Origin of the sequence: Polymorphospora sp. NPDC050346 (assembly GCF_040655695.1) — a bacterium.
GTDB classification, from domain to species: domain Bacteria; phylum Actinomycetota; class Actinomycetes; order Mycobacteriales; family Micromonosporaceae; genus Polymorphospora; species Polymorphospora lycopeni.
The window spans coordinates 178,140-235,810 of sequence record NZ_JBFAKM010000004.1; the positions used below are offsets into that span (position 1 = coordinate 178,140).

Below are 57,671 nucleotides of genomic sequence, written 5' to 3' on the forward strand. Positions count from 1 at the left end.
GCGGGTGTCGTCGCGATCCAGTTGCAGTGGGTGGCCAGCCACTCGTCGCGCTCGCCCGGCCGCCAGGCGACGGCCGCCTCCTCGACCGGCGTCAGCCCGGTCACCACCACCGGCCGGGCGGTCGACCGCGCCGTCCACGGCGGGTTGCGCAGCAGTTCCGGCAGCAGTTCGGCGGGGGCCTCGGCGACCCGCGCCGTGTCGTCGGCGAGCGCGGCGAGGTGGGCCCGGTCGGCTTCCGGCAGGTCGGGCAGCGTCGCGGCGACCAGTTCGGGGTTGCCGGAGACGTGCATCCGCAGCAGGTCCGCGACGAGCCTCGCCTTCGCCGTCTGGCCGGTGGCGGCGGCGGGCATCAGGCGCAGCGCGCGGACCGGGAACCGGACCATCGCCTCGGTGAGCGCCGGCTGCGCGTAGCGGTTGTCGATGCGGTCCAGCAGGGTGGCGAACGCCTCGTCGGTGGGCAGCGTCGACAGCAGCGTGTAGAGCCGCTTCTCGCCGTCGGCGGCCATGTGGTCGCCGAACCAGGCGATGTAGGTGGCGACCGGCGCCGGCCCGACCCCTTCCAGCACGGTGGCGAGGTCGCCGAAGGTGGGATCCCCGTGTCCCTGCAGGTGGCTCGCGATGAACGTCTCGAACTGCTCCCGCGTGTACAGCGACCAGAGCAGCCGCGACCGGTTGACCGTGCCGGTGAGGTCCTCGTCGACCCAGTCGGTGCGGGTCGGCACCAGGTAGGAGGTGGTCACCCGCTGCACGACCAGCTTGTCCCGGTATTCGGCGATCACCGCGGTCGCCTCGAGGTAGTCGTCGTCGGTGGCCGCCGCGAGCAGGCTCCGCATCCGTACCGTGATGGACTCCGCCGGCCACTTCCACACCGACCTGGCCTCGTCATCGGTGATGGGGCGGACCAGGACGTCCCTCATGTGGAGCAGCCGCGACGACGGGCTGATCGCCAGCCCGTAGACCTCCAGGGTGGCGCGGGCGGCGAAGGTGGTCCCGCGGACGGCCGTCCACGCGTCGGCGAAGGCCCGCAGCCTGTCCTCGTCGGACCAGGTCACCGCCTTCGCGACGGCGGCGGCGACGGCGGCCGCGCCGCGCGCCGTCAGGGCCGGGTCGGCGAGCCCGGCCCGCAGGCCGTCGCGCAGCACCGGCTCGACCTCGGCGACCAGTGCCGGGTCGGCGTCGGTACGGGCGAACATCCGCTCGATCTGCTTCCGGTGGTTCTCGAACAGGGTTGCCGCCACCCCGACCGCCTTGCGGTCGACGGTCGTCGAGCTGGCCAGCCCGCCGCGGCGCGGGTGTATCCGGCGCCGCCAGGCGACCGGGATGACGAGGGTGTCCTCGTCGGGCCGGGACTCCGGGCCGGCGTCGGCTGCTCCGGCGTCGCCCGGCCCGGCCGGGGCCGCCTCGGTGGCGTCGGCCGCCGCCGCTACCGGCGCGGTGGGGGAGGATGGCGTCCCGCCGGCCTCGACGTATCCCTTGCGGACCTTCTCGGCGACAAGCCGGTCGGCGTGCGCGATCGCGGCCTGTTCCGACCCCAGGTGCTTGACCTGGGTACGGCCCTCCGTGCCGAGCCGGCCGTAACTGACCGTCACCGACGAGCCGTTCCGGTCGATCCGCCAGAACTTCGCCGAACCGCCGTCGACGAACTCGAAGTCACGCACCCGCTGCCCCCTCTTGCCGCCACCTGATCGTCGGGCCGCACTGTAACGACGCCCTGCGACATCCGGTCCGACGCGTGCTCCGGGCCGGGTCCTACCATGGGCGCGGGCCGCCGCCCGCCGACGCACCACACGAAGACAGGGGACAGATGGTGAAGTCCGCCGACGCCACGCAGACGCGGCCGGTGCCCGTGACCCGCCGCCCCGACGGGTCGCCGGCCGGCCCGGACACCTTCGAGCGCGGCGGCCACCTGGTGCACGTCGACCGCCGGCTGAGCACGGTGCTGCACCGCCGGCCGGCCGGCATCACCGGCAACCAGTGGTCGTCGGCGCTGCGGACCCGGCTCGACTACGTCGTACACGAGACCGGCGGCGGCCCGGCGCTGGCCGGTATCCGGTTCGAGGACCCCGGCCGGCGGGAGGCGGACGCGTCGCGGACCGACCGGATGACCGGCACCGTGTGCGCGGCGGCCGGGTTCGGCCTGGTGCGGTTCGAGTCGGCGGCGCTTCCGCCGGTCGCCCGGCGGATCGTCGAGTACGTCCTCGACGCCCGCGCCTTCCAGCGGGCCACCGCCGATCCCGCCGGTGACCCGCCCGAAGGGCTGCCCGGTTTCCGGGACATCCTCGGCCGGCTGCCGGACGGCCGGACCGGGCACGTCAACGACCTGGGCGCGCTCGCCCGGGCGGCGGCCGTCGAGGCGTACGCCGGCCGGCAGCTCACCGACCCGATCATCCGCGACCTGCACGTACGGTGGACCGACGGACCCGCCGAGGGCTGGGCCTGGGTGGAGGTGCGCGCCGGGCTGTCGGTCTTCGAACGGGTCCGGGTCTGGCAGCACGGCTTCTCCTGCGGCGTCGACCCGGGGCGGTTCGCCGCCGACCTGGCGGTGATGGCGGTCGGCGAACGCCTCAAGAACCTGTCCACAGTGGAACCCGAACTCGTCGCCCGGTCGGCGCTGGCCCGCGAACTCGACGGGTTGCACCGCCGCCACGCCGACCTGGCCGAGCCGTTCGCCTTCGCCCACGTCACCTTCGACTGACGGGCGCCCCCGGCGGGCAAGACCCGGGCCCGCAGCTCATGATCGTCAGTCGAGAAGCCGTACGACACGCCGTCCTCGTGCAGTTCGGCAGCAGACGATCATGTCCTGGTCGGTGCTTCGGGAAGCGACGCCGGGCAATCCGTCACGGGCGGGACGGCCATGCCCGGTCGAAAACCGGATACCGCTCCGACGGTCCCCGGCCGTCCCCGCCGGGCAGGACCGAACCGTGGAAGGTCGCGCCGTCCAGGCCCAGCGAGTCGTCGTCGCCCGGGCCGGCGTCGGGCCCGGGGCGTTCTTCGATCCGGAACCTCCCGCCGAGCCGGACCGCCACCGAGTAGGCGACCCCACAGACGTCGGCCTGATCGATCGTCTCTCCGCGCAGCCCGAGTTGCGCGTACAGCTCACACGCCACCTCGTCGCGAACGCGCGCGAGGTCGGGTGAGATCTGATCATCGTCGGACGCTGGGCGATCGCTCATGACGTCCACGGTCGGCCCGCCCGGGGCCCCGGTCAATGCGCCCGTTACATCTCTCACAGACGGTGGACAACGCTGACAGCTCCAAAGTGGAGCGGCGCCTACCGGCAGGTGTCGGAGTCGGCGGGCACGTGTGAGAAGACCACCGGGGCGACCGCCCGCGGCGGAGGCTGTGCCGCGGCCGGCGCGTCGGTCAGCGGCGTACGCGGGTGTTCGCCGGTCAGCACCAGCAGTTCGTAGGCCCGCTGCACCGGGATCTGGTGGGTGGCGATCGCGGTGGCCAGCGGCACCGGACCGATCCCACCGGGCGACACCGACAGGGTGAGCACGGCCGGGTCGACGCCCCGGCTCGCCAGGTAGCCGGCGGCCTCGGGAGACAGTTCGCGCCAGGGCCGTACGGTCTCCTCGGTGAACCCGTGGGCGGCCCACTCGTCGGCCTGCCCGGTGACCCGGCTGGCGAGTCGGGCGGGTACGACGTCCCGGCCGCCGAGGTCGTCGCTCAGCAGCGCACGGGCCAGGGCGGACAGCCGGTCGACCGGGACGAAGCGGTCCCCGGATCCACGGACGCCGTCATCCGTGCCACGCTCACCTCGAGTAGGCATGCCCTCATCCAAGCATGATCGTTTTCCGGGCCGGCGGGCGACCACCCCGTGGGACGGTCGCCCGGCCGGACGGTCCCGCACCCGCCGCCCGACGGGTGGGCAGGCAGGTGCAAGACCGTCGAAGTGTCGCGTCCGGGGGTCAGGCGTCGTGGTGCGGGCGGCGCTGCGCGGCGATGAAGGTCATCCGGAACTTTCCGATCTGGACCTCGTCGCCGTCGTTGAGGGTGGCCGATTCGACCCGTTCCCGGTTGACGTAGGTGCCGTTGAGGCTGCCCGCGTCACGCACGGTGAAGGTGTCACCGTTGCGGTGGAACTCGCCGTGCCGCCGGGACACGGTCACGTCGTCCAGGAAGATGTCGCTGTCGGGGTGCCGGCCGCTCGTCGTCAGGTCCGTGTCGAGCAGGAACCGGGCGCCGGCGTTGGGACCCTGGTGGATGGCCAGGAGCGCCGCACCGGGCGGTAGCGATGCCGCGATGCCACTCGTCGCGGAATCGCGGCTCCGCGTCTCGCGAAACTCGGCGAACGATCGCAGATCGAACGTCGACGTGACGTCGAGCAGCGGATGCTCCCTGTCAGGACTCATCAACACCACCTCACAGTTGCCCGGTAACCCGGGAAAGTCGGCAGTTTACGGTAGCCGAGCCGGTATCGGGCCGACATCCGGCAGCCGCCCTCTACGTTAGCCGGCCCGTCGGAGGAGCCGCGGAAACCCGTTCGGCCAGATGTGCGGCGATCTCGTCGAGGCTGCCGGTGTTGCCCTGGAGATCGATCTCGACGTCGTACTCGCTCTCGATCGCATCGATCAACCGGAGTAGCCCGAGCGAGTCCAGACCCAGCGCGACCAGGGGAACGTCACCGGCCAGCGCGTCGGCGACCGACACCGCGCCGCCGGTCGCCTCGTGGACGAGTTCGGCGAGCCGCTGGTGCAGCGGGCCGGGGGCGGTCATCGACGGGCCTCCCGGACGACCTCGGCGATCTCCGCGATCGTGGGCATTTCGAAGAAGACCTCCAGTGACAATTCAACTCCCAGTCGTTGGTGGATGCGGCTGCTGATCCGGGTGATGGTCAGCGAGTGGCCGCCGAGGTCGAACAGGTCCTCGTCGAGGCCGATGTCGTCGATCTGGAGGACGTCCTGCCAGATGGTCCGGATCTCCTCGACCACCTCGTCGGCGACCGCCGCGCCGTCGTCCGGGCCGGTGTCGCCGGGCGTGCCGGCCGCCGGCTCGGTCCGCTCCCGGGCCGGCGCGGGCAGCGCGGCCCGGTCGAGCTTGCCGCTCGGGCTCAGCGGCAGCGTGTCGAGGAGGACCCAGGTCGCCGGGACCATCACCGCCGGCAGGGTCTCGGCGAGGTGGGCGCGCAGCGCGGCCGGGTCGGGCGCGGCGCCGGCCGGCACGACGTAGCCGACGAGGCGACTGTCGCCCTCGTCGCCGTCGCGCAGCGTGACCGCGCAGCCGGTGACCGCCGGGTGCTCCAGCAGCCGCGTCTCGATCTCGCCGAGTTCGACCCGGTGCCCGCGGATCTTGACCTGGTGGTCGGCGCGGCCGAGGAACTCCAGCCGCCCGTCGGTGGTCCACCGGGCCAGGTCGCCGGTGCGGTAGAGCCGCCCGTGCGGGGCGTCGTACGGGTCGGCGCGGAACCGGTCGGCGGTCAGCTCCGGCCGGCCCAGGTAGCCGTCGGCCACTCCGGCGCCGCCGAGGACCAGTTCGCCGGGTACGCCGATCGGCAGCGGACGCAGTTGGGGGTCGAGGACGTAGGCGCGGGCGTTGGCGACCGGCCGGCCGATCGTCACCTCCCGGCCCCGGGTCACCTCCTCGGTGGTGGCGTAGATCGTCGCCTCGGTGGGGCCGTACCCGTTGACCACCCGGGCGACCCGGTCGTGCAGCTCACGGGCCAGCGCGGTCGGCAGCACCTCGCCGCCGGCCAGGGCGACCAGCTCACGGTCGGCGCCACCGATGCCGGCCGCCAGCAGCACCCGCCAGCCGGACGGGGTCGCCTGCACGTTCGTCACCCCGTGCGTCTCGACCAGCCGGACGACGGCGGCCCCGTCGGCGGCGCTGACCCCGGACGCGACGACGACCCGGCCGCCGGTGGCCAGCGGCAGGAACATCTCGACCAGCGAGATGTCGAACGACATCGAGGTCAGCGCCAGCCACCGGTCGGTCGGGCGGCTGTCGAGCACGTCACCCATGGCGTACAGCAGGTTGGCCAGCGCGGCGTGCGGCACCCGTACGCCCTTGGGCCGGCCGGTCGAGCCCGAGGTGTAGAGCACGTACGCGAGGTCGGTGCCGGCCGGGTCGGCGGTCGCCGGGACGCCGGCCGGCTCCGGCAGGGTGTCGAGGTCGTCGACCGGCAGCACGTCCGGCCCGCCGGCCAGTTCCGTGGCGACGTCGGCGGTGGTGGCCGACGCGGTGGTGACGACCAGGGCGGGGGCCGCGTCGGCGAGGATCGCCGCCTGCCGGGCCGCCGGCAGGTCCGGGTCGACCGGCAGGTACGCCGCTCCGGCACGCAGTACGGCGAGCAGGGTCGCCACCGCGGTCCAGGAGCGGTGCAGCCCGACCGCGACCAGCGAACCGGGGCCGACACCACGGTCGCGCAGCACCGCCGCGAGCCGGCCGCTGACCGCCTCCAGCCCGGCGTACGTCAGCTCCCGGTCCCCGTCGACCAGGGCGATGTCGGTGGGGCGCTGCCGGACCTGCTCGGCGAACCGGGCCGGCAGGCTGTCGGCGGCGTAGTCGCGGGCGGTGCCGTTGAAGATCTCCAGCACCAGGTCGAGTTCGCGGTCGGGCAGGATGGGCAGTTCGTCGACGGCCCGGTCCGGGTCGGCGACCGCCCCGGCGATCAGGGTGCGCAGGTGGGCGCCGATCCGGGCGACCGCGTCGGTGGGGATCGCGTCCGGGCTGTGCTGCAAGCCGACGGTCAGGCCGGTGCCGCTGTCGACGACCTGCACGTGCAGCGCGTTGCGGGCGGTGCCACCGAAGATCGTCCAGTCGACGCGGCTGGCGACGCCGGTGAACGCCGGCTCGGGGGCGCGGCGCCGGTAGCCGACCGACACCGGGGTCAGCGCGGTGGCCGGGCGCAGCCCGCTGACCGCCTGCGCCAGCGGTACGTCCCGGTGCCGGTAGAGCTGGCGCAGCTCGGCGCGCAGCGCGCACGCGTACGCCCGGAAGGTGGCGTCCGGGGCCGGGGCGGGCACCGGCAGTTCGTTGACGAACAGGCCGATCTGTCCGGCGGTGTCCGGCGTACGCGTCGACAGGCCGACGCCGACCGGCAGTGCCTCGTTGCCGTAGCGGTGCAGCAGGGCGTGGACGGCGGCCAGCAGCAGTTCGAAGCGGCTGACGCCGAGGTCGGCGGCGAGCCGGGCGGTGCCGGCGACCAGGTCGGCGTCGAGGTCGAACTCGACGGTGGCGCCCGGTGCGGCGGCGACCGGCTGCCGGGTCAGGCCGGGCAGGACGACGTCGCCGGGCGGGTTCCACCGGCCCGCCCAGTAGTCGCGGGCGGCCGGCAGCGCGGCGGCGACCCGCTCCCGTTCGGCCGCAGCGTGTCCACTGTGGTCGGCGGCCGGGCCGAGGTCGGCGGGGCGGCCGGCGACGGCGGCGTCGTACGCGTGCGCGAGGTCGCGGGCCAGCACGTCCTTGGACATGCCGTCGAAGACCAGGTGGTGGGCGGTCACCAGCAGCAGGTGCCGGTCGGGGGCGCCGGTCAGCAGGGTGAACCGGGCCAGCGGCCCCCGGCGCGGGTCGAACGGGCGGTCGATCTCGGCCCGTACCCGGTCGTCGGTGAGCGGCCCGCTGCCCAGGGTGATCTTCTCGGTGGCGGGCACCAGGTGCGGCACCCCGTCGGCATCGGTCTCGACCGCGCTGCTCAGTCCCTCGTGCCGGGCGATGACGGCGGTGCAAGCCTCGGTCAGCGCCCGCTCGTCGAGCGTGCCGTCGAAGTGGATCCCGAGCGCCATGTGGTAGGCGGTGCCGGCGACGCCGGCCTGCTCGGTGAACCAGACGGCGTGTTGGGCGTACGTCGCCTCGGCGGTGGTCACGGACCCTCCTGAGTTTCGGCCTGGGTTTCGAAGCGGGTGATCAGCTCCCGTTTGACGACCTTGCCGCCCTCGTTGCGCGGCAGGTCCTCGACGACGAGCACCCGGGTGGGCAGTTGGTAGTCGGTGAGCCGGCCGGCGAGGAAGCCGCGCAGCGCGGGCAGTTCCAGGTCGGCGGGCGGGGTGTCCGGACGGGCCACCACGACGGCGGCGATGGCCGACCCGAGGACCGGGTGGGGGACCGGGACCACGGCCGCCTCGGCGACCGCCGGGTGTTCGTGCAGCGCCGCCTCGACCTCCAGGCTGGAGATCTTGAACGCCCCGGATTTGATCACGTCCTGGTGCCGGTCGGTCAGGTAGAGGTAGCCGTCGGCGTCCATCCGGCCGACGTCGCCCATCCGGACCCACTCGCCGCGGAACGTGGCCGCGCTGGCCTCGGCGTCGCGGTAGTAGGCGCGCGGGTGGTCGCAGCGCAGCCAGACGTGGCCGGTCTCGCCGGCCGGCAGCGGCTCGCCGTCGTCGTCGGCGATCATGAGGGTGCCGCCGACCGCCTTGCCCACCGCGTCCCGCCGCGCCGGGTCGAAGATCATCGTGGTCTGCGCCGGTGCGGCTTCGGTCGACGAGTAGTAGTTGACCACGGCCGCGGACGGGAACGCCGCCGACAGCCGGGCGGCGACCGCCGGTGCCAGCGCCGCCGCCGTCGACCCGATCAGGTGTACGTGCGACAGGTCGCGGCCGTCCAGCGCCCCGGAGTCGAGCAGCTCGATCGCCATCGACGGCACCAGGAACACGGTGCCGGTGCCGGGGGTGGCGATCAGCCGGGCGAACCGGCCCGGCGTGAACTGCGCCGGCGTCAACGCCGTCGGCTTGGCGGACAGCGCGTTGAACAGCATCGTCTGCGCGGCGTTGGTGCCGATCGCGAACGCGTGCAGGAAGCGCTCGGAGTGGCCGAGCGCCAGCCGGCGCGGATGGTTGGGCGCGTGCACGGTCAGGTTGGCGTGCGTCGCGCCGACCCCCTTCGGCCGCCCGGTCGTGCCCGACGTGTAGAGGATCTGCGCCAGGTCGCCCGGCCGGACCCGGTGGTCGACCACCGGCGCGTCACCGGCCGGCTCGCCGGACAGCTCCGCCACCGGGTACGCCGGCAGCCCGTCGGCGCCGTCCGGACCCGTGCCGGCGGCACCGGCGTGCAGCACGGCGGCGGCCGCGCAGTGCTCCAGGGCGTGCCGGAGCTGCCCCGGCGCCAGCCGGTCGGACAGCGGCACCGACACCGCGCCGGCCCGCTGTACCCCGCAGTACGCGACCGCGAAGTCGACCCAGTCGCGGGCGCCGAAGACCAGCCCGACCCGGTCGCCGGGACGTACGCCCCGGCGGTGCAGGGCGGCGGCGACCGCGCCGGCCGCCGACTCCCACGCCGCGAAGCTCAGCGTCGCGACGCCGTGCACCTCGATCGCCACCCGGTCGGGGTGTGCCTCGGCCCGCCAGGCGAGCAGGTCCGGCACCGTACGCGCGGCCCTGCGGGCCGGGGTGACCGTCGTGGACGCCATCTCAGCTCCCGCTCGCCACGGACACCGGCCGCCGGGCCGGGTCGTCACTGTCGTCGTCCGGCCCGACGGGGCCGTCGTCGGCCGGCTTGCGAGGTCCGGGGACCGTCCGGGCCCGCCGGGCCTCGATCCCGATCACGTCCTCCGGCGGCGCGTCCGGGACCTCGTCGTCGAAGCGGGACAGGACCCGGGTCCGCATCGAGATCACCGCGGTCACCGCGATGCCGAGCCCGAAGACCAGGTAGAGCAGGCCGATGCCGCGACCGGGGCCGACCCCGATCACCGCGCCGACGCTGCCGGCCAGCGCACCGCCGGGCAGCAGCAGCGGCTCGGCCGCCTTCGACGCCAGCGGGGCGACGATTCCCCAGCCGATCGGCATCGTGGACGAGGCCACCATCTGGTTGAGCGCGAACACCCGGCCGTGGAACCGCTGCGGCACCTTGGTCTGCACGACGGTGTTGTAGATGCCGTTGACCAGGGCGAGGGCGAAGTACATCCCGAAGGCGCCGGCCCCGATCACGACCAGCGACGGTCGCATGCCGGTCAGCACGCAGGCGGCGGCGATGGCCAGGGTGCCGATCAGCACCGCCCGCATCCGGTAGTGCCGGGGACCGCCCCAGACCAGCATCACCAGGCCGCCGCAGGCACCGCCGATCCCGCCGACGATCGCGATCCGGGCCACCTCCGCCAGGTCGGCGAAACCGAGCACCAGCGGGGAGAGCAGGAACAGCACCGGGAACAGGAAGAAGTTGAGCGTGGCGAAGAACGCCAGCATGGCGCGGAACTCGCGGCGGCGCAGCGAGTAACGCACCCCGCCGGCGATCTCGGCGGTGAGGGTCTCCCGCCGGCGCAGGGCCATGGTGCGCGGGAAGCGGATGGCGAGCAGGATCACGATCGCGAGAGCGTACGTCACCACGTCGACCACGAGGATGCCCTTGAGGCCGATCGCCTCCAGCAGGGCGACCGCCACCAGCGGCACCATGAACTGGGTCAGCCCGGTGGCCATCTGCGCGATGCCGTTGGCGTGCCCGAGGAAGCGCTTGGGCACCAGTTGCGGCACGGCCGACACGAACGCCAGCCGCTGGAACGCCAGCGTCACCGACAGCCAGCCGACCAGGACGTAGAAGTGCCAGGTCTGGGCCCGGTCGGTGAGCAGCAGCACGGCGACGGCGAGCTTGGCGACGCCGGCCGCGCAGCAGGCGAGCAGGATGACCCGGCGCCGGCTGGTCCGGTCGATCAGGGCGCCGGCGAACGGTGCGACGACCATGCCGGGCACCAGCCCGAGTACGGAGAACAGCGCGAACCGGGCCAGCGAGCCGGTCTCGATGAAGATCCACAGTGGTACGGCGAAGCTGGTCAGCGCGGTGCCGGCCATCGTGACGATCTGGCCGGCCGCGACCAGCCCGAACCGCTTCATGCTCGGCGTCGGCTCCCGGCGCTCCCTACGGCCGGCGGCCTTTCCGGCCGGCGTGGACTTCGCCGGGCCCGGGCTGCCGTCGCGGCGGGACACCTCCACCAGCCGCCACGCCGGTTCGGCACCGTCGTCGTCGGCGACGGTGGCGCTGCCCGGGGCGGCGTCGTCCGGGGTCGTCGCGACCGCGGCCGGCCCACCGTCCGGCGCCGGCCCGTCGAGCCGCCCGTCGACCGTGGTGACGATCTCGGCCAACTCATCGGCCCGGTACTTCAGGAAGTAGTGCCCGCCCTCGTCGATCGACACCAGCGCGGTCCGGTCGCTGAGGAAGTGCCACTCCCGGTAGCGTTCCTCGGCCCACTCGGTGCCCCGGTCGCGGTCGCCGACGACCGACACGATCGGCGCCCGCAGCGGCGTGACCCCGCGGTGCATCAGCGCGCTGAAGTAGTCCTCGGACACCTCGGCGTCGTGCCGCATCGCCCGGATCAGGAACGCGGCCTGGTCGGCGTCGAGCGCACCGATGTCGGCGCCCTGCGCCTGCAACCAGGTGCGGTAGATCCGGTCGCTGCGGATCCGTTCGGCGATCCGCAGCCGCATCAGCGGCCCGAGCACCCCGCCGACCGGCCGGCCGAAGGGGAAGACCCCGCCCAGGTAGATCGCGTCCAGGTCGCGGCCGGCGGCCTCGAGCAGCCGGGCCACCTCGACGGCGAGGGCGCCGCCGGGGCCGCAGTGGCCGTACAGGACCAGCGGCCCGTCGACGGTGGCCAGCACCTCGTCGGCGACCGCCCGGGCCACCTCCTCGATCGGGGCCGGCTCGTCGTCGAGCCCGATGTCGTGCCCGGGCACCGCCACCGAGTAGAGCCGGTGGCCGGCCGGCAGCGCGTCGGCGAGCGGCTGGTAGACCACCGCGCTGCCGCCGCCGTACGGCACGCAGACCAGCGACCGGACCACCTGCCCGGCCGGTACGGCGGGGGTCAGCTCGTGCAGCAGCCCGCCGGCCCGGCCGGCGTCGCCGAGGACCAGGGCGGCCAGTTCGCGTACGGTGCGGTGCTTGAACAGGTCCATGACGCTCAGCGGCCGCAGCTCGGCGCTGGTGGCCGCCGGCAGTTCCCGGCGCAGCCGCGCGACGACCTGGGTGGCCAGCAGCGAGTGCCCGCCGAGTTCGAAGAAGTCGTCGGTGACACCGACCTCGGGCAGCTTCAGGATCTCCGCCCAGGCCAGCGCGATCGTGGTCTCCACCGGTCCCTGCGGCGGCACCCGCTCGCCGGCCGGCCGGTCGTCGACCGGCTCGGGAAGCGCCCTGCGGTCGACCTTGCCGTGGTCCTGCAACGGCAACCGGTCCAGCCACACGTAGCGGGCCGGGATCATGTACTCCGGCAGCCGGTCGGCGAGCCGGCGGCGCAACTCGGCCGGCTCGACGTCGGTGCCGTCGCCGGCCCGTTCCAGGTAGCCGACCAGCCGGTCGTCGCGCAGCACCACGACCGCCTGCCCGACCCCGGCCGTGTCCCGCAGCGCCGCCTCGACCTCGCCGAGCTCGACCCGGTAGCCGCGCAGTTTGACCTGGTGGTCGCCGCGGCCGAGGAACGCCAGCCGGCCGTCCGGCAGCCACCGCCCGAGGTCGCCGGTGCGGTACATCCGGGACCCGGGCGGGCCGTACGGGTCGGCGACGAACCGCTGGGCGGTCAGGTCGGACCGGCCCAGGTAGCCGCGGGCCAGCCGGTCGCCGCCGAGGTAGATCTCCCCGGGGACGCCGATCGGGGCGGGCCGGCCGGTGCTGTCCAGCACGTACACCCGGGCGTGCGGCAGCGGCCGGCCGATCGGCACCATGCCGGGGCCGGTGTCGTCGGGCCGTACCCGGTCGGTGGTGATCCCGACGGTGGCCTCGGTCGGTCCGTAGTGGTTGAGGACGGCCGTGGGGCCGGCGGCGAGCCCGGCGGCCCACGACAGGTCGGACGCCTCGCCGCCGAGGATCAGCGCGCGGCGCGGCAGCAGCGGGCCGGGGCCGGTGTCGGCGGCCAGCGCGGCCAGGTGCGACGGCGTCATCTTGATGTAGTCGATGGCGTTGCGGGCCAGCTCGTCGGCGAGTTCGGCGCCGGTGCACCGGCGCGGCACCAGGTGTACGACCCCACCGGTCGACAGCGCCAGGTAGAACACCGTGACGCTGAAGTCGAACGACATCGACTGCAGCAGCGCGTAGCGGGCGGCCGGCGCGATGTCGAAGCGGTGGCGTACGTCGGCGAGGTAGTTGACCACCTGCCGGTGGGCGACCGCGACGCCCTTCGGCGTGCCGGTCGAGCCGGAGGTGTAGATGACGTACGCGAGGTTGTCCGGGGCCGGACCACCGTCGGGCGGCCCGTCCGGGCCGGCGTCGATCTCGGCGCCGATCCGGTCGAGGCAGACCGGTTCGGGGATCGTGCCGGGCCGGTCGGCCCGGGCCGCGGCGAGCGGCTCGAGCAGGTCGCTGCCGGTCAGCAGCAGGGACAGCCCGGCGTCGGCGAGCATGGTGGCCAGCCGGGCCGGCGGCTGCTCGGGATCCAGTGGCACGTACGCGCCACCGGCCCGCAGCACGGCGAGCAGTGCCACCGCGAGGTCGACCGACTGTTCCAGGCAGACGCCGACCAGGGTGTCCGGGCCGACGCCGCGCCCGCGCAGGTGATGGGCGAGCTTGTCGGCGCGCCGGTCCAGTTCGCGGTAGGTGATCGAGTCCGCGCCGCAGACCACCGCCGGGGCGTCCGGGGTGGCGGCCGCGTGCGTGCGGACCAGGTCGGCGAGGGTGTCGCCGGCCGGTACGGCGGCCGGCGGCGGCAGCGGGTCGGGTGCGGTGGCGAAGCCGAGCAGCCGTTCGTGCTCGGCCGGGCCGAGCAGGTCCAGGTCGACCAGCGGCCGGTCGGGCGCGGCGACCGCGGCCCGCAGCAGGTTGACGTAGTGGTCGGCGATCCGGCCGGCGGTGTCGGCGTCGAAGAGGTTGGTGTTGTAGAGGAACTCGCCGCGGATCCCGTCCGGGGTCTCGGTCAGGTAGCAGGAGACGTCGAAGCGGGCGCTGCGTACCCGGGTGTTGAACGGTTCGGCGGTCAGCCCGGCCGGCCACCGCTTGCTGCCGCGTTGGTAGTTCTGCAGGGCGAAGAGGACCTGGAAGACCGGGGTACGGCTGACGTCGCGGGTGACGTTCAGTTCCTGGACCAGCCGCTCGAACGGCACCTGCTGGCGGGTCAGCGCCTTGATCGCCGTACCCCGGGTGCGGGTGAGCAGGGTGGCGAAGCTGGGCTCGGCACCGTCGTCGGTGGACACGTCGGCGCGCAGCGCCAGCGTGTTGACGAACAGGCCGATCATGTTCTCCAGTTCGGGGACGACCCGGCCGGCGACCGGGGAGCCGATCGCGAAGTCGCGCTGTCCGGTGTAGCGGAAGAACAGCGCCTGGAGTCCGGCCAGCAGGGTCATGTAGAGCGTCGCCCGCCGGCCGCGGGCCAGCCGCTTGAGTCCGTCGGTGAGTTCGGCGTCGAGCTGGAAGTGCTGCGACCTGCCGTCGTAGCGCTGTTCGGCCGGGCGCGGCCGGTCGGTCGGCAGGTCCAGCGGCGGTACGCCGGTGAGCGCCTCGCGCCAGTAGTCGAGTTCGCCGGTGGCGGCCGGCCCGTCGGCCCGGTCGCGCTGCCAGGCGGCGTAGTCGGTGTACCGGGTCACCGGTGCGGGCGGCACCGGCTCGCCGTCGAGGCTCGCGGCGTAGTGCGCGGCGACCTCGGCGAACAGCAGGTCCTGTGACCAGCCGTCGCTGACGATGTGGTGGGTGGCGACGTGCAGGAGGTGGTCGTCGGGGCCGAGCCGGACCAGCAGGGCGCGCACCAGCGGGGCGTGCGTCAGGTCGAACGGCCGCCGGGCGGCGGCGGCCACCAGGGCCCGGCCGTGCTCCTCGTCGTCGGCGGTGACGAGCGGCAGGGGGACGCGTACCGCGTCGGCGACCTCCACCCGGGGCCGCCCGTCGGCGGTCTGGGTGAACCGCATCCGGAGGCTGTCGTGCCGGGCGGCGACCGCGTCGAACGCCTGCCGCAGCAGGTCGGGGTCGAGCGGCCCGCGCAGCCGGATCGTCGAGGGGATCACGTACGCCGGGGTGCCGGGCGCGAACTGCTCCATGAACCACAGTCGTTCCTGGCCGAACGACGGCGGCGCGGCCTCCGGTGCCACTTCGGGGATCACCCGTTCAGGTGCGGCCTCGGGACGGGTTGGTAGGTCGACACCTGTCATGCCGTTTGCCCTCATTTCGCCGGACACACCGGTGGTGTGCCGCGTGCCGGCGGCGTAGTTGATCATCATGGACGGGTCTTCCCGGTGACCCGCTTCGCAGTGTGCCTGTACTGGCACCCTGGGTGGGATCGGCCGAACGGCGCACCACATTGAACCCGAACCATCGATTCCATCCATATAGGACCGAAATTAAGGCGTCCGTCTCCCGGGCGTTACCGGAACCGGTGTTGTCGGCCCCGACCCGGCTGTGTTTCGATGTGTGGCCCGGCGATGCGACGATGCCGACGGGACAGGCGACATGAGCAGGTGAAGGTGCCGACAGACCTGGTGACGGGCGAGATCGTCCACGCGCCGTTTCGGGGGACGAGATCGGCGACCGCGGCGCTCACCTGGGGCCAACGGTCGATGTGGCGCTCCCCGGCCGACCTCGCCGGTCAGGGCATCTTCCTCCACCTGCGGCGCACCGTCAGCGTCTCGCCCCGCGCCCGCGCCGACCTCCCGGCCGTCACCGCCGCCCTCGGCACGCTGGTCGGCCGGCACGAGTCGCTGCGCACCCGGATCCGGCCCGTCGACGGCGAACCCGCCCAGGTCGCCGCCGAACACGGCCGGCTCCCGCTGCTCGTCGCCGACGGCGGCGACGACCCCGACGGCGGTGCCGGCACCGCCCGCGCCCTGATGGACCGGCTCGGGGCGACCCCGTTCGACCTCGCCGAGGAATGGCCGCTGCGGGTCGCCCTGGTCGTCGTCGACGACCGGGTACGCCACGTCGTGATCGTCTTCAGCCACGGGACCGTCGACTTCCACGGCGCCGAGATCGTCCTGCGCGACCTGCGCCAACTCCTGCTGCGCGGCACGGTGTCCACCCCCGCCGGCCTCCAGTCGATCGACATCGCCCGCCGCGAGGCCGGCCGCGAACGGCACCGCTCCGACCGCTCCGTCGCCCACTGGAGCGGCGGCTTCCGGCGGCTGCCGGCCAGCATGTTCGACCCGGTCGGGCCGGCCCTCGAACCGCCGTACCGGCAGGCTCTGCTGACCTCCGAGGCGCTCGACCTGACCACCCGGATCATCGCCGCCCGGCACCGGGTCAGCACCTCGACCGTCCTGCTCGCCGCCACCGCCGCGGTCGTCGCCGCCCGGCAGGACGCCACCACCTGCGGCGTGCTCACCATGGCCGGCAACCGCTTCCAGCCCGGCTACGGCGAGGCCGTCGCCAAGCTCAACCAGATCGGCCTGTGCGTCGTCGACCTCGCCGGCCGCCCCGACTTCACGACCCTGCTCCACCGCACCGCCGCGGCGGCGCTCGACGCCTACCGGTACGCCTACTACGACCCGCTGGCGCTCGACCGCGCCATGGCCGACCTCGGGCACGACCCCCGCACCGTGCTGGAGCCCTACTGCTATCTCAACGACATCCGGCTGCCCCGGCACCCCGGATTCGTCGGCCCGCCCCCCGACGAGGCGACCGTGCGTACGGCGACCGCCCGCACCACGATCACCTGGCTGGAGCCGCCGCCGGTGTTCCTGTGGCGGTGCCGGATGCAGGTGATCGACGTGCCCGGCGCGCTCGGGGTGGTGCTCACCGTCAACACCCGCTACCTGCCGCCGGGGCCGGCCGAGGGGTTCCTGCTCGACGTGGAACGCCTCCTGGTCGAGGCGGCCTTCCGCGACGTCCCCTGGCCCTGGTCCGCCGGGTCACGTCCGGCCGCCGCCTGACCGCGCCCCGCGGTCCGGCGTACGGCACCGGACGCCGGCGGCGGCTCGCCGCGGGCGCCCGGTCCCCGGCGTCAGGCCGCGGGCGCCGACGGCGGCTGGAGGATGCGGATCGCGTTGCCGAACGGGTCCCGCACCCCGAAGTCGGTCCCGTACGGCCGTTGCGTCGGCTCGTCGGTGATCTCCACACCCCGGTCCCGAAGCGTCTCGAACGTCTTCTGGGCGTCGTCGGTGGTGAAGCCGAGCGTTCCGCCGGTCGCACCCTTCGTCACCAGTTCGCGGACCTGGTCGGCGGTGGCCGGGTCGAGGCCGGGCGGGCCGGGCCGCTCCAGCAGGATCTGCCGGTCGGGTTCGCCGGGTACGCAGACGGTGAGCCAGCGCATGAAGCCGAGGTCCTCGTCGGTGTGCACCGTCAGGCCGAGCTTGCCGACGTAGAAGTCGAGCGCCTCGTCCTGGTCGAGTACGTAGATCTGGGAGAGTCGGATGCTGTTCAACATGCTGTTCACGCTATTGGCCTGCTGCCGGCCGGTGCTTCTCCGAAACTGCTCGGTCGCATCCACCGCCGGGTGAAGCAGGTCGGCGCGGCGGTCACGGCGGCCCGCTCCCGGTAGGCGCTCGGCGACTCGCCGACGATCTCGCGGAAGGTCCGGCTGAACGTGCCGAGGCTGCTGAAGCCGACCGCCATGCAGATGTCGGTGACGCTGCGGTCGGTTTCCCGCAGCAGCGACATCGACCGCTCGACCCGGCGGCGCTGGAGGTAGCGGTGCGGGGTCTCGCCGAACGTGGCGCGGAAGGAGCGGATGAAGTGCGCCTCGGAGACCAGGGCGATACGGGCCAGCGCCGGGATGTCCAGCGGTTCGGCGTACGACCGGTCCATCGCGTCGCGGGCGCGCAGCAACCGGCGGTTGGTCTCCTCGACGGCCCGGCCCATGCCTGATCAGACCACCCGCACCGGTCCGGCCGCCGCCGCACCCACCAGGCCGACCAGTTCGGGCAGTACGGCGCCGAGCGGCGCGTCGACCGTCAGCGTGGCGCACCCGTCGCTACGGGTCGGGCCCTGGTTGACGATCGCCACCGGGATGCCGAGCTTGTCGGCCCGGATCACGAACCGGCGGCCGGACATCACCGTCAACGACGAACCCAGCACCAGCAGCAGCCGGGCCTTCTCCACCAGTTCGAAGCAGTCCCGGACCCGGCCCGGCGGCACCGTCTCACCGAAGAACACCACGTCGGGCTTGAGCATCCCGCCGGCGCAGCCGGCACAGTCGACGGTGCGGAACCGGGCCACGTCGTCGTCGCCCAACTCGACGTCACCGTCCGGGTTGACGGCCAGCGCCTGCCCGGCGAACCCGGGGTTGGCCGCCCGCAGCCGCCGGTCGAGTTCCTCGCGCGGGCCGGCCGCGCCGCAGCCGAGGCAGACCACCCGGTCCAGGTTGCCGTGCAGTTCGACCACCGACCGGGCACCGCCGGCCTGGTGCAGCCCGTCGACGTTCTGGGTCACGATCCCGCTGAGCAGGCCGGCCCGTTCCAGGTCGGCGACCGCCCGGTGTCCGGCGTTCGGGGCGGCGCGGGCGATCGTCCGCCAGCCCAGGTGGCTGCGCGCCCAGTAGCGCCGCCGGGCGTCCGGGTCGCCGGTGAAGGTCTGGTAGGTCATCGGGGTGTGCCGGCGGGCCACCCCGCTCGGCCCCCGGTAGTCCGGGATGCCGGACTCGGTGGACAGGCCCGCCCCGCTGAGGACGACGACGTCGCCGGTCCCCACCAGCTCCGCCAGGGCGTCGATCGGTTCGTTCACGCTTCCATGCTGCCTCACGTCCACGGGGTGTCGACGCCGTCGAACTCGTCGAAGACCAGCCAGGTCGTCGTCGACAGCACGCCCGGGATGCCCTGCACCCGGCCCAGGACCAGGTCGCGCAGCGCGGCGTTGTCCGGCGCCCGGACCAGCACGAGTACGTCGTGGTCGCCGCCGAGCAGCGCGGCGTGCTCGACGTAGCGCACCCGGGCCAGCGCCGCCGACACCTCCCGCCAGGTGTTCTGCTCGATCCGCAGCGCGATGTACGCCGACGTGCCCAGCCCGGCCGGCTCCGGCGCCACCCGGGCGTGGAAGCCGGTGATCACCCCGTCGCGGACCAGCCGCTCGACCCGGGCGTACGCGTTGGTCCGCGAGATGTGCAGCCGTTCGGCGAGGGTACGGATCGACGCCCGGCCGTCGCGGACCAGCGCGTCCAGCAGGCGGCGGTCGACGTCGTCCGGCGGACGTGCCGTTCGTCCCGGTGCCGCGGTGACCTGGCTCTCATCTGCGGACATCTGGCTCATCGAGGGGGCTCCCGTCGGTCATCCGTCCCGCGTTTTCCGGCGAGGTTGAGGCAATCATCCGACAGCGTGAGCATAGGCCCACGCCGACCCAGGAGGTCCCTGTGACGACGACACGACAGGCGGTCCGCGGGACAACCCCGCGCAGCCGCCGTACGGTCAAGCGGCCCGACCCCGCCGCCGCACTGCTGCCCAGCCCCGAGCCCGTACGCCTGCTCGACGAGACCGGCGCCCTCGTCGGCCCCACCGGCGACCAGCCGGACGTCGCGAAGCTCGTCGAACTGCACCGCCGGATGGTGGTCGGCCGCCGCTTCGACATCCAGTGCACCGCGCTGACCAAGCAGGGCCGGCTCGCCGTCTACCCGTCGTCGCGCGGCCAGGAGGCCTGCCAGGTCGGAGCGGTCCTGGCGCTGCGCCCCACCGACTGGATGTTCCCCACCTACCGCGAGTCGATGGCGCTGGTCTCCCGCGACATCGACCCGGTCGAGGTGCTGACCCTGCTGCGCGGCGACTGGCACTGCGGCTACGACCCGGCCGCGCACCGCACCGCGCCGCAGTGCACCCCGCTCGCCACCCAGACCGTGCACGCCGCCGGCCTCGCGTACGGCGAGGCCCGGCAGGGCCGCGACACCGTCGCGCTGGTCTTCATCGGCGACGGCGCCACCAGCGAGGGCGACTTCCACGAGGCGGTCAACTTCGCCGCCGTCTTCAAGGCACCCGTCGTCTTCTTCGTGCAGAACAACAAGTACGCGATCAGCGTCCCGCTGTCGAAGCAGACCGCGGCCCCGTCGCTGGCCCACAAGGGCGTCGGGTACGGCGTACCCGCCGAGCAGGTCGACGGCAACGACCCGCTCGCCGTCCTGTCGGTCGTGAACGCCGCCGTCGCGCACGCCCGCGCCGGCCGCGGCCCCTACCTGGTCGAGGCGCACACCTACCGGATCGAGCCGCACACCAACGCCGACGACGCCACCCGCTACCGCACCGGCGACGAGGTCGAGACGTGGCTCGGGCGCGACCCGATCGCCCGGCTGGAGACGTACCTGCGCGGGCTCGGCGCCCTCGACGACGCCGCGGTGGCGGCCGTGCACGACCGGGCCGAGGCGTACGCCGCCGACCTGCGCACCCGGATGGCCGAGGAACCGGCCGTCGACCCGCTCAGCCTCTTCGACCACGTCTACGCCGAACCGACGCCGCAACTGCGCGAGCAGCGCGAACAGGTGCGGGCAGAACTTGCCGCCGAGGCCGAACTCGCCGGTGAGGGGGAGCGCTGATGGCGAAGCTCACCATGGCCAAGGCCCTCAACGCCGCGCTGCGCGACGCGATGGCCGACGACGAACGCGTCGTCGTCTTCGGCGAGGACGTCGGCCAGCTCGGCGGCGTCTTCCGGATCACCGACGGGCTGCTCGCCGACTTCGGCGAGGAGCGGTGCTTCGACACCCCGCTCGCCGAGGCCGGCATCGTCGGCTTCGCCGTCGGCATGGCCATGTCCGGGCTGCGGCCGGTCGTCGAGATGCAGTTCGACGCGTTCGCCTACCCGGCGTTCGAACAGATCGCCTCGCACGTCGCCAAGATCCGTAACCGGACCCGTGGCGCGCTGAGCGTCCCGATCGTCATCCGGGTCCCGTACGCCGGCGGCATCGGCGGCGTCGAACACCACTGCGACTCCAGCGAGGCGTACTACGCCCACACCCCGGGGCTGAAGGTCGTCACCCCGGCCACCGTCGCCGACGCGTACTCGCTGCTGCGCGAGGCGATCGCCGACCCGGACCCGGTCGTGTTCCTCGAACCGAAGAAGCTCTACTTCGCCAGCGCCGACGCCGACCTGCCGGTCCGCGCCGAGCCGTTCGGGACCGCCGTCGTCCGCCGGCCCGGCCGCGACGCCACCCTGATCGCGTACGGCCCGTCGCTGCCGGTCGCGCTCGAGGCCGCCGAGGCGGCGGTCGCCGAGGGCTGGGACCTCGAGGTCGTCGACTGCCGCACCCTGGTGCCGTTCGACGACGACACGGTGACCGCCTCCGTACGCCGCACCGGCCGCTGCGTCGTCATCCAGGAGGCGCAGGGCTTCGCCGGCGTCGGCGCCGAGATCGCCGCCCGGGTGCAGGAACGCTGCTTCCACTCACTGCACGCCCCGGTGCTGCGGGTCAGCGGACTCGACATCCCGTACCCGGCGCCGAAGCTGGAGCACGTCCACCTGCCCGGCGTCGACCGGGTGCTCGACGCGGTGGCCCGCCTGCAGTGGGACGACCGCCCCGACCTCCGCTGGCTGTCGGCGGTGGCGGCATGAGCCGCGTCTTCAACCTGCCGGACCTGGGAGAGGGGCTGACCGAGGCGGAGATCGTCTCGTGGCGGGTCGCCGTCGGCGACACCGTCACCGTGGACCAGATCGTCGTCGAGGTCGAGACGGCCAAGGCGGTCGTCGACGTGCCGTGCCCGTACGCCGGCCGGGTCGTCGCCCTGCACGGGACGGCGGGGGAGAGCCGCCCGGTCGGCCAGCCCCTGGTCACCATCGCCCCGCTCGACGCGGCCGGCGGATCACCGGACGCCGGACTGCCGGGCGACGGGCGGCCCGAGCCACCCGGGCACGCGGCGTACCGGGAACAGGAACGGGCCGGTTCCGGCAACGTCCTGATCGGCTACGGCACCGGCCACGCCCCGACCACCCGCCGCCGTCGCCGCGTCGGCACGCCCCCCGCCGGGTCGCGTGCCGGGGCGGGCGCCGGGTCGAGCGCCGGCTTGCGCGCCGGGTCGAGCGCTGGGCCGCGCGTGGGGTCGAGCGCCGGGTCGAGCGCCGGATCGCGCGTTGATCAAGGGGAAATCGGGGGGGATTCGTCCGTTCCCGGCCACGACTTCTCCTCGATCGACGCGGCGGGGGCTGGTGCGGCGAGGGGCGGCGCGGCTTCGGCCGGGGCTGGGGCGGGGGGCGGCGCGGCGTTGGTGATTTCGCCGCTGGTGCGGCGGCTGGCGCGGGACCGCGGCGTCGACCTGACCACGGTGCGCGGCACGGGGCCGGGTGGCATCGTCCGCCGGGCCGACGTCGAGGAGGCGTCGACCGCGGCGTCGTCTTCGACCGTGTTGGCGGCAGCCCCGTTGGCCCCGGCACCGGCGCCCGCCGTCGCGGCCGTTTCCGGGGCGGCGGAGGACGACGTGGTCGTTCCGCTGCGTGGGGTACGCAAGGCGGTCGCCGACAAGCTGTCCCGCAGCCGGCGGGAGATCCCCGACGTGACCATCTGGGTCGACGTCGACGCGACCGGCCTGCTCGACACCCGGGCGGCGATCAACGCGGCGAACCCGGAGCAGCCGGTGAGCGTACTCGCGCTGCTGGCCCGGGTCTGCCTGGCCGGGCTGCGGCGCTACCCGGACCTGAACTCGCGTGTCGACACCGGGCGTGGCGAGATCGTCCGCTCCGGCCGGGTGCACCTCGGCATCGCCGCGCAGACCGACCGTGGGCTGGTGGTGCCGGTGATCGCCGACGCCCACCGGATGACCACGACGGAACTCGCGGCCGAACTGGCGCGTACGACGGCCGACGCGCGGGCCGGCACGCTGCCGCCGGCGCGGCTGACCGGCGGCACGTTCACGCTGAACAACTACGGGGTGTTCGGTGTGGACGGCTCGACGCCGATCATCAACCACCCGGAGGCGGCGCTGCTCGGCGTCGGCCGCATCGTCGACAAGCCGTGGGTGGTCGACGGGCAGCTGGCCGTACGCAAGGTCGGCCAGCTCAGTCTCACCTTCGACCACCGGGTCTGCGACGGTGGTGTGGCCGGCGGCTTCCTACGCTTCGTCGCCGACTGCGTCGAACAACCGGCGGTCCTGATCGCGAACGTCTGACCCGGACGGGGCCGGCCCACCCGGCCCCTGATGATCGTCTGCTGTTCCGCCGTTCGACACGCCGTGCCAGAGGCAGCGGAACAGCAGACGATCACCGCGGCCGCGCCCCGCGAGACGGGGGCGCGGTGCGAGACGGGGCGGGCGTCGCCGGATACGTTGTAGCCCGGAGGCTGGAACCGTCGGGGGTGGATCGCGTGTCGCAGGTCGAGAAGATCACTGATGAGCTGCGGGCTCTGGCAGCGGGGGTCGAGGCGGCGCACAACCTGGCCGCGACGGCCGACAACCGGGCGCAGGAGGCGGCCGTACGGGCCACCGCCGCCGGGTTCATCGCGGTCGCGGCCGGCATGGCGCAGGTACGGTCCACGATCGGCAGCATCCAGAGTGGCCTGTCCGGCCTCGGGAAAACGTTCGGCCAGGCGGCGACGGCCTGTGCGGCCGTACCACGGCAGGCCTCCTCCGAGGAGACGATCTCGGTACTGGGGTCCGTGCAGGGGGAACTGGCCACCGCCCGCGACGCGGTGACCGCCACCGCCGGCCAGGTCGGCGAGGCGCAGCGACTGGTCGCGATGGTTCTGCGCGGCGGCGACCCCGGTCCGCTGCTGTCGGCGCTCGGCGGCATCCGGGAGGTGCTGGGCCAGCTCGGCCAGCGTGTCGCCACCGCCGGCGAGCAGGTGACGGCCGCGATCGCGGAGGCCCGGCGGCTGGGCGCGGCGGGAAACTGACCGGGGCTGGCGGCCCCACACCGGCCAGCCCTGCCGGCTCGACTCCACACCCGGTCGTCGGGGTGCCCTGGTCCCGGCCGGCAACCGGCGTTCCCGGCGGCAAACCGACCGGTCCCCGCACCAGTATCTCTCCGAAGGAGAAGCCACGGGAACGGCGTTCGTACGAACTGGAAAACGAGTGCGCCGATGTCTTGGCCGACCGGGGCTACCTGGTCCACCAGAACCCGACGCGGGTGGCGGTCGCGGAGGCCCGACGAAACACCGGGGACACCGGTAATCCGGAGAAGGCACCCGACTACCTGGTCGAAGGGCATGTCTTCGACTGTTACGCCCCGGAGGCCGAAACCTCCGTTCGGGGTGTCTGGACTGCGGTGGTCAGGAAGGTCAGGGAGGAACAGACCCAGCGTGTGGCAGTCCATCTCGCGGACTGGCGCGGTCGTCTGGTCGACCTGCAAAGACAGTTCGATGACTGGCCTGTGGTCGATCTCAAGGAAGTGGTCGCAGTGAAACGGGATGGTTCGATCGTGCAGATTCTGCGGACGGACTGAGGAGAGATTGGTTGTGTCGATCGATTATCTGTTGGCCCTGGCGACGGACATGTCGTTGGAACGGGTCGGTGAACTGGCCGCCGTGACGGTCGCGGAGCGACCGGCCCGGACCGGGTACGGGCGCCTTCTGGCCGGTGGGCAGCCCGAACGGGACGGGTATTCGGTGACCATCTACGGCGGGCGGCAGGGCTATTACGAGGCTCGGGCCGACCGCGGTACCCGGTGGCTGTGGGAGCCGGAAGACTACGTCGAACTCGCCTTCCACATGCGCAAGGACACCCTGAGCGACCTGGGTAGGCCCAACATGCTGAGGACGGTGGCCAAGGTGCTCGGTGGCACGGTGGAGGATGCGGCACTTCTGGTGAACAACGACGTTCTCCTGCTGACCCGGGTCGGTGGCGTGCTCCACAGACACAACCAGGAGGAGTGGGAGGAGACGGACTACCGCAATTTCCGCTACTGATGAGCGTCCGAGGCTGAACCTGTCCGACTGGGGCGGCGACCTGAAGGCGCTGCGGCGACAATTCGCCGAGTGGCCACTCCCCAACGTCAAGGAAGTGGTCGCGGGTGACACGTGGCGGTGCGATCGCACAGTTGCTGCGACGGGAAGCTGAGCGGGGTGCCGCTCACCCGGGAGAGGCGGCGACGCGTACCCGGTGGCTCTCGTCGTCGGACAGGAACGCCGCCACCTCCCGCCCCTGCTCGCCGACGGCGGTGCGGTCGGCCCGCGAGAAGCGGCGTAGCGGGGTGACGACCACGGTGCCCGCCTCGACGGTCCAGGTGGCGGCGACCCGGCCGTCGACCAGCACGACGCGCTCGCCGGCCACCGACAGCCCCCGGTGGACGTCGTCGATGATCCGGCTCCGGTCCTGGTAGCCGAGGATCGCGTTGTCGAACGCGGGCAGGAACCGCACGGGGGCCGGCGTGTCGGGGTCGGGGCGCGGTGCGTCGGGCAGGTCGAGCAGTTTGCGTCCGCGCTCGTCGCGGAAGGTCACCAGTTCCTCGCGGATCGCGGCCACCGCGGTCGGCAGCCCGGCCAGGCCGCACCAGGCGCGCAGGTCGCCGGCGGTCGCCGGGCCGTACGCGGCCAGGTAGCGCCGTACCAGCGCCTCGCCGACGGGGTCGGTGCCGTCCTGCGCCGGCGGGTCGATCTCACGTCCGAGCCACGAGGAGAGCAGTACGTTGCGCACTCCCGCCTTCGTACGCCACAGCCCGCGCGGCGGCATCTGCGCCACCGGTACGAGGGCGGCGACGACCATCTCACCGAGGGCCCGGTGGCCCGGTGTCGGCCAGCGCCCGGCGAGCGCCCGTACGACCTCGGCCATCGAGCGGGGCTCGCCGTCGGCCAGCACCGCCCGGCCCGCCGCGGCGAGTTCGTCGAGATCGACCCCGTCGAGTTCGCGGCGGTAGACGCCGAGTACCTGCTGGCGCAGCATGGCGGCGTGCCGGGCGCGCCAGGCCAGGGCGTCCTCGTCGGTGACGAGGTGGACGGTGCGGCGCATGAGGTGGACCCGCACCACGCGCCGTTCGGTCAGCAGCTCCGAGAGGTCCGCCTGGTCGAAGGCGCGCAGCCGTGACCAGAGCCCGACGAACGGTTCCTGCGGTTCCTGTGCCTGGAGGCCGCAGAGGTGCGCGACGGCGTCGCGTACGGGCAGGTCGGCGCGGTCGAGCAGCAACTGCCGGGCGAGTGTCGCGCGGTTGAGCGCCCTGGTGTCCAGTACGGTCATCGCGCGTCCTCGTGGTCGTTCTCGTCGGCTGGCACGAGGAGAAGCCTCGCAAGGGAAGCGGACAGGATCTGACCGCTTTTCCGGGTGACTCCGGAAATCATGCCCGAAGATCCCGGCCGCGAACGGGGCCGGCACCACGCGGCCGTGCGCCGGTGGGCGGCATCGGCTTGGCGGATGTCAGGGGTAGCCGGCAGCATGTCGGCGTGACCACGTCGCCGACCCGTACGTCCGGATCCTCCGCCCCGCCGGCCGGTCCGCCGCGCGGGGCCGTGCTGGAGGCGGTGCTGGAGCGGTTCACGTACGTCAACGAGGAGACCGGTTACAGCGTCGCCCGGGTCGCCACCGACCGCGGCGCCGACCTGCTGACCGTGGTCGGGGCGCTGCTCGGCGCGCAGCCGGGGGAGAGCCTGCGGTTGGTCGGCCGCTGGTCGAGCCACCCGAAGTACGGCCGCCAGTTCGACATCGAGTCGTACACGACGGTGTTGCCGGCCACGGTGCAGGGGTTGCGCCGCTACCTCGGATCGGGCCTGATCAAGGGGATCGGTCCGGTCTTCGCCGAGCGGATCGTCGACCACTTCGGGCTCGACACCCTCGACGTGATCGAGCAGACCCCGGCCCGGCTGGTCGAGGTGCCGGGACTCGGCCCGAAACGCACCGCGAAGATCATCGCCGCGTGGGAGGAACAGAAGGCGATCAAGGAGGTGATGATCTTCCTTCAGGGGGTCGGCGTCTCCACCTCGCTGGCCGTACGGATCTACAAGAAGTACGCCGACGAGTCGATCGCGGTGGTCCGCGACGACCCGTACCGGCTGGCGGCCGAGGTGTGGGGGATCGGCTTCAAGACCGCCGACACCATCGCCCGGGCGGTCGGCATCCCGCACGACAGCCCGCAGCGGGTCAAGGCCGGCCTGCAGTACACGCTGTCCGAGGCGGCCGACGACGGGCACTGCTACCTGCCCGCGCCCGACCTGGTCACCGACGCCGCGAAGATCCTCGACGTACCCGTCGACCTCGTCACCGGCTGCCTCGACGACCTGGTCGCCGAGGAGGGCGTGGTCCGCGAGCCGGTCCCCGGATCCGACGGCGCTCCGGTCGACGCCGTCTACCTGGTGCCGTTCCACCGGGCCGAGACGTCACTGGCCGGCACCCTGACCCGGCTGCTGCGCGACCGCGCCGACCGGATGCCCGCCTTCGCCGACGTCGACTGGGACCGGGCGCTGGCCTGGCTGCGTACCCGGACCGGCAACGACCTGGCACCCGAGCAGGAACAGGCGGTGCGGCTGGCGCTGACGTCGAAGGTCGCGGTCCTGACCGGTGGTCCCGGCTGCGGCAAGAGCTTCACCGTACGCTCCATCGTCACCCTCGCCGTGGCCAAGAAGGCCAAGGTGACCCTGGTCGCGCCGACCGGCCGGGCGGCGAAACGGCTCGCCGACCTGACCGGGCACCCGGCCGCCACCGTCCACCGGCTGCTCCAGCTCCGGCCCGGTGGCGACCCCAGCTTCGACCGCGACAACCCGCTCGACGTCGACCTGCTGGTCGTCGACGAGGCGTCGATGCTCGACCTGATCCTGGCCAACAAGCTGGTCAGGGCCGTACCGCCCGGGGCGCACCTGCTGCTGGTCGGCGACGTCGACCAGTTGCCGTCGGTCGGCGCCGGCGAGGTGCTGCGCGACCTGCTCGCCGCCGCGCCCGTCCCCCGGGTGCGGCTGACCCAGATCTTCCGCCAGGCGCAGCAGTCCGGCGTTGTCACCAACGCCCACCGGATCAACGCCGGCCGGCCGCCGGTCACCCAGGGGCTGACCGACTTCTTCCTCTTCCCGTGCGACGACACCGAGGCGACCGCGGCCCTGGCCGTCGACGTCGCCTGCGAGCGGATGCCGAAGAAGTTCGGCCTCGACCCGCGCCGCGACATCCAGGTCCTCACCCCGATGCACCGCGGCCCGGCCGGCGCCGGCACCCTCAACGGACTGCTCCAGCAGAAGCTGACCCCGGGCCGCGAGGGACTGCCCGAACGCCGCTCCGGCGGCCGGGTCTTCCGGATCGGCGACAAGGTCACCCAGATCAGAAACAACTACGACAAGGGCGTGGCCGGGGTCTTCAACGGCACCCTCGGCGTCATCACCGCCCTGTCGACCGAGGACCAGACCCTCCAGGTACGCACCGACGAGGACGAACTCGTCGACTACGACTTCGACGAACTCGACGAGCTGTCGCACGCGTACGCGATGACGATCCACCGCTCGCAGGGCTCGGAATACCCGGCGGTCGTCGTACCGCTGACCACCAGCGCGTGGATGATGCTGCAACGCAACCTGCTCTACACCGCCGTCACCCGGGCCCGGAAGATCGTCGTACTGGTCGGGTCGCGGCGGGCGCTCGCCGCCGCCGTGCGCACCGTCGGTGCCGGACGCCGGCACACCGCCCTCGACCACCGGCTCGGCCGTGTTCCGGGCGGTGCCGGCCCCCCGCCGGTCGCCGCGACCCGGGACGCGCTACGTGCCCTGACCCCCTAAGCTGTATCGCACCGATGCGGATGTTCGGGTGTAGAGGGTGGGTGGCAAAGCGGTGGCTGTCGGCAAGGTTCTGCGATTCGACGAGACGCGTGGATATGGGTTCATCGCGCCGGATTCCGGCGGGGAAGACGTCTTCCTGCACGCCAACGACCTGCGGGACGAGAAATACCTGATCCGCCCCGGGGTCGCGGTCGAGTTCGACCTCGAGGAGGGCGAGCGGGGGCTCAAGGCGTCGTCGGTCCGGGTGCTGGACCGCACCCCCCGGCGGCCGGCGGTGGCGAAGACCGTCGAGGCCCGCTTCGCCGGCAAGACGGCGAACGGCGAGGACGACGACGGGCTGTGCGACGTGCTCTCCGCCGACGAGTTCCGCAACGAGCTGACCGAGCTGCTGATCGACGAGGTGCCGTCGCTGACCGGCAGCCAGATCGCGCTGATCCGGCAGCGGGTCACCGGGCTGGCCCAGACGCACGGGTGGGTCGAGTCCTGACCTCGCCGACCACCCCGCCCCCGGCGGGCAAGCTGATGGCCATCAGCGACCTGCACATCGGTTACCAGGAGAACCGGGACCACGTCGCCGGGCTGCGGCCGGAGTCGCCCGCCGACTGGCTGCTCATCGCCGGTGACATCGCCGAGCAGGTCGCCGACGTCGAGTGGACGCTGACCGTGCTGGCCCGGCGCTACGCCAAGGTCGTCTGGGTCCCCGGCAACCACGAGTTGTGGACGCCCCGCGAGGACCCGGTGCAGGCCCGGGGCGTGCAGCGCTACGAGCACCTGGTCGAGCTGTGCCGCCGGCTCGGCGTCGTCACGCCCGAGGACCCGTACCCGATCTGGAACGGGCCCGGTGGCTCGGTGCTGATCGTGCCGATGTTCCTGCTCTACGACTACACATGGCGCCCCGAGCACACCCGCGACAAGCGGGAGTCGCTGGCGTACGCGTACGAGACCGGGATCGTGTGCACCGACGAGGTCATGCTGCACCCCGACCCGTACCCGACGCGGGACGACTGGTGCCGGGCGCGGGTCGACGAGACGCTGCGCCGGCTCGACGAACGCGAGCACCCCGATCTGCCGATCGTGTTCGTCAACCACTATCCGCTGGTCCGCGAGCCGACCCGGATCCTGCGCTACCCGGAGTTCGCCCAGTGGTGCGGCACCGACCTGACCGCCGACTGGCACACCCGATACCGCACCGCCGCGATGGTCTACGGGCACCTGCACATCCCGCGCACCACCTGGCACGACGGGGTGCGCTTCCAGGAGGTGTCGGTCGGCTACCCGCGGGAGTGGAAGCATCGCGGGCCGACCCCGCCGGCGCCGCGCCAGATCCTGCCGTACGAAGGACAGTGACGTGATCGAGCGGATCCTGCCGTCGACCGTGGTGGCCGTCGAGGCGTTCGACGATCCGCCGGGCGTCGTCCTCTTTCCCGAGGAGGAGGCGGCGGTCGCCCGCGCCGTCGACAAGCGGCGGCGGGAGTTCAGCACCGTGCGGCACTGCGCCCGCAGCGCGCTCGCCACCCTCGGGTTGCCGGCGGTGCCGATCGTGCCCGGCGAGCGGGGCGCGCCCGGCTGGCCGGCCGGGGTGCTCGGCAGCATGACGCACTGCGCCGGCTACCGGGCCGCGGTCCTCGCCCGCACCGGGGACGTCGTCTCGGTCGGCATCGACGCCGAACCGCACGAGGCCCTGCCGTCCGGGGTGCTCGACGCGGTCTCGCTCGAGGAGGAGCGCAAGCGCCTCGCCGAACTCGGCGCGGGCCGCCCGGAGGTCTGGTGGGACCGGCTGCTGTTCAGCGCCAAGGAGTCGGTCTACAAGACCTGGTTCCCGCTGACCGGCAGGTGGCTCGGGTTCGAGGAGGCGGAGATCGTGTTCGACGCCGACGCCGAGACGTTCACCGCCCGGCTGCTGGTCCCGGGCCCGGTGGTTGCGGGCGCCCCGGTCAGCGCCTTCACCGGCCGCTACCTGATCTCCGACGGCCTCCTGATCACCGCGATCGTCCTCCCGTAACCCCCGCGTCGGCGCCCCCGCCCCGCGTCGGCGCTGCTCGCGTCGGCGCGACTCGCGGCGCGATCAAGGGGATGCTTCGGGCATTCCGCCCCGATCCGGGGACGACAACTCCTTGATCAGCGCGGCGGTCGGGGCGAGGCGAGTTGCCCGCATTGCATTAAGATGCGTGGATGCGTTTTCGACCTGTAGCGGCCGCCGTGACGGTTTTGGCGGTCACCGGTGCCGCGCTCGCGGTGCCCACCCCCGCCCTCGCCGCCCCGGCGACGCTGAATCCGGCCAGGTTCACCCTCGACCAGGATTTCACCGCCTTCACCCCGGCGCTGGCCGCGCTGGACACCGCGCTGGCCGGGCGGCGGCGCAGCGTCCCGCAGGTGATGGACGCGGCCAACCGGGACCGCACCGCGCTGTGCAACCAGTCGACGTGGCAGGCGCTGCGGGACCGCTCCGGCGCCGACACGATCGGTTTCTGCTGGAACGACGGTGACGACGCCACCGCCCAGTGGTACCCGCAGGGGCTGACCACCACCCGGGAGGCCGTCGACGGCGGCCACTACGCCGGACGCCAACTGGTCGCCTCGGCCGCGTACCACAAGGGGACCGGGGTGACCCTCGACGGGCGCTGCCCGCGCGACCCCGAGGTGCCGCAGTCCGCCCGCCTGCCGATCAAGGGCGTACGACTGTCGCTGGTCGACTGGGACGCAGACTTCGCCAACACCTACCGCCACCTGCTGCTGGTCGAGCCCACCGTGGACAGTGCCGGGCGGGGGACGTACAAGCCGCTGCTGAGCAGCAACGGCGAGTCGCTGCACGCCGGCGGCATCGGCTGGTACGGCCAGCACCTCTACGTCGCCGACACCCGGGGCGGCTTCCGGGTCTTCGACTTCGAACGCGTCTACGAGGTCTCGACCGGGCTGGCCAATGCCGTCGGGCGGCAGTCGGACGGCAGCTACCACGCCTTCGACTACCGCTACGTCATGCCGCAGGTGGGCCGGGTCCGGCCGACCGGCACCAACGACCTGCGGTTCTCGTTCCTGACCGTGGACCGCGGCCCGGCCGCCGCCAACCGGGCCCTGGTCGTCGGCGAGTACGCCGAGGACGCCGCCACCGCCGCGACCGCCTCCCGGCTGGTCCGCTTCCCGCTCGGCGCCGACTCGAAGCTGACGACCGGCGCCGACGGGCGTACGGTCACCGCGACCGCCGCCTGGAACACCGGCTACCGGCAGATGCAGGGCGTCGCGGCGTACAACGGCAAATACTGGTTCGGCAGCAGCAACGGCTGCCGGGGCGGCACCGTGGCGTCGCACTTCGGCACGCTGCGGCACTGGAACAGCGGCACCGGCCGGACCGCGTCGTACACCTGGGCGTTCGGGCCGGAGGACCTGTCGTACTGGTACGACCCCACCGAGGGCGTCGCCGACTACCTGTGGACCCAGACCGAGTACGCCAACCACCGCGTCGTCGTCGCCGTGCCGCAGGCCGACTGGGACTGATCCCTCCGGCTCCGCGCCCGCCTTGGGCGGCACCTTGGCCGAGGCAGGCGCGTCGATCAAGGACAAAGCGTTCCGGGGCGGGCCTCTGGTTGCCGCGTGGTGCCCCTCTTCGGCCGGCGGCGGGATCGTTGGCGTGATCGTCTGCGGCTCAGGCGTTGCGGTCCCGGCGTGTCGAGTGCCGGAACCGCAGACGATCACAGCGGGCCGATGGATGCGGCGCCGACGTAGACGACCGGGCGGGCCGGTCGCCGCCTGCCGCTTCGGCGGAGACCGCCGGGTCGAGGTGGCCCGGCAGGAAGCCGGTTGCCGGGCGTCGAACGTCGGGGCGGGCGTGTCACTGTCGGGCGCCACAGCGAATTCGGCGTATCCACAGCGAAAACGCTGTGGACCCCGACAGTGATCCCGTCCCGCCGTCGCCAGACGCTCACCACCAGCCCATGCCCCCGCCGAGCGGGCGCCCCCGTTCCCGTCCCGGTCGGCTGAACGGGGCCACCCCCTCCCAGTCCGTCGATCGAGGGGATCTGGCGGACATTCCGCCCCGCCGCGACCACGTCTGCTCCTTGATCGACGGGCCAGGCCCATCGCGTCCCCGCCACGTTCTCGCGGTGGTGCGTGGGCAGGGGCGTGGGCCGGGGGCGTGGGCAGGGGTGTGTGTGGGCAGGGGTGTGTGGGCAGGGGGCGTGGGGTCAGTCGGGGGACGGGTGGGTGTGTGCGGTGAACTCGTCGAGCGACGGGCCGTGCAGCACGATGCCGGGTACCGGGTCGCGTAGCGCCGCCCGGACGAGCCGGTCGACCGGCAGCCGCCCCGCGGCGGCGGCCGCGGCCAGCACCACGTTGCCGTACCGCCGCCCGCGCAGCATCGTGCGGGCGGCGACCACGCACACGTCGCCGTAGGCGGCGCGCAGGGTGGCCGCCTGTACCCGGGAGAGGACCAGTGGTGGCAGGTCGGTGACGTTGAGGGTGTAGACGCCGTCGGGCGCCAGTATCCGGCGCAGCCCGGTGGCGAACGAGGCGGTCCCGACCCCGCCGGCCAGCCGGGCACCCCGGTAGACGTCGCCGACGACCAGGTCGAACGGCCCGTCGGCCGACCAGTCGACCACGTCGCGGGCGTGGCCGACGCGTACCCGGACGTCGTGGCCGGCGGGCAGCGGCAGGGCGCGGCCGACCAGTTCGACCAGGGCGGCGTCGCGCTCGACGACGAGTTGCGCCGAGCCGGGGCGGGTGGCGGCGACGTAACGGGGCAGGGTCAGCGCGCCGCCGCCGAGGTGCAGCACCCGCAGCGGCGCGCCGGCCGGGGCGACGGCGTCGACGACCGAGGCGATCCGGCGTACGTAGTCGAAGTGCAGGTAGGTCGGGTCGGTGCGGTCGACGTACGACTGGGGTACGCCGTCGACGAGCAGCGTGACCCCGGTCGGGCGCTGCGGGTCCGGCCGAAGTTCGGCCATCCCGAGGTCGACGACCTGCTCGACGCCGTCCTGTCGGGTCCGGCCCGTCCGTCTTCCCACGACGATGTACGGTAGCCGCCGGCCGGTCAGCGGGTGACGTGGATCGGCACGCTGGTGATCACCAGTCCGGGCCGGCCGCGCAGGGCCCGGCGCAGCCGGCGCGGGGTACCGCCGTGCAGCAGCCGGTGCCACCGCCGGCGTACCACGATCTCCGGCACCACGACCGTCAACGCGACGTCGGGGCGCAGTGCGTGCAGCGCCTCCAGGTAGCCGACGAGGGTGGCGATGACCGCCCGGTACGGCGACACGACGACCTCGAGCCGCAGGTGGTCGCCCCACGCCTGCCATTCGGCGCGGAACCGGTCGGCTTCGCCGTCGTCGGGACCGATGTGTACGGCGAGGCACGGCTGTCCGAGCGAGGCGGCGTACGCCAGTGCCCGCAGGGCGGCCAGATCCAGCCGCAGCACCGGTACGACGACGAGGTGTCGGACCTGCCCCGGAACCTCCTCGGCCTCCGGCCCGGCCGCCCGGTCCGTGGCCGCTGCCCGGCCCGTGGATTCGGCCCGCTCCGTGACCGTGTCCCCGTTGGGGGAGGGGCCCGGCCCGGGCGGTCGCGGTGTCAGCGCGGCCCGTACCGCGTCGTAGTGTGCCCGGATCCGCAGCGCCCCGAGGACCATCAGCGGGATGGCGATCACCACGACCCAGGCGCCCTCGGTGAACTTGGTGACCGCCGCGGTGACCAGCACCAGCGCGCACGCCACCGCGCCGGCGGCGTTGAGGGCCAGTTTGCGGGTCCAGTGCCGCTCCCGGTGCCGCCGCCAGTGCACGACCATGCCGACCTGCGACAGCGTGAAGGCCAGGAACACCCCGACGGCGTACAGCGGGATCAGCGACTCGGTGTGTCCCCGGAAGGCGACGAAGATGAGCGCCGACGTGCCGGCGAGCAGCAGGATGCCGTTGCCGAACGCCAGCCGGTCGTCCATGTGCAGGAAGCGGCGGGGGGCGTAGCCGTCGCGGGCCACGAAGAACAGCAGCCGGGGCAGGTCGTTGAACGCGGTGTTCGCGGCGAACATCAGGATCAACGCGGTGGCCGCCTGGACGAGCAGGTACCAGGGGCCGGTGGGGAACGTGGTGCGGGCGAGTTGCGACAGCAGCGTCTCGTCGGCGCGGGGGACCAGCCCGTTGAGGTGGAACAGCACGATCAGCCCGGCGAACAGTACGACCAGCATGAAGATCATCCAGGTCAGCGTGGTGCGGGCGTTGCGCCACTCGACCGGGCGGAAGATCGGCACCGCGTTGGAGATCGCCTCGATCCCGGTCATCGACGTGGCACCGGACGAGAACGCGCGCAGGACCAGCAGCAGGCCGACCCCTTCGGCGGCGGCGACCGGTGGCGGCGGCACCGGTGTGAAGCCCCGCCCGGCGGCGTCGGCCAGCCCGAACACGACGAGCGCGGCGATCGCGAGGACGAAGATGTAGGTGGGTGCGGCGAACAGGTTGCCGGCGGCGCGGATCCCGCGCAGGTTGCCGGCGACCAGTACGCCGATGAACAGCAGCCCGAGCGGCACGGTGAACGGGGCGAGGGCGGGGACCGCCGAGGTGACCGTGTGCACGCCGGCCGCGACCGACACGGACACGGTCAGGATGTAGTCCGTCATCAGTCCGACGCCGGCGGTGAGGCCGGCCCGGTGGCCGAGGTTGTCGCTGGCGACGAGGTAGGAGCCGGCGCCGTGGGCGTAGGCCGGGATCGTCTGCCGGTAGGAGACCCCGACCACGATCATGAGGCCGATCAGCGCGGCGGCCAGCGGCAGCGACAGGCCGAGGGCGGCGGTGCCGGCGAGCGCCAGCACGGTGAGCATGGCCTCGGGGCCGTACGCGACCGAGGACAGCAGGTCGGAGGAGAGCACCGGCAGCGCCACCAGCTTGCGCATGCGTTCGCGGACGAGGGCGGTGCTGGCCAGCGGCGGGCCGAGGAGGAGCCGGCGGAGGCGGACCAGCGCCCGGCCGGCGGCAGAGTCGGGGGCGGGGGCCGGCGTGGTGGTCACCAGTTCGTCACGTCCGGGGTGGTCCGGTGCGGCCCGGAAGAGCCGGATCGGCGCCAGCCGGGCGAGCCGGGTGGGCCGGGTGTCGGGGGCGAGGCCGAGCGCCGGGTCGACCGGCATGGGGGCGTCGCGGCCGGCCCGGCCGGGGACGGTGGCCGTCCACTGTTCGCCGATGCGGTGCAGGGCGGCCCGTTCGTTGTCGGTCAGGGCGGGAAACTCGGCGTCCGGGTTGAGCGGGCTGGCGGCCGGGGCGTTCCCGTCCCGCCCGTCGCTGCCCATCCGACCGCCCCGCGTCCGTGTCCGCCCGCCGGCGGCTCGCGTACCCACGGACGCGCGGAACACACCGCCGGAACGCGACGGGCCCGCGCCGATCCCCGGCGCGGGCCCGTCGTCGTCCGGCGGTCAGCTCACGGTGATCGTTCCGTTGCCGGAGCGGACGCAGGCGACCGTACGGTTGGCGGTCGCCGCCGCGCCGGAGAGGCACTGCCCGAGTACGGCGTGTCCGGCGGCGTTCGGGTGCCACGACTCCTGGCAGGTCTGGAAGTACGTGACGCAGGCGTTGGCGATCCGCTGGATCGCGATCTTGTCCTTGCCGGAGAGACTGGTGACGAAGGACCCGGTCGGCCCGTCCATCAGCCGGATCGGCGTGGCCAGGGTGCCGGTCGGGCTGCCCGTGTTCTCGCACAGCCGGGCACCGTCGAAGGCCCGCTGCACGTTGAGGTAGACCAGGTCGGCGCCGGGGAACTCGGCCGACAGCGTGGTGTGCGCCGAGCGGACCAGGTTGCCGAGGTTGCCGGAGAAGATGTGGCCGGCGGACAGGCTGGCCCGGTGGATCGGGCAGCCGGCGGCGTACCGGACGGCGCCGAGGTCGCGGAACTTGTCCCGGCTGTCGTCGCGGCCGTCGGCCTTGTGGTAGGCGGCGTTCAGGTCGAACGGCAGCGGGTTGGTGTAGTCCTGGAAGACGACCCGGTGCTGCCCGTCGGCGTCGATCTCGGCGAGCGTGGTGAGCAGGGCCCGGATCGCGGTGGTGGTCTCGGCGCCGGCCGCCGCCATCTGGGCGTCGGTGGCCAGGTCGCCGGAGGCGCAGGGGGCCTGCTCGACCGGGCCGCCGAGGTAGGCCCAGAACTCCCACCAGCCGGTCCAGGCGTCGGCGATGAACCGGTTGGCGCACTTGGTCGCCACGTCGCCGAAGGTGAACGAGCTGTTGTTGGAGCCGAGCCCGATCAGGACCAGGTCGATGTCGTGGGTCTGCCCGACGGCCCGCAGCTGGTCGAGCTGTGACTTGACCGTACGGCCCTTGTCGCGGGTGTTGGACGCGCTGGCGATGTCGTACGGGCGGCCGCCGGAGCAGGCGAGGTTGAACCTGGCCTGGATGCCCGGCAGGTTCGCCTGGTGCAGGGAGGCGTTTGCCGAGCGGTGGCAGAAGTAGGCGTTGCTGTTCGGCGCGGACCAGCCGGGGAAGTTCTGCGCGACGCCGTTGACGTCGGCGACCGGGGCGTAGGCGCCGGCGCCCTCGCCGCTGACGAAGCTGTCGCCGAGCGCGACCGCCGCGGTGGGCAGGCTGGCGACCTGGGCGGGTGCGGCGGACGCGGGTGGACCGCCGACCAGGGCCACCGTGATGAGTATGGCGGCGGCGATCGCTGTGCGACGAAACATCGAGGGATCTCCAATCCAAGCATCGAAACGTGAAAGATTCTCCGCAATCGCGATCAGATCATGCGTGGCGAACATCGTCAATGGCTTGCCGCCGCTGGTAAAGGCGGGTGTCGATGCGGGTCGGTACGGTGCCGGCCAGCCGGGACCGGGGGCTAGGCTGTCCGCCTTCGAATGTGGATGGAGGCCGTGGTGTTCGAGTTCCGGTCCGGTGCCGCCCGCGACAGGTCCCGCTCCGCACCACCGTGGGATCGCCGCCTGCGCACGGCCGCCGCGGTGCTGGCCGTACCGCTGGTGTTCACGGCCTGCGGCACAACGGAGACCGAGCGGCCGGAACCGGCGGAACTGGTGGAGGAGGCCGTCGTGAAGTCCTCCGAATACCACCAGCACCTGCTCGCCGGCGACGTCGTCTACAGCCTGCGGACCACCGGCGACCTCGCCGCGCACGACCTGCCCGGCGGCGCGCAGCGGTGGACCGCGTCGGTCCGCGACCTCACCGGACCGAGCGGATCCTCCAGCGAACTGGCGATGACGGCCCGCGCCGGGCTGCTCGTGGTGACCGGGCCGGAGGGCACGACCGTCCACGACGCCGCCACGGGCCGTACCCTGTGGACCGGCCCGGACCGGTTCGAGCGGTTCACCGCGACGACGGGCCTGGTGTCCGCCCCGATTCCGGCCGACGTCGAGCTCGACAACGACGGGCGCGGAATGCACGCCGTACGGGCGGTCGACCTGGCCACCGGCGCCGAACTCTGGACCTCGCCACCGGTGTACCACTGGGCCCCACCCACCGCAGCCGACGTCGTCGTCGTGTGGACAGAGGACCGGTCGGTCGAAACCCGCGACGCCCGCACCGGCGCGGTCCGGGGCCGCCACGACGCCACCCCGGGCGGGCCGACCCCGATGCCCGTCGTCGGCGCCGGCCTCGTCGCCGTGCAGGAGGACACCGCGGTGACCGGGTACGACCCCGACACCCTCACTGCGCGCTGGCGCACCACCGTGCCGGCGGGCGCGCGGCTCGTCGGCAACTGCGGTACCTACCTGTGCCTGGTCAGCGGCGGCACCGAGACCGGATTCCTCGACGCCGGGACCGGCGGGCCCGTCGGTGGCACGCTCCGGTTCGGTCTGCCGCTCGACTGGTCCGGGCACGTGGTCACCGACCCGGCGGCGACCGGGCAGCGGGCGATCGTCGACCCGCGCACCGGCGACGCCGCCGTCGACCTGACCGACTGGCCGGTGGTGAGCGCGCCGACCCGGACCGTCGCCCCGCTGGTCGCCGCCCGCGACGCCGACCCGGACGGCGGCATGCTCATCGCCGTCGTCCAGCCCGGCGAGACCTCCGCGCGGGAGTTCAAGTCGGTACCGTACAAGCTGGTCGACTGCTATCCCTCGGAGACGCACGTCGCCTGCCGGACCGATGCCGACGAGTTGCGGGTCTGGCGCTACCGCTGATCACTGCCGGTGTCGGCACCGAGATCGACGGAGGTGCGGCGATGACCGTGATCGAACTCGGGCTGCGGGAACACGAGCCGGAGGCCGAGCCGTCCCGGCCCTCGCGTGCGCGGCAGTTCCGCACCGCCCTCGCCGTGGTGGCCGTGCTCCTGGTCGGGCTCGCCGCCGGATCGGCGCCCCCGGTGCGGCCGCGGCTGACCGAGATCGCCGTCGTACCGACCGCCCCGGCCTACCGGCACGTGCTGGCCGACGGCGTGCTGTACAGCCTCGGCGCCCAGTACGGCGAGACGTCACGCACCCTGAGCGCGCACGACCTGCGCGACGGATCCGTACGGTGGCAGGTGCCGGCCGGCGACAACATCCTCGGGCGGGCCGGACTGTGGGTCAACCTGTTCCTCCAGGTCGACGGCGACTGGGTCCTGCTCAACAACGCCGACTCGACGATCGGCGTCGACACCGCCACCGGCCGGACACTGTGGACGGCCCGGCACCGGATCATCCCGACCGGCACCGACGGCATCGGCTACAGCAGCCGGCCGGTGCTGGCGGGCGGGGACGGCGCGCCGGTGGTCGCCCCGATCGGCGACTATCCGGAGGAGGACCTGCGGGTCCTGCTGCGCGGCTTCGACCTGGGCACCGGAACCGAGCTGTGGGTCTCGCCACCGGTCCGGTCCGGGGAGGCCCTGCCCGGCGTGGACGGGGCGCTGCTGGTCGTCACCGCCGAGAACCGGGCGGAGGTGTGGGACGCGCGCACCGGGGCGGCCCGGCAGCGGATCACCGGCCCGGGCGTCCGGACCCGTGCCGTCACCAGCGGTGGCGGGCAGATCTACGTCACCGACGAGACGTCGACCCTGACCGCGTACGCCGCCGACACGCTGGAGCGGCGGTGGCGGGTACCGGTGCCGCACAGCAACGGCGAGGGCATACCCTGCGGCCGGTACGTCTGTTACTGGCAGCCCCCCACCGAAGGACCGGGGCGGGGCAGCACGATCCTCCTCGACGCCGCCGACGGCCGGCCGGTGGGCGCCATGGTGGACGGCTGGCTCGCCGAGGAGAGCGGCGGCCACCTGATCAAGCGCGACGAGAACGGCGTCCCGGTGCACACCGTCGACCCGGCCACCGGCCGTACCCTGATCGACCTGACCGGCTGGCCGGACCCGGTCTGGTCGGACGAGCGGTCACCGCTGCTGCTGAGGCGCAGCGGCGACGGGCCGCGGCAGTGGTTCGGGGTACTCGAGCAGGGCGACACCCGGGTCAGCCTCCTCGGGTCGGTGCCCCACCAGTCCTACCGCTGCCAGTCGTCGGCCACCCACGTCGCCTGCCAGACCGCGCCGGAGGAACTACGCGTCTGGCGCTACCGCTGAGTCCGGCGCCGGTGTCCCACGGCCCGCTACGCTACGCGCCGGCGTTCGTCACGGTCGGGGAGGTTCGGTGTCCACGGTGATCGACCTCGGGGTGCCCGCCCTCGACGGGGAGCGGCCCGCCTCGGCCCGCCGGCCGGCCGCCCACCACCGGCGTACGGTGCTGGCGGGGCTGACCGCGCTGCTGCTCCTGGTGACCGGTGGCGCCGAGCCACCGGCGGAGCCGGCGCTGGTCGAGGTGGCGGTGGTGCCGACCTCGCCGATGCACAACCACACCCTGGCCGGCGACCGCCTCTACAGCGCCGAACTCGACCCGCGCCGCGGCGGGCGCGTCGTCACCGCCTACGAACTGGGCGACGGCGCGGCGCGCTGGACCAATGTGGTCGAACCGCCGGCCGGCGCCGACAGCCTCGGCCTGGACATCGACCTCGCGGTCTGGCCGACGGGTGAGCAGCTCCTGGTCAGCAGCCACGACGGCACCTCCGGGCTCGACCCGGCGACCGGCGAGGTCCGGTGGTCGACTCGGCCGGGCATCCTGGACCACGGCGGTCACGGGGTGGGGCTCAGCCTGGCACCGCCCACCGACCCGGCGGTCGCCCCCGGCGACGGCCGGGGGCAGGTGCTGCGCGGTGTCGACCTGGTGACCGGGGCGGAACTGTGGACGTCGGGACCGATCGGGTCCGGCCGGTTCCTCACCGGCGCGACCGGGGCGCTTCTTGTCGTCGAGACCGTCGACCAGGGCGTCGAGGTCCGCGATCCACGCACCGGAACGGTCCGGGCCGCGCTGGGTGCCGAGCCGGGACGATGGCGAAGCGTCGCCGGCAACGTCGACGACCTGCTCATCGTCGTCTTCCTCGGCGAGGTCACCGGGCACGCGGTCGACACCCTCGACACCCGCTGGAGCTTCACGTCGCCGTCCGGACGGGGTGTGACGGCGGCCTGCGGCCCCCACGTCTGCGTCCGCGGCGACGGCCGGCTGACGCTGGTCGACGCCGCCGACGGCACGGTCCTCGGCGCCATCCCGCGGACCGGCAGCCCCCGGTACCGGGCCGGCCACCTGCTGATCCGCGACGGGGCGGGAGACGGCGGGACCATGCGTTCCCTCGCCCCGGACGGCCGTACGCTGATCGAGATGCCCGGCTGGGTGGAACTGGCCGAGTCGCCGGAGACGGCACCGGCGATCCTGATCCGCCGGGACGGCGACGGGCAGCGCTCGTCGTTCGCGCTGCTCGAACCCGGCGCGACCACCCTGCGCTTCCTCGGTACGGTCCCGTACCCGGTAAACGACTGCCGGTCGACCCCGACCCACATCGTCTGCCAGGTCGGTCCCGACCGGCTGCGCGTCTGGCGCTACCGCTGAACCCGCCGCCGGGCGGATCCGCGCGGAACGGCGCGATCATGCCGACGGGTCGGGCAGGGTGGCAGGCGGGGGAGGGGCGACGCCCGGCTCGGGAGACCGGACGACGCGATGACGGAAGCAGGCGACGACCGGCCGAGGGCGTCGGTGACCCACCTCGCGGTCATCGCCTCCTTCGGCCTGGTCGCCGGGGTGGTGGCGGCGGTGCTCCACTCGCCGCTGCCCGCCCCGCTCGTCGGCTGGGACGTGACCGCCGCCGTCTACCTGATCTGGGTCTGGTCCGCGATCTGGCGGATGGACGCGGCGAAGACCGCCCGGTTGGCGTTGCGTGAGGATCCGAGCCGGGGCGTCACCGACGTGCTGCTGCTCGCCGCCTGTGTCGCCAGCCTGGTCGCGGTCGGGTTCGTGCTGGTCGGCGCGAGTGCCCGCGACGGCCGGCTCACCAACCCGTACGTCGCGGCCGGGGTCGGCAGCGTCGTGCTGTCCTGGGCCGTCGTGCACACCGTCTTCACCGCCCGCTACGCCCGTCTCTACTACACGGGGCCGGACGGCGGCATCGACTTCCATCAGCGGGAGGCGCCCCGCTACGCCGACTTCGCCTACGTCGCCTTCACCATCGGCGTGACCTTCCAGGTGTCCGACACCAACATCACCGACAGCGAGATACGTGCCACGGCGCTGCGGCACGCGCTGCTGTCGTACCTGTTCGGGGCGGTGATCATCGCGGCGGCGATCAATCTGATCGCCGGCCTGGCCCGGTGAGGCCGTCGGCCGCGCGGTGCCCGGCGGGCCTGCCGCGATCGGCTAGGCTCGGCGCTGCCCCGACGCGGACGCCCAGGTCATCGGCACAGGTGACGGTGCGGGCCGGCGCGGCGGGGTGGCCGGCGCCGGTCGGAGCCGCCGGCCGGCGGGACGACCGGAGAGGGCTACGTGACCGACGACCGATGGGCCACGCGGGACGATCCATGGGCGGATCGGGGGCCGCAGACCTGGGACCCGGGCACCGACGACCGTACGCCGCGCCAGCGTCGCGCCGAGCCGCCGCCGGTCGCCGCGCTGGCCGGTGAGCCGGCCGGACCGGGCTGGCCGCAGCCCGCGGCGCCCCCCGCGGACGGCGGACACCCACATCCGCCGGCCGGCCATCCCGCCCCGTCGGACCGGTCCGGTCCGCCGGTGGTCGAGGACCGGCAGCCGGTTCCGGCCGGTGGTGGTCAGCCCGACGCGCCGGCGCCGGTCGGTCACCACCACCACGGACCGGCCGGGCCGGCGTCGGCACACACCCGCCGGGCGGTCTTCGCCATCCTGATCCCGGCGGCCGTGGCGACCCTGGTCGGGCTGCTCGTGCTCTGGCCGGGCGACCGGGCCACGCCGGCCGCCGCCGATCCGACCGAACGGGCGTACGGCGAGGTCGTGCGGGTGGTCGAGGAGCCGTGCCCGGAGGGCGACCCGTCGGTCGGCGAGTCGACCGAGGACCCCGGCGGGCTCGCCGGCTGGCCCTGCGGCACCGCCGACGTACGGGTCACCGAGGGTGCCGGCACCGGCCAGACCGCCACCGTCGAGCTGCCCCGTGGACCGGGTGCGCCCAGCGTGGCCGTCGGTGACGACGTCGTGCTGCTGGTGCTGGAGGGGATGGTGCCGGGCAGCGTCGCCTACACCATCACCGACCACCAGCGGGGCCAGCCGATGATCTGGCTGGTCGCCCTGACCGCCGCCGTGATCATCGGATTCGGGCGCTGGCGGGGGGTCAGCGCCATCGCCGGGCTCGTGGTCAGTTTCGCCGTCCTGCTGCTGTTCGTCATCCCGGCGATCCTGGCCGGCTCGTCGCCACTGCTGGTCGCGGTCGTCGGCGCCGCGACGATCATGTTCGCGGTGCTCTACCTGACCCACGGCACCAGCGTGCACACCTCGGTGGCGATCCTCGGTACGCTAGCCGCCCTCGTGCTGACCGGACTGCTCGGCGCCGGCTTCACCGCGCTGACCCAGCTGACCGGGATCGGCAGCGAGGAGAGCGCCTACCTCGCGGTGATGCAGGGCAACGTCGACATGCGCGGTCTGCTGCTGGCCGGCATCATCATCGGCGCGCTGGGCGCCCTGGACGACGTGACCGTCACCCAGGCGATGACGGTCGCCGAGCTGTCCCGGCACCCGATGTCCCGGCGGGACCTGTACCGGGCGGCGGCCCGGGTCGGGCGGTCGCACGTCGGGTCCGCGGTCAACACGCTGGTGCTCGCGTACGCCGGCGCGTCCCTGCCGCTGATGCTGCTGATCGCCGCCGGTGGCCAGGACCTGGGCAACCTGCTCACCAGCGAGTTCCTCGCCGAGGAGATCGTCCGCAGCGCGGTCGGCACGATCGGCCTGGTGGCCGCGGTGCCGATCACGACCGTGCTGGCGGTGCTGGTGGCCGAGTCCCGTCGTACGAAGGCCACCACCGCCGCCGGCTGAGTCGCCACCGCCTGAGCGCCAGCGGGCCGTCCGGACGTGACGGCCCGCTGGCGCCCGTCGTCGTGCGGGGCGCCGGGCGGAGCGCCGTGTCTGTCGACAGTGGTCGGTCGGCGTGTCGATGACGGCCGATCAGGGGTGGCAGCGCGCGGAGGGTCCGGGCACACTGCCGAGTGCTTTCGTCCGGTGCTGGCAAAGATCGTTTACGGGCGTACGTCAATCCTCCGGACACCTTTTGTTTCTTTCCAGAAGGAAGCAATCGGAGTCCGGGCGGGGCGGTCATCAACGCCGTCTGCCGCCCGGCATCCCCCGGAGTGCGACGTTCGTCCTGTTCAGTAGCGTGGCACCGGCCGTTCGAGATCAACCCGTGACTTGACGTCCATAGTTCGTTCGCCGTAGGAAGAAAGTGTGACCGACGTGGTGACTCCACCAAGCAGCCCCGTGAGCCGGGAACGGGCGCGTGAGATCAAGCGGATTTCCGTGATCTCCACCGCCCGGCAGGTGCGCGTGCTCTCCCGTGCGGAACTGACCGAGCTGACCGGGCTCAGCCCGGCCACGCTGACCCCGCTCGTCCGCGAGCTGATCGCCGAGGGCTACCTCGTCGAACGGGGCACCGCCGCGTCGCGGTCGGGCCGGCCCCGGACCATGCTCGAATTCAACCCGCGCGCCGAACTCGTCGCCGCCGTGTCACTGGAGTCCTCCCGGATAAGTTGCGAGATCGCCGACAGCGACGGCGCGGTCATCGCCCACCGCACCGCCCGGCTCGGCGCCGACGTCGTCGAGACCGTCTGCGCGTTCGTACCCGAACTGGTCGGCGCGGCGCTGCCGTCGCTGCGTGGCGTCGCCATCGCCGCGCCCGGCGTCTCCTCCGACGGCGGGGTCCGGCTCGCCCCGTCGGTCGGTCTGGTCGAGGACCGGCCGATAGGAGAATCGGTACGACAGCGGCTCGGCGTGCCGGTCGTCGTCGACAACGACGTCAACCTGATGGCCGCCGGCGAACACGCCGCCGGCGCCGGGGCCGACGTCGACGACCTGCTGCTGCTGCACGTCGCCGACGGGGTCGGCGCCGGCCTCATCCTCGACGGGCGGGTCCGCCGGGGCGCCGCCGGTGCCGCCGGCGAGGTCGGGTTCCTGCCGCTGGACGGCGAGGAGCGCGGCTTCGACGGCGTCGGCCCGTTCGAGGCCCGTTGGTCGGAGAACGCCATCGCCGAGCGGGTCGTGGCGTTGCGTCCCGGTCGCCGTCCGGCCGAGGCCGTGCGTACCCTCGTCGAACTGGCCGGCAGCGAGCCGGCCGCGGCCGACTACCTGGCCGAGGTCCTCGAGGCCTGGGCCCGCCTGATCGTCTCCTGCGTCTGCGTGGTCGACCCCGGCCGGGTGCTGCTCAGCGGCGCCGCGGCACAGCTCGACGACGCCGCGCTCGACCGCCTGCAGGACCTTGTCGCCACCCGTGCCCCCGCGGCGACCGACGTGCGCCGGGCCGTGCTCGGCGACCGGGCGGTCCTGCACGGCGCGGTCAGCTACGCGCTGTCCGCCGCCGCCACCCACCAGTCCTCCCCGTCGTAGTTCCCATCCCCGCTAGTTCCCTTCACCGGAGGTTCCCATGAGACGTCGCCTAGCTCTGGCCGGCGCGCTCGCCGCGCTCATGACCGTCACCACGGCATGTGGCGGAGGCGGTGACGACACGTCGTCGTCGTCCGAATCGGTCGAGAACATCGTCATCTACACCGCCCGTGACAAAAAGGTCACCGACTTCGTCATCGAGAAGTTCACCGCGGCCAACCCCGAATACCAGGGCAAGGTCGAGGTCCTGAACATGGGCGCCCAGGAGATCCTGGAGCGGGTCCGCGCCGAGAAGGCCAACCCGCAGGCGGACGTCTGGTGGGGCGGCACCCAGCAGGGCCTGTCGGCCGGCGCGGGCGAGGACCTGCTCGCCCCCTGGCAGCCCACCTTCGCGCAGGGCATGGACGCCAACTACAAGGACGCCGAGAACCGCTGGTTCGGCGAGATCCTGCTGCCGCAGGTCATCGTCTACAACAACAAGGCGGTCACCCCGGAGCAGGCGCCGAAGGACTGGGACGACCTGATCACCCCGGCCTGGAAAGACAAGATCATCATCCGGGACGTGCCGGCCTCGGGCGGCATGCGCTCCATCTACTCGTCGATGATCCAGCGGTTCTCGCCGGACGGCTCCAACCCGCAGCCCGGCTTCGACTGGCTGCTCAAGCTCGACGCCAACACCGCCGACTACGCCGCCAACCCGGCCGACCTCTACCTGAAGCTCTCCCGCGAGCAGGGCGTGGTCAGCGCCTGGAACCTCCAGGACGTGCTGCTCCAGGCCAACCAGTCGAACATGCCGTTCGGCTACGTGATGCCGGCCTCCGGCGCGCCGATCCTCGTCGACGGCGTCGCCGCGGTCAAGGGCGGCAACAGCACCGGGGCCCAGAAGTTCCTCGAGTTCATCTACGAGGACGGCCTGCGCGCCGACCTGGCCCGTGACTACTTCCAGATCCCGGCCGTCGAGATCGCCGAGCAGCCGCAGTGGCTGACCGAGCTCGACCTCAAGCCGATGAACGTGGACTGGTCCGTGGTCGCCGCGAAGGAAACCGAGTGGATCAACCACTGGAACGCGGAGATCAAGAACAAGGGCTGACGACCGGTACGCGGCCGGGCCCGGCACCGGCCCGGCCGCGCACCACCCGCGCCCGCTCCCATCGCGGGGCCCCCACGCACATTCCGAAAGGCACATCATGATCGATGTCACGCTCGAGTCGGTGAGCAAGCGCTTCGCGCGCGGCGGCGACGTGGCGGCGGTCGACGACGTCGACCTGACCATCGCGGCCGGCGAGTTCTTCACCCTGCTCGGACCCAGTGGCTGCGGCAAGACCACCACGCTGCGGATGGTCGCCGGCTTCTACTTCCCGACCTCGGGACACATCCGCTTCGGCGGCGAGGACGTCACCCGCCGGCCGCCGAACAAGCGTGACACCGGCATGGTCTTCCAGAACTACGCGCTCTTCCCGCACATGTCCGTGGCCCAGAACGTCGCGTACGGCCTCAAGATCCGCAAGGTGGGCCGGGCCGAGTCCGCCCGCCGCGTCGACGAGGCACTGGCCCAGGTGCACCTGGGCGGCTACGGCACCCGCCGCATCGACGAGCTCTCCGGTGGCCAGCAGCAGCGGGTCGCGCTGGCCCGCGCCCTGGTCATCCGGCCGCGTACCCTGCTGCTCGACGAGCCGCTGTCCAACCTGGACGCGAAGCTGCGCGAGGAGACCCGCGCCGAGATCCGCCGCATCCAGCGCGACGCCGGCCTCACCTCCATCTACGTCACCCACGACCAGGCCGAGGCGATGGCCATGTCGGACCGCATCGCGGTGATGGAGTCCGGCAGGGTCCGCCAGGTCGGCAGCCCGCAGGAGATCTACCACCGGCCGGCGACCACTTTCGTGGCGCGCTTCATCGGCCGCAGCAACGTGCTGTCCCTGCCGGTCCTCGGCGCCACCGACACCACCGTCGACGTCGGCCTGCCCGGCGGCGGGCGGGCCACCGCCAAGGCACCCGATGGCCACGGGCTCACCGAGAACGACACCGCCCTGGTCTCCATCCGCCCCGAACACGTCGCGCTCGCCCGCCCCGGCGACAAGGACACCCTGCCCGGCCAGGTAACCGACGTCGAGTTCACCGGCATGTCGACGAACCTGACCCTCGACGTCGCCGGCACCACGGTCAACGTGTCGGCCATCGACGTACCCGCCACCGTCGCGATCGGCGACCGCCTCGAGGTACGGCTGCCCGCCGACCGCATGTGGGTGGTGCGCCCGTGAGCTCGACCACCCTCGGCGCCCGTGCCGCCGTCCTCACCGGGCGGCTGCGCGGCGGATCCAGCGCCGGCTGGTTCCCGTACCTGCTGGTCCTGCCGCTGGCCCTGGTCCTGTGGGGCTACGTCGTGCAGCCGATGCTCGCCACCTTCGGGGAGAGCGTCGCCGAGGACGGCGCCGGCAACTACCTCAGCTTCCTGGGCAGCGCGGGCGTCGCCCGCGCCTCGCTGTTCACCTCGCTCGCCATCTCCGCCGCCAGCGTCCTGCTCTGCGGCATCGTCGGCGTCGGCATGGCGTTCCTGCTCAAGCGGTTCACCTTCCCCGGCCGGCGGCTCATCGAGGCGATCATCCTGGTGCCGGCCGCGCTGCCGCCGCTGATCGGCGCGATCTCGTTCCAGCTCCTCTACAGCGAGACCGGCATCCTGCCGCGCGGCCTCCAACAGCTCTTCGGCACCGCGAGCCCGCTGCTGGCCTTCGACGGCATCGCCGGCGTGCTCGTGGTGCACACCTTCACCATGTACCCGTTCTTCTACCTCGCCGCGTCCGCCGCCCTGGCCGGCATGGACCCGTCGGTCGAGGAGGCCGCGTACAACCTCGGTGCCAGCCGGGTGCGGGTGTGGCGCACCGTCCTGCTGCCGATGCTGACCCCGGCCCTGGTCAGCGGCTCGCTGCTGGTCTTCATGACGTCGCTGGCGTCGTACACCGCCCCGCTGCTGTTCGGCGTCGACCAGACGATGACGATGCAGATCTACATCAACCGCACCAACGGCGACCTGCCGATGGCGTCCACGTACGCCTCGGTGCTCGGCATCGTCTCGATCGTCTTCCTGCTCGGCATGCGCTGGTACGAGGGGCGGCGCAGCTACCGCTCGATGTCCAAGGGCATCGCCGCCCACCGCCGCGAGATCACCAACCCGTTCGGCCGCTGGCTGGCGCTGGTCGGCTCGCTGCTGGCCACCGTCGTCCTGCTCGCCCCGGTCGCCACGATCGCGCTGGTCGCCTTCTCCCAGGACGGCTCGTGGACCACCGAGGTGATCCCGAGCGTCTACACCACCGAGAACTTCGTCGCGATCTTCACCGAGCCGCGGTCGTTCCAGCCGATCCTCAACTCGTTGCAGATGAGCGCGCTGGCCACGGTCGGCTGCATCGTCATCGGCGTACTCACCGCGTACGCCGTACGGCGGCTGAAGTTCTTCGGCCGCGGCCTGCTCGACGTCGCCGTCATGATCGCCTGGGCGCTGCCCGGCACCGTCGTGGCGATCAACCTGATCTCGGCGTTCAGCACCGGCAACGCGTTCAGCCTCGGCCAGGTCCTCGTCGGCACCTTCTGGATCGTGCCGCTGGCCTACTTCGTCCGGTTCCTGCCGCTGGTGTTCCGGTCCAGTTCGGCCGCGCTGGCCCAGCTCGACCCGAGCATGGAGGAGGCCGCCCGCAACCTCGGCGCCACCTGGTGGCGGGCGTTCCGCACGGTCACCCTGCGGCTGATGCTGCCCGGCGTGTTCGCCGGTGCCCTGCTGGCCTTCGTGCACGGCGTCGGCGAGTTCGTCGCCTCGGTGCTGATCTACACCTCCAGCACCACGCCGATCTCGGTGGCGATCAACAACCGGATGTACTCGTTCGAGATGGGCACCGCCGCCGCGTACGGCATGCTCCAGGTCGCCCTGATCTTCGTGGTGATGCTGGTCGCCGGCCGGCTGGAGAACGGCGGCCGGCGCACCTCCCGGGAGGCGACGCAATGGGTGAACTGATCCACGCCAGCCGGGTGCCCGGCGGCGAACTCGCCGACGTGGCCGCCACTGCCGACTTCGCCGTACTGCCGGTCGGCGCGGTCGAGTGGCACGGGCCGCACCTGCCGCTCGGCACCGACCTGATCCTCGCCGAGGGCTTCGCGAGGAGCACCGGCGGCGACGGCCGGCGCGGGGTGCTGTTCCCGGCGGTGCCGTACACCGCCTGCCCCGGCCAGACCCGGCCCTGGCCCGGCACGATCGCGATCCGGCCGGAGATCGCGGTGGCCTACCTGTGCGACGTGCTGGAGGGCATCGTCGCCGCCGGGTTCCCCCGGGTCCTGGTCGTCAACGGGCACGACGCCAACATGTCGACGGTGCGGGCGGCGATGGAATGGGTGTCCGGCCGGCGCCGGGCCAGCCTGCTGCTGGCCAACTGGTTCCAGCTGGTCACCCCGGCGGAGACCACGCAGATCTACGGCGAGTTGCCGGCCCGCGGGCACGGCGGCGCGTACGAGACGTCGGCGGTGCTCGGCTTCGACCCCGACGCGGTACGCCCCGACTCCGTCACCGACCTGCCGCCCCGGCCGAAACTGGCCACCGCCCACCCGTACGTGCTGATCGAGTCCCGCCCCAACCCGTGGGAGGGCTGGTCCGGCCACATCTCGCTGGCGACCCCGGCGACCGGCGACCGGGTGCGGGAACTCGCCGCCACCCGGCTGACCGAGCTGATCGACGCCTGGCTGGCCGCCCCGCTGCCGGCCGAACCCGACGCCACCCGGCTGACCGAATCCGGGCCACGATGAGTTCCGTCCGAAGCCGGGAACGGGCGATCGACGTAGTCGATTTCCATCTCCACCTCGGTATCCAGGACGACCCGGTCATCCGCTCCTGTGAGGACGCCGCCGGCATGCACCCCGGCGGCGAGCACGAGCGGTCGGTCCGCGCCGCCGCCAACGCCCCGTACGCGGCGGCGTGGCGGCGGGCGTGGGCGTTCCCGGACCCGGAGCCGCCCGCCGACCGGCTGGCGGAGGCCGACCGGTGGGCGGACGAGCTGCGCGCCCAGGGCGTACGCCGGGCGGTGTTCGTCACCGGCGGCGGCAACGACGCGCTCGCCGACGCCGTCGACCGGCACCCGGACCTGTTCCTCGGCTTCGCCCACCACGACCCGTTCGCGCCCGACGCGGCCGCCGAGCTGGAGCGGGCGGTGACCGTACGCGGGCTGCGCGGCCTGAAGCTGTTCGCGCCGCTGCTGCGCGGCCCGCTGGACCACCCGGACCTGGATCCGGTGTGGCGTACGGCGGACCGGCTGCGGGTGCCGGTCCTGGTGCACGTCGGCCACTACGGCAGCGCCGGCGGGTTGTCGTCGAGCCCGCACGACAGCCCGAACCACCTGGCCCGGGTCGCCCGGCGGTTCCCGGAACTGCCGTTCGTGGTGCCGCACTTCGGGGTCCAGCACGTGCAGGAACTGCTCTTCGCCTGCTGGAGCAGCCCGAACATCCACGTCGACACGTCGGGTTCCAACCAGTGGGTGCGCTGGATGCCGTACCGGCTCACGCTCGACGACCTGTTCCGCCGCTGCTACGAGACGATCGGCCCGGGGCGGATCGTGTTCGGCAGCGACTCGTCGTGGTTCCCGCGCGGCTACGTCGGCCGCTACCTCGACGACCAGTTACGCATCTGCCGGGAGATGGGGATGCCCGAGTCCGACCTGCAAGCGATCTTCGCCGGAAACGCCGTACGGCTGCTGGGTCTGCCGACCTAGCCAGCGACCGCCGGGTCCGCCCGGCGCGACGAACGAGGGATTTGTCATGAGCCTCAACACCTACCAGCAGCACCATCTGCGTGTCGCGTTCGAGCACCACGCGAGTCACCTCTTCGGTCCGATGGTGCGGGCCAGCCAGGCGCACGTGGTCATGCTCGCCGAGCGGGAGCTGATCCCGGCGGACCGGGCGGCCCTGCTGTTGCGCGGCCTCGGAGAGCTGCGCGGCGACGGCGGGGAGCCGCTGGTGTTCGACGGCAGTGTCGAGGACGTCTACTTCACCGTGGAGAAGCGGCTGGCCGCCGCCTGCGGCATCCCGACGTCACAGCTCGACGTGCAGATGGCCCGCAGCCGCAACGACCTGGACGCCGGGGTGTTCCGGATGGTGCTGCGCGAGCAGCTGCTGCGGGTCGTCGACCGGCTGCTGGCCACCGGGGTGACGGCGCTGGAGCGCGCCGACCGCTACGCCGACGTGGTGATCACCGGCTACACGCACCGCCGGCCGGCGCAGCCGACCACGATCGGGCACGCGCTGGCCGGGTACGCCGAGGCGCTGGCCGGCCAGGCGGTCGCCTACGCCGACCTGCTCGACCAGATGAACCGCTCGCCGCTGGGCTCGTGCGCGTTCGCCGGCACCGACCTGCCGATCGACCCGCCCCGGCTCGCCGAGCTGCTCGGTTTCGACGGGCTGGTGACCAACTCGTACGAGGCGGTGGCCGGCGCCGACCACCTGGTGCGGGTCGCCACCCTCAACGCGCAGGCGCTGGCGACCGGGGCCCGGCTGGCCCGTACGTTGATGGACTGGCTGAGCTGGCGCTGGGTGAACACCCCGGAGGGCTTCACCCAGGGCAGCAGCATCATGCCGCAGAAGCGCAACCCGGTGGTGCTGGAACACCTGGTGTCGATGGCCGGTGCCGCGGCGGGCGACGCCGCGTCGGTGCTCAACAACGTCGGCGCCGCCTGGTGGGAGGACTCCAACAACGCGACCACCGACGTGCAGACCCGGCTGTGGGACAGCGACGACCGCACCGAGCGGTTCTTCGCCCTGCTCGGCGGCTTCCTGGCCGAGCTGACCCCGCTGGAGCCGCCGGCACCGGCGGAGATCGTCGCGTCGGGCGCGACGACCACGGCCGCCGCGGACGCGCTCACCCGGCACGGGGTGCCGTTCCGGGCCGCGCACTCGGTGGTGGGCCGGTTGATCCGCGGCGGCGGCCCGGACACCTGGACCCCGGAGCAGGTGCGGGCGGCGGCGGCCGACGTCGGGGTGCCCGAACCGCTGGACGACGGCGCGGTCGCCGACCTGATCGCCGCCGCCGTACGCCCCGAACTGGTCCTCGACCGGGCCCAGGCCGACGGTCCCGGCGTCGCCGCCGTACGCGCCCAGGTGGCCGAGGTCCGTACGACGCTCGATGACGTGTCGGCGCGGGTGGCCGGGCTGCGGGAGCGGCTGGCCCGGGCCGACGAGGCGCTGGACGCGGCCGTGGCCGGACGGGTGGGCCGGTGACCGTCCACAGTGGCCCTGTCGTCGACAGTCGGCCGGAGCCGGTGCGCCCCGACGCGCGACGGCTGCTCGGCATCGACTTCGGCGGCACCAAGATGGCGGTCGCGGTCGCCGACGCCCAGGGCCGGATCCTGCGCTCGCAGCGGGTGCCGACGCATGCCGGGCGGGGCGCCGCGCAGGCGCTGGACCGGGCGCTGGAGCTGGCCGGCCGGCTCGTCTCGGACGTCGGCGGCTCGCTGGCCGCGGCCGGGATCGCGTCGCCCGGCGTGGTCCGTGACGACGGCATCGACCTGGCCCCGAACGTGCCGGGCTGGGAGCGGCTGCGGCTGGCCGACGCGGTCCGCGCCGCGCTGCCGGTCTCCCTGGTCGAGGTCGGCAACGACCTCAACGCCGCCGCCCTGGCCGAGTTGCGCCTCGGCGCGCTGCGCGACGCCGACCCCGGGCTCGTGGTCGGCCTGGGCACCGGTGTCGCGACGGCGCTGACCGTCGCCGGGACCGTGGTCGCCGGGCACCGGGGCGCGGCGGGCGAGATCGCGTACGCCGTCACCGGCGCCGACTGGCCCGCCGACCCGCACGACGTGATGCTGGAGGCGGTCTTCTCCGGCCGGGCCCTCGATCTGCTCGCCGCCGATCTCGGGCTGACCGGCGGGGCCGAGGAGTTGTGCCGGCATGCCGAGCGTCCGGGGCCGGCCCGGGTCGCGCTGCTCGCCCGGGTCGACGAGTTGGCCCGCCATTTGGCCACCTGCTGCCTGCTGGTCGACCCGCGGCGGGTCGTGCTGGTCGGGGGAGTGGCCCGCAACGACCTGGTCCGCGAACTGCTCGCCGAACGGCTGACGGCGGTGCTGCCGCACCGGCCGGACGTGGTCCTGTCGACGTTCGCCGACGACGCGGCGCTGCTGGGCGCGGTGACGATGGCCGGCGAGGCGCTGGCCGCGCACCACTGACGCCGGAAACCGGCGGGGCACCGACCCCCGCACAGCACACGGGCGCGGCACCGAACCGGTGCCGCGCCCGTGGCGGTATGGGGTGGATCAGATGTTGTTGATGATCGACATCGAGGCCTCGTGCTGGGTGGCCAGCATGTCCGAGACCGCGGCGGCGTCGTAGTACCCGCCGGACTCCACCGGCGCGCTGTCCGACGAGTAGTCCGCCGTGTAGTCCGGGGCGGCCTCGGTGGTCGGCTCGGTCGGCGCGACGTCGTAGGTGCCGACGCCCTCCTCCCAGACCTGCTCGGCGACGCCGTCGCCGTCCTGGTCGTAGGTCATGACGTCGATCAGGCCGTCACCGTCGGTGTCGGCGCCGGCGATGATCCCGCCGTCCGGCAACTGCTCGTACGCGACGATGTCCTCGACGCCGTCACCGTTGACGTCCTCCATGAAGACCTCGGACATATCACTTTCTCCTTTTTCGGTTCCCGCTCTGTGTTGACGGCAACGCTAGGTCATGATCCGTCGGTTGGACTCCCACTTTGATGCCAACCCGACAGCAGCGGTTCCCGCCCGCTACCAGCGATTCGCGGGCCGGGCGGACGTCGCGGCCCGGCGCGGCGATGCCGCCGGTTCGGCCGCCTGATCTTCGCCGGCTGGGCCACGATGGCCCCAGGGGGTGGTGAGATGACGAACGCGATGGGCGTGGCCGTCCTGGACCTGGTCAAGCGGGCGGTCGGCGAGACGACGGCGGGCACGGTGTTCGGTGAGCCGGTCACCCGCGGTGACGTCACCGTGATCCCGGTGGCCCGGGTCAAGGGGCACGGGGGTGGTGGCGGTGGCGGCGGCAACGCCGATCCCGCGGCCGCCGGTCAGGCCAAGCAGGGCAACGGGTCGGGGGGCGGGCCGGCGGCGCACGCGGGCGGTGGCTCGGGTGCCGGGATGCGGTTGTCGGCACGCCCGATCGGGGTGTTCGTGCTGCGGGACGGCCGGGTCCGCTGGCATCCGGCGCTCGACCTGAACAAGGTGATCCTCGGCGGCCAGATCGTCATGGTGGTGGCGTTGCTGACCGTACGGGCGGTCGTGCGGGCCCGGCACTCCTAGCACATCGAGGGGGCGTGGCGGCGCCCTGCCGACCACCGGTGTGCTGTGACGTTGGTTATCAACCGGGGATCCGGGTAGCCGACGGCGGCGGCCGCGACCTAGCGTTCGCGGTGAACGGCATTCACTTTAGGCAGTCCGTGCCATCACACTCTCATCGCGACCGGGGGACGGGGCGTGTTCGCTTCCTGGGGATCATTCACCTACCGCCTGCGCTGGACCGTCCTCGCGGTCGTCGCCGTGGCGGTCGTCGGGTCCGGCATCTGGGGGCTCGGGGTCTTCAACCAGCTCACCGAGGGCGGCTACATCGACCCGGGCAGCGAGTCGGCCAAGGCCGCCGCCGCGGTCGAGTCGGCGCTCGGCCCGCAGGGCGGCGACGTCGTGGCCATCTACACCCCGGAGTCCGGCACCGTCGACGACCCCGGCCTGGCCCAGCGGGTGACCGCCCGGCTCGACGCGCTGCCCGACTCGGCGGTGCTCGGTGTCAGCAGCTACTGGCAGACCGGCGCTCCGCAACTGGCCACCCCCGACAAGACCAGCGCACTGGCCGTCATCACCCTCGCCGGCGACGACGAGAACGCCAAGCTCGAGTCCTACCGGGCCATCAAGGACGAACTGGCGGTCGACGGGGCCAGGACGCAGATCGCCGGCAGCGGGCCGTTGCAGGACTCGACCTCCAACCGGTCCAAGACCGACCTCACCCGCGCCGAACTCGTCTCGCTGCCGATCGTGCTGATCCTGCTCGTCCTGATCTTCGGCTCGCTCGTCGCCGCCTCGCTGCCGGTGCTGGTCGGCGGCCTGGCCGTGCTCGGCTCGCTCGGCGTCCTGCACGTCGTGGCCCTGACCACCGAGGTCAACTCGTTCGCGGTCAACGTCGCCAGCCTGCTCGGCCTCGGCATGGCGATCGACTACGGCCTGTTCATGGTCGGGCGGTTCCGCGAGGAGATGGCCGCCGGCCGCTCGCCCGAGGTCGCCGTACGGCACACCGTGGCCACCGCCGGCCGTACCGTGATGTTCTCCGCGACCCTGCTGATCATCGCGCTCGCCGGCCTGCTGCTCTTCCCGCAGGGCTTCCTCAAGTCGCTGTCGTACGGCGGCATGGCGGCCGTCGCGCTCGCCGCGGTCGTCTCGCTGACCCTGCTGCCCGCCCTGCTGGGCATCCTCGGCCCGCGCGTCGACAAGCTCGCCGTACGGCTGCCCCGGCGCCGGGCGGCGGCCGGCGGAGGCGGCTGGGCCCGGCTGGCCGCCGTCGTCATGCGCCGCCCGATCCTGGTCGCCGCCCCGATCCTCGCCGTCCTGGTGCTGCTCGCGCTGCCGATCGGCCAGGTCCGGTTCGGCGAGGTCGACGAGCGGGTGCTGCCGGCCAGCGACCCGGCCCGGCAGGCGATCGAGACGCTGAAGACCGAATTCCCGGCGATGAGCGGCAACGGCGTACAGGTGGTGCTGCGCGGCACCGGCGGCACCGCCCCCGACCAGGCCGCGACGCAGGCGTTCGCCGGCCAGGTCGGCGCCGTCCCGGGCGTCGAGGCGGTCAACCCCGGTGGCGCCGGCGGCGACCTCGTGGTGCTGACGGCGACGCTGGCCGACCGCGACCCGCTCAGCGACACCGCCCGGGACACCGTCGCCGACATCCGCGCGCTGACCCCGCCCGCCGGCACCGACCTGCTGGTCGGCGGCACCACCGCCCGCAACGTCGACAGCCTCGACGCCACCATCGCCAAGCTGCCGCTGATGGCGGGCCTGCTCGCCGGTGCCACCTTCGTGCTGATGTTCCTCGCCTTCGGCTCGATCCTGCTGCCGATCAAGGCCATCCTGATGAGCGTGCTCAGCCTGTCGGCGACGTTCGGCATCCTGGTCTGGCTCTTCCAGGAGGGGCACGGCGAGAGCTGGCTGCGGGTGACCCCGGCACCGCTGGAGGTCGGCATCGTGGTCCTCATGGCGGCGGTGGTGTTCGGCCTGTCCACCGACTACGAGGTGTTCCTGCTGTCGCGGATGGTCGAGGCCCGTGCCAAGGGGGTCAGCACCGTCGAGGCGGTCACCACCGGCCTGGTCCGCACCGGACGGGTGATCAGCGCCGCCGCGCTGCTGCTGGTGGTGGTGACCGGGGCGTTCGCGTTCGCCACCGTCGCCATGATGCGGTTCATCGGCGTCGGAATGATCATCGCGCTGGTGCTCGACGCGACCGTGGTCCGGATGCTGCTCGTACCGGCGGTCATGCGCCTGCTCGGCGACGCCGTCTGGTGGGCGCCCGGACCGTTGCGCAGGCTCCAGCAGGCCGCCGGTCTGCAGGAGTCGGACGAGATCGGGACGGCCGACAAGGAGTACGCCCTGCGCTGACCTGCGCCGGTTCACCCGTACGGTTGCCGCCCATGACGGCGGGAACCGGACGGGGACCGGCACCGTCACAGTGGGGTGACTATCTTTCGCCGCATTCGTGCCGCCGCAACCCTGTCCGTACTTTTGCTGACCGCCGCCGCCTGCGCCCAAGGTGGCAACGACGCCGGCGGTCCCGACCCCGGCCCGGTGTCCCTGGAGTCCGACGTGGCCGCCATCCGGGTCGACTACACCGGGGGCTTCAGCACCCCGGGCATGATCGCCGCCCGGCTACCGCTGATCGCCGTCTACGGCGACGGCCGGGTCATCACCCAGGGCCCGCAGGTCATGGTCTACCCCGGCCCCGCACTGCCCAATCTCCAGGTGCAGACGATCAACGCCAACGACGTCGACGCCCTGATCGAGCGGGCCCTGGCCGCCGGGGTGGGCCAGGCCACCGACTTCGGCCAGCCGCCGGTCGCCGACGCCGCCTCGACCAGGATCACCGTCACGACCAGTGACGGCGAGAAGGTGCTCGAGGTCTACGCGCTCGAGGAGACGCCCGAGGACGGCGCCGGGCTGAACGCCACGCAGGTCGACGCCCGCGCCAAGGTCAAGGAGTTCGTGGCGTCGCTGAACGACCTCTCCGGCACGCTCGGTGCCGGCGCGGTCGGCGCGCCCCAGCCGTACGTGCCGACCGCCGTCGCCGCGATCGCCGAGCCGTGGGTGGCCGGCGACCCGGCCCTGCCCGCCCCGCCGGAGGTCGCCTGGCCCGGCCCGGCGCTGCCCGGCAAGCCGGTCGGCCCCGGCCTGGAGGTCGGTTGCGTGAGCACCGACGGCGAGGCCGCCACGAAGGTCCTGTCGGCGGCCGGTACGGCGACCTCGGCCACCCCGTGGACCTCGGAGGGCAAGAGCTTCACGGTCCACCTGCGCCCGC

At 73.3% G+C, this 57,671-nt stretch carries 46 protein-coding genes (2 of these 46 cut by a window edge); 29 read left to right on the top strand and 17 right to left on the bottom strand.

The genetic code is table 11. The features are described from left to right. Positions 1 to 1,658, bottom strand: partial view of a DUF4132 domain-containing protein gene (locus tag AB0I42_RS06365; protein ID WP_357534723.1) — the 5' portion only. 2,011 nt of this gene lie to the left of the window's left edge; the window shows 1,658 of its 3,669 coding nt (coding positions 1–1,658); its start codon is at positions 1,656 to 1,658; the stop codon falls past the left edge of the window. 146 nt (positions 1,659 to 1,804) lie between these two features. Here AB0I42_RS06365 and AB0I42_RS06370 point away from each other — a divergent pair, with 146 nt between their 5' ends. Next, the gene (locus AB0I42_RS06370; protein WP_357534724.1) at positions 1,805 to 2,695 is read left to right on the top strand and encodes a hypothetical protein; all 891 of its coding nucleotides are present in this window, start codon (positions 1,805 to 1,807) and stop codon (positions 2,693 to 2,695) included. Between the two features lie 142 nt (positions 2,696 to 2,837). Here AB0I42_RS06370 and AB0I42_RS06375 read toward each other — a convergent pair whose 3' ends face one another. The 7 genes from AB0I42_RS06375 to AB0I42_RS06405 form a co-directional block, all read right to left on the bottom strand. Next, on the bottom strand, positions 2,838 to 3,173 hold the full coding sequence (locus AB0I42_RS06375; protein WP_357534726.1) for a hypothetical protein: 336 nt from the start codon (positions 3,171 to 3,173) through the stop codon (positions 2,838 to 2,840). 98 nt (positions 3,174 to 3,271) lie between these two features. Next, entirely contained in the window at positions 3,272 to 3,772 is a 501-nt protein-coding gene (locus AB0I42_RS06380) for a hypothetical protein (protein ID WP_357534728.1), read from the bottom strand. Between the two features lie 139 nt (positions 3,773 to 3,911). Then, on the bottom strand, positions 3,912 to 4,358 hold the full coding sequence (locus AB0I42_RS06385) for an FHA domain-containing protein (RefSeq protein ID WP_357534870.1): 447 nt from the start codon (positions 4,356 to 4,358) through the stop codon (positions 3,912 to 3,914). An 88-nt stretch (positions 4,359 to 4,446) separates the two neighbouring features. Then, positions 4,447 to 4,719: an acyl carrier protein gene (locus tag AB0I42_RS06390; protein WP_357534730.1), complete on the bottom strand. Its 273-nt coding sequence runs from the start codon at positions 4,717 to 4,719 to the stop codon at positions 4,447 to 4,449. Continuing rightward, positions 4,716 to 7,805: an amino acid adenylation domain-containing protein gene (locus AB0I42_RS06395; RefSeq protein ID WP_357534731.1), complete on the bottom strand. Its 3,090-nt coding sequence runs from the start codon at positions 7,803 to 7,805 to the stop codon at positions 4,716 to 4,718. Before AB0I42_RS06395 ends, AB0I42_RS06390 begins: the two co-directional genes overlap by 4 nt. Then, positions 7,802 to 9,346 carry an AMP-binding protein gene (locus AB0I42_RS06400; protein ID WP_357534733.1) on the bottom strand — a complete coding sequence of 515 codons (1,545 nt, stop codon included), beginning with the start codon at positions 9,344 to 9,346 and terminating at the stop codon, positions 7,802 to 7,804. The genes AB0I42_RS06395 and AB0I42_RS06400 overlap by 4 nt, the downstream gene beginning before the upstream one ends. Before the next feature lies 1 nt (position 9,347). Further along, positions 9,348 to 14,942, bottom strand: a complete 5,595-nt coding sequence (locus AB0I42_RS06405; RefSeq protein ID WP_357534734.1) for an amino acid adenylation domain-containing protein — start codon at positions 14,940 to 14,942, stop codon at positions 9,348 to 9,350. A gap of 360 nt (positions 14,943 to 15,302) precedes the next feature. Between AB0I42_RS06405 and AB0I42_RS06410 the strand changes: the two genes are divergently transcribed. Beyond that, entirely contained in the window at positions 15,303 to 16,703 is a 1,401-nt protein-coding gene (locus AB0I42_RS06410; protein ID WP_357534736.1) for a condensation domain-containing protein, read from the top strand. A 71-nt stretch (positions 16,704 to 16,774) separates the two neighbouring features. Here the strand turns inward: AB0I42_RS06410 and AB0I42_RS06415 are convergent, their stop codons facing one another. Genes AB0I42_RS06415 through AB0I42_RS06430 form a run of 4 tightly spaced genes read right to left on the bottom strand, consistent with a single transcriptional unit; the run spans position 16,775 to position 19,004 of the window. Then, complete coding sequence (locus tag AB0I42_RS06415; protein WP_357534738.1) at positions 16,775 to 17,197, bottom strand: VOC family protein; 423 nt, start codon at positions 17,195 to 17,197, stop codon at positions 16,775 to 16,777. 5 nt (positions 17,198 to 17,202) lie between these two features. Continuing rightward, entirely contained in the window at positions 17,203 to 17,631 is a 429-nt protein-coding gene (locus AB0I42_RS06420) for a helix-turn-helix transcriptional regulator (protein ID WP_357534740.1), read from the bottom strand. Between the two features lie 6 nt (positions 17,632 to 17,637). Beyond that, entirely contained in the window at positions 17,638 to 18,492 is an 855-nt protein-coding gene (locus AB0I42_RS06425) for an NAD-dependent protein deacetylase (protein ID WP_357534742.1), read from the bottom strand. A gap of 14 nt (positions 18,493 to 18,506) precedes the next feature. Further along, positions 18,507 to 19,004 carry an Lrp/AsnC family transcriptional regulator gene (locus AB0I42_RS06430; protein ID WP_357534744.1) on the bottom strand — a complete coding sequence of 166 codons (498 nt, stop codon included), beginning with the start codon at positions 19,002 to 19,004 and terminating at the stop codon, positions 18,507 to 18,509. Positions 19,005 to 19,114: 110 nt separating this feature from the next. On the opposite strand from AB0I42_RS06430, the gene pdhA reads away from it, so the two are divergent. The 6 genes from pdhA to AB0I42_RS06460 all read left to right on the top strand — a co-directional run bounded on the left by pdhA (position 19,115) and on the right by AB0I42_RS06460 (position 24,574). After that, positions 19,115 to 20,281 carry a pyruvate dehydrogenase (acetyl-transferring) E1 component subunit alpha gene (pdhA, locus tag AB0I42_RS06435; RefSeq protein WP_357534745.1) on the top strand — a complete coding sequence of 389 codons (1,167 nt, stop codon included), beginning with the start codon at positions 19,115 to 19,117 and terminating at the stop codon, positions 20,279 to 20,281. Next, positions 20,281 to 21,294: an alpha-ketoacid dehydrogenase subunit beta gene (locus tag AB0I42_RS06440; protein WP_357534746.1), complete on the top strand. Its 1,014-nt coding sequence runs from the start codon at positions 20,281 to 20,283 to the stop codon at positions 21,292 to 21,294. The genes pdhA and AB0I42_RS06440 overlap by 1 nt, the downstream gene beginning before the upstream one ends. After that, positions 21,291 to 22,841, top strand: coding sequence for a dihydrolipoamide acetyltransferase family protein (locus AB0I42_RS06445; RefSeq protein ID WP_357534748.1), 1,551 nt, complete (start codon positions 21,291 to 21,293; stop codon positions 22,839 to 22,841). Before AB0I42_RS06440 ends, AB0I42_RS06445 begins: the two co-directional genes overlap by 4 nt. A gap of 194 nt (positions 22,842 to 23,035) precedes the next feature. Next, positions 23,036 to 23,563: a DUF6244 family protein gene (locus tag AB0I42_RS06450; protein ID WP_357534750.1), complete on the top strand. Its 528-nt coding sequence runs from the start codon at positions 23,036 to 23,038 to the stop codon at positions 23,561 to 23,563. Positions 23,564 to 23,688: 125 nt separating this feature from the next. Next, positions 23,689 to 24,111, top strand: a complete 423-nt coding sequence (locus AB0I42_RS06455) for a hypothetical protein (RefSeq protein ID WP_357534872.1) — start codon at positions 23,689 to 23,691, stop codon at positions 24,109 to 24,111. A 13-nt stretch (positions 24,112 to 24,124) separates the two neighbouring features. Then, positions 24,125 to 24,574 (top strand): SitI3 family protein, encoded by a 450-nt coding sequence (locus AB0I42_RS06460; protein WP_357534752.1) that lies wholly within the window; start codon positions 24,125 to 24,127, stop codon positions 24,572 to 24,574. 163 nt (positions 24,575 to 24,737) lie between these two features. Here the strand turns inward: AB0I42_RS06460 and AB0I42_RS06465 are convergent, their stop codons facing one another. Then, entirely contained in the window at positions 24,738 to 25,838 is a 1,101-nt protein-coding gene (locus AB0I42_RS06465) for a winged helix DNA-binding domain-containing protein (protein WP_357534753.1), read from the bottom strand. A 269-nt stretch (positions 25,839 to 26,107) separates the two neighbouring features. Here AB0I42_RS06465 and AB0I42_RS06470 point away from each other — a divergent pair, with 269 nt between their 5' ends. The 5 genes from AB0I42_RS06470 (at position 26,108) to AB0I42_RS06490 (ending at position 31,843) form a co-directional block, all read left to right on the top strand. Then, positions 26,108 to 28,351, top strand: a complete 2,244-nt coding sequence (locus AB0I42_RS06470) for an ATP-dependent RecD-like DNA helicase (RefSeq protein WP_357534873.1) — start codon at positions 26,108 to 26,110, stop codon at positions 28,349 to 28,351. A gap of 52 nt (positions 28,352 to 28,403) precedes the next feature. After that, a complete protein-coding gene (locus AB0I42_RS06475; RefSeq protein ID WP_357534754.1) occupies positions 28,404 to 28,838 on the top strand; it encodes a cold shock domain-containing protein in 435 nt (144 codons plus the stop codon). Positions 28,839 to 28,873: 35 nt separating this feature from the next. Next, on the top strand, positions 28,874 to 29,698 hold the full coding sequence (locus tag AB0I42_RS06480) for a metallophosphoesterase (protein WP_357534875.1): 825 nt from the start codon (positions 28,874 to 28,876) through the stop codon (positions 29,696 to 29,698). Position 29,699: 1 nt separating this feature from the next. Next, positions 29,700 to 30,353, top strand: coding sequence for a 4'-phosphopantetheinyl transferase superfamily protein (locus tag AB0I42_RS06485; RefSeq protein WP_357534756.1), 654 nt, complete (start codon positions 29,700 to 29,702; stop codon positions 30,351 to 30,353). A gap of 170 nt (positions 30,354 to 30,523) precedes the next feature. Then, positions 30,524 to 31,843, top strand: a complete 1,320-nt coding sequence (locus AB0I42_RS06490; RefSeq protein ID WP_357534758.1) for a hypothetical protein — start codon at positions 30,524 to 30,526, stop codon at positions 31,841 to 31,843. Positions 31,844 to 32,529: 686 nt separating this feature from the next. On the opposite strand, the gene AB0I42_RS06495 is transcribed toward AB0I42_RS06490, so the two are convergent. The 3 genes from AB0I42_RS06495 to AB0I42_RS06505 form a co-directional block, all read right to left on the bottom strand. Then, positions 32,530 to 33,348: a fused MFS/spermidine synthase gene (locus AB0I42_RS06495; RefSeq protein WP_357534760.1), complete on the bottom strand. Its 819-nt coding sequence runs from the start codon at positions 33,346 to 33,348 to the stop codon at positions 32,530 to 32,532. A 26-nt stretch (positions 33,349 to 33,374) separates the two neighbouring features. After that, positions 33,375 to 35,609, bottom strand: a complete 2,235-nt coding sequence (locus tag AB0I42_RS06500) for an APC family permease (RefSeq protein ID WP_357534761.1) — start codon at positions 35,607 to 35,609, stop codon at positions 33,375 to 33,377. A 123-nt stretch (positions 35,610 to 35,732) separates the two neighbouring features. Further along, positions 35,733 to 36,986 (bottom strand): hypothetical protein, encoded by a 1,254-nt coding sequence (locus AB0I42_RS06505; protein WP_357534762.1) that lies wholly within the window; start codon positions 36,984 to 36,986, stop codon positions 35,733 to 35,735. Positions 36,987 to 37,175: 189 nt separating this feature from the next. Here AB0I42_RS06505 and AB0I42_RS06510 point away from each other — a divergent pair, with 189 nt between their 5' ends. From AB0I42_RS06510 to AB0I42_RS06570, 13 genes are all read left to right on the top strand, one after another. Next, positions 37,176 to 38,435 (top strand): PQQ-binding-like beta-propeller repeat protein, encoded by a 1,260-nt coding sequence (locus AB0I42_RS06510; protein WP_357534764.1) that lies wholly within the window; start codon positions 37,176 to 37,178, stop codon positions 38,433 to 38,435. 41 nt (positions 38,436 to 38,476) lie between these two features. Next, positions 38,477 to 39,799: a PQQ-binding-like beta-propeller repeat protein gene (locus tag AB0I42_RS06515; protein WP_357534766.1), complete on the top strand. Its 1,323-nt coding sequence runs from the start codon at positions 38,477 to 38,479 to the stop codon at positions 39,797 to 39,799. A gap of 67 nt (positions 39,800 to 39,866) precedes the next feature. Continuing rightward, the gene (locus AB0I42_RS06520; protein WP_357534767.1) at positions 39,867 to 41,156 is read left to right on the top strand and encodes a PQQ-binding-like beta-propeller repeat protein; all 1,290 of its coding nucleotides are present in this window, start codon (positions 39,867 to 39,869) and stop codon (positions 41,154 to 41,156) included. A gap of 108 nt (positions 41,157 to 41,264) precedes the next feature. After that, positions 41,265 to 41,915 (top strand): DUF1345 domain-containing protein, encoded by a 651-nt coding sequence (locus AB0I42_RS06525; protein ID WP_357534769.1) that lies wholly within the window; start codon positions 41,265 to 41,267, stop codon positions 41,913 to 41,915. A 168-nt stretch (positions 41,916 to 42,083) separates the two neighbouring features. Continuing rightward, the gene (locus AB0I42_RS06530) at positions 42,084 to 43,595 is read left to right on the top strand and encodes a YibE/F family protein (RefSeq protein ID WP_357534771.1); all 1,512 of its coding nucleotides are present in this window, start codon (positions 42,084 to 42,086) and stop codon (positions 43,593 to 43,595) included. Between the two features lie 438 nt (positions 43,596 to 44,033). Next, positions 44,034 to 45,155, top strand: a complete 1,122-nt coding sequence (locus AB0I42_RS06535) for an ROK family protein (RefSeq protein ID WP_357534773.1) — start codon at positions 44,034 to 44,036, stop codon at positions 45,153 to 45,155. 37 nt (positions 45,156 to 45,192) lie between these two features. Further along, positions 45,193 to 46,242 (top strand): extracellular solute-binding protein, encoded by a 1,050-nt coding sequence (locus AB0I42_RS06540; protein ID WP_357534775.1) that lies wholly within the window; start codon positions 45,193 to 45,195, stop codon positions 46,240 to 46,242. A gap of 121 nt (positions 46,243 to 46,363) precedes the next feature. Next, a complete protein-coding gene (locus AB0I42_RS06545) occupies positions 46,364 to 47,413 on the top strand; it encodes an ABC transporter ATP-binding protein (protein ID WP_357534776.1) in 1,050 nt (349 codons plus the stop codon). Beyond that, positions 47,410 to 49,155, top strand: a complete 1,746-nt coding sequence (locus AB0I42_RS06550) for an iron ABC transporter permease (RefSeq protein WP_357534777.1) — start codon at positions 47,410 to 47,412, stop codon at positions 49,153 to 49,155. Before AB0I42_RS06545 ends, AB0I42_RS06550 begins: the two co-directional genes overlap by 4 nt. Continuing rightward, a complete protein-coding gene (locus AB0I42_RS06555; protein ID WP_357534779.1) occupies positions 49,143 to 49,937 on the top strand; it encodes a creatininase family protein in 795 nt (264 codons plus the stop codon). The genes AB0I42_RS06550 and AB0I42_RS06555 overlap by 13 nt, the downstream gene beginning before the upstream one ends. Beyond that, positions 49,934 to 50,896 carry an amidohydrolase family protein gene (locus tag AB0I42_RS06560; protein ID WP_357534781.1) on the top strand — a complete coding sequence of 321 codons (963 nt, stop codon included), beginning with the start codon at positions 49,934 to 49,936 and terminating at the stop codon, positions 50,894 to 50,896. Before AB0I42_RS06555 ends, AB0I42_RS06560 begins: the two co-directional genes overlap by 4 nt. Positions 50,897 to 50,942: 46 nt before the next feature. Further along, the gene (locus AB0I42_RS06565) at positions 50,943 to 52,397 is read left to right on the top strand and encodes a lyase family protein (protein WP_357534782.1); all 1,455 of its coding nucleotides are present in this window, start codon (positions 50,943 to 50,945) and stop codon (positions 52,395 to 52,397) included. Beyond that, a complete protein-coding gene (locus tag AB0I42_RS06570; RefSeq protein ID WP_357534784.1) occupies positions 52,394 to 53,338 on the top strand; it encodes an ROK family protein in 945 nt (314 codons plus the stop codon). The genes AB0I42_RS06565 and AB0I42_RS06570 overlap by 4 nt, the downstream gene beginning before the upstream one ends. 87 nt (positions 53,339 to 53,425) lie before the next feature. On the opposite strand, the gene AB0I42_RS06575 is transcribed toward AB0I42_RS06570, so the two are convergent. Continuing rightward, positions 53,426 to 53,785, bottom strand: a complete 360-nt coding sequence (locus tag AB0I42_RS06575) for a hypothetical protein (RefSeq protein ID WP_357534786.1) — start codon at positions 53,783 to 53,785, stop codon at positions 53,426 to 53,428. A gap of 222 nt (positions 53,786 to 54,007) precedes the next feature. Between AB0I42_RS06575 and AB0I42_RS06580 the strand changes: the two genes are divergently transcribed. From AB0I42_RS06580 to AB0I42_RS06590, 3 genes are all read left to right on the top strand, one after another. Continuing rightward, a complete protein-coding gene (locus AB0I42_RS06580; RefSeq protein WP_357534788.1) occupies positions 54,008 to 54,424 on the top strand; it encodes a sporulation protein in 417 nt (138 codons plus the stop codon). Positions 54,425 to 54,598: 174 nt separating this feature from the next. Next, complete coding sequence (locus AB0I42_RS06585; protein ID WP_357534790.1) at positions 54,599 to 56,758, top strand: MMPL family transporter; 2,160 nt, start codon at positions 54,599 to 54,601, stop codon at positions 56,756 to 56,758. 75 nt (positions 56,759 to 56,833) lie between these two features. Then, positions 56,834 to 57,671: the 5' portion of a hypothetical protein gene (locus tag AB0I42_RS06590; RefSeq protein WP_357534792.1), read on the top strand. It continues 44 nt past the right edge of the window; the window shows 838 of its 882 coding nt (coding positions 1–838); its start codon is at positions 56,834 to 56,836; its stop codon lies off the right edge, out of view.

Excerpts from the sequence above, each read along its gene's own strand:
- AB0I42_RS06370 (WP_357534724.1), top strand. The coding sequence starts at position 1,805 with ATGGTGAAGTCCGCCGACGCCACGCAGACGCGGCCGGTGCCCGTGACC.
- AB0I42_RS06375 (WP_357534726.1), bottom strand. The coding sequence starts at position 3,173 with ATGAGCGATCGCCCAGCGTCCGACGATGATCAGATCTCACCCGACCTC.
- AB0I42_RS06380 (WP_357534728.1), bottom strand. The coding sequence starts at position 3,772 with ATGCCTACTCGAGGTGAGCGTGGCACGGATGACGGCGTCCGTGGATCC.
- AB0I42_RS06390 (WP_357534730.1), bottom strand. The coding sequence starts at position 4,719 with ATGACCGCCCCCGGCCCGCTGCACCAGCGGCTCGCCGAACTCGTCCAC.
- AB0I42_RS06400 (WP_357534733.1), bottom strand. The coding sequence starts at position 9,346 with ATGGCGTCCACGACGGTCACCCCGGCCCGCAGGGCCGCGCGTACGGTG.
- AB0I42_RS06415 (WP_357534738.1), bottom strand. The coding sequence starts at position 17,197 with ATGTTGAACAGCATCCGACTCTCCCAGATCTACGTACTCGACCAGGAC.
- AB0I42_RS06420 (WP_357534740.1), bottom strand. The coding sequence starts at position 17,631 with ATGGGCCGGGCCGTCGAGGAGACCAACCGCCGGTTGCTGCGCGCCCGC.
- AB0I42_RS06430 (WP_357534744.1), bottom strand. The coding sequence starts at position 19,004 with ATGTCCGCAGATGAGAGCCAGGTCACCGCGGCACCGGGACGAACGGCA.
- AB0I42_RS06440 (WP_357534746.1), top strand. The coding sequence starts at position 20,281 with ATGGCGAAGCTCACCATGGCCAAGGCCCTCAACGCCGCGCTGCGCGAC.
- AB0I42_RS06445 (WP_357534748.1), top strand. The coding sequence starts at position 21,291 with ATGAGCCGCGTCTTCAACCTGCCGGACCTGGGAGAGGGGCTGACCGAG.
- AB0I42_RS06465 (WP_357534753.1), bottom strand. The coding sequence starts at position 25,838 with ATGACCGTACTGGACACCAGGGCGCTCAACCGCGCGACACTCGCCCGG.
- AB0I42_RS06480 (WP_357534875.1), top strand. The coding sequence starts at position 28,874 with ATGGCCATCAGCGACCTGCACATCGGTTACCAGGAGAACCGGGACCAC.
- AB0I42_RS06490 (WP_357534758.1), top strand. The coding sequence starts at position 30,524 with ATGCGTTTTCGACCTGTAGCGGCCGCCGTGACGGTTTTGGCGGTCACC.
- AB0I42_RS06500 (WP_357534761.1), bottom strand. The coding sequence starts at position 35,609 with ATGGGCAGCGACGGGCGGGACGGGAACGCCCCGGCCGCCAGCCCGCTC.
- AB0I42_RS06505 (WP_357534762.1), bottom strand. The coding sequence starts at position 36,986 with ATGTTTCGTCGCACAGCGATCGCCGCCGCCATACTCATCACGGTGGCC.
- AB0I42_RS06515 (WP_357534766.1), top strand. The coding sequence starts at position 38,477 with ATGACCGTGATCGAACTCGGGCTGCGGGAACACGAGCCGGAGGCCGAG.
- AB0I42_RS06525 (WP_357534769.1), top strand. The coding sequence starts at position 41,265 with ATGACGGAAGCAGGCGACGACCGGCCGAGGGCGTCGGTGACCCACCTC.
- AB0I42_RS06540 (WP_357534775.1), top strand. The coding sequence starts at position 45,193 with ATGAGACGTCGCCTAGCTCTGGCCGGCGCGCTCGCCGCGCTCATGACC.
- AB0I42_RS06555 (WP_357534779.1), top strand. The coding sequence starts at position 49,143 with ATGGGTGAACTGATCCACGCCAGCCGGGTGCCCGGCGGCGAACTCGCC.
- AB0I42_RS06560 (WP_357534781.1), top strand. The coding sequence starts at position 49,934 with ATGAGTTCCGTCCGAAGCCGGGAACGGGCGATCGACGTAGTCGATTTC.
- AB0I42_RS06565 (WP_357534782.1), top strand. The coding sequence starts at position 50,943 with ATGAGCCTCAACACCTACCAGCAGCACCATCTGCGTGTCGCGTTCGAG.
- AB0I42_RS06575 (WP_357534786.1), bottom strand. The coding sequence starts at position 53,785 with ATGTCCGAGGTCTTCATGGAGGACGTCAACGGTGACGGCGTCGAGGAC.
- AB0I42_RS06580 (WP_357534788.1), top strand. The coding sequence starts at position 54,008 with ATGACGAACGCGATGGGCGTGGCCGTCCTGGACCTGGTCAAGCGGGCG.